General features: G+C 54.7%; 56 protein-coding genes and 1 pseudogene (1 of these 57 cut by a window edge). 37 read left to right on the top strand and 20 right to left on the bottom strand.

Translation table 11 applies throughout. From position 1 onward, the window contains the following. The 4 genes in view from tsaD to ACP2AV_RS01125 are tightly spaced (at most 2 nt apart) and all read left to right on the top strand, a layout consistent with a single transcriptional unit that may run on beyond the window. Positions 1–104, top strand: partial view of a tRNA (adenosine(37)-N6)-threonylcarbamoyltransferase complex transferase subunit TsaD gene (gene tsaD / locus ACP2AV_RS01140; protein ID WP_426370811.1) — the 3' end only. Its footprint begins 994 nt before the window's first position; 104 of the gene's 1,098 nt are visible here — the last part of the coding sequence; its start codon lies beyond the left edge, outside the window; its stop codon occupies positions 102–104. Further along, positions 101–1,051, top strand: coding sequence for an NAD(P)H-dependent glycerol-3-phosphate dehydrogenase (locus ACP2AV_RS01135; protein ID WP_426370810.1), 951 nt, complete (start codon positions 101–103; stop codon positions 1,049–1,051). The genes tsaD and ACP2AV_RS01135 overlap by 4 nt, the downstream gene beginning before the upstream one ends. 2 nt (positions 1,052–1,053) lie before the next feature. Beyond that, the gene (locus ACP2AV_RS01130; protein ID WP_426370809.1) at positions 1,054–1,326 is read left to right on the top strand and encodes a YciI family protein; all 273 of its coding nucleotides are present in this window, start codon (positions 1,054–1,056) and stop codon (positions 1,324–1,326) included. Next, positions 1,326–1,745 (top strand): EVE domain-containing protein, encoded by a 420-nt coding sequence (locus tag ACP2AV_RS01125; protein WP_426370808.1) that lies wholly within the window; start codon positions 1,326–1,328, stop codon positions 1,743–1,745. Before ACP2AV_RS01130 ends, ACP2AV_RS01125 begins: the two co-directional genes overlap by 1 nt. Before the next feature lie 496 nt (positions 1,746–2,241). Here the strand turns inward: ACP2AV_RS01125 and ACP2AV_RS01120 are convergent, their stop codons facing one another. Further along, positions 2,242–2,583 carry a DUF2853 family protein gene (locus ACP2AV_RS01120; RefSeq protein WP_426370807.1) on the bottom strand — a complete coding sequence of 114 codons (342 nt, stop codon included), beginning with the start codon at positions 2,581–2,583 and terminating at the stop codon, positions 2,242–2,244. Between the two features lie 151 nt (positions 2,584–2,734). Further along, a complete protein-coding gene (ahcY, locus tag ACP2AV_RS01115) occupies positions 2,735–4,126 on the bottom strand; it encodes an adenosylhomocysteinase (RefSeq protein WP_426370806.1) in 1,392 nt (463 codons plus the stop codon). 175 nt (positions 4,127–4,301) lie between these two features. Between ahcY and ACP2AV_RS01110 the strand changes: the two genes are divergently transcribed. The 3 genes from ACP2AV_RS01110 to ACP2AV_RS01100 all read left to right on the top strand — a co-directional run bounded on the left by ACP2AV_RS01110 (position 4,302) and on the right by ACP2AV_RS01100 (position 6,113). Then, complete coding sequence (locus ACP2AV_RS01110; RefSeq protein ID WP_426370805.1) at positions 4,302–4,925, top strand: VPLPA-CTERM sorting domain-containing protein; 624 nt, start codon at positions 4,302–4,304, stop codon at positions 4,923–4,925. A 122-nt stretch (positions 4,926–5,047) separates the two neighbouring features. Then, positions 5,048–5,611, top strand: coding sequence for an HD domain-containing protein (locus ACP2AV_RS01105; protein ID WP_426371338.1), 564 nt, complete (start codon positions 5,048–5,050; stop codon positions 5,609–5,611). 13 nt (positions 5,612–5,624) lie between these two features. After that, on the top strand, positions 5,625–6,113 hold the full coding sequence (locus tag ACP2AV_RS01100) for an N-acetyltransferase family protein (protein ID WP_426370804.1): 489 nt from the start codon (positions 5,625–5,627) through the stop codon (positions 6,111–6,113). A gap of 8 nt (positions 6,114–6,121) precedes the next feature. Here ACP2AV_RS01100 and ACP2AV_RS01095 read toward each other — a convergent pair whose 3' ends face one another. Together ACP2AV_RS01095 and ACP2AV_RS01090 are read right to left on the bottom strand one after the other, a co-directional pair. Continuing rightward, entirely contained in the window at positions 6,122–6,676 is a 555-nt protein-coding gene (locus ACP2AV_RS01095) for an ActR/PrrA/RegA family redox response regulator transcription factor (RefSeq protein ID WP_426370803.1), read from the bottom strand. A gap of 67 nt (positions 6,677–6,743) precedes the next feature. Further along, positions 6,744–7,355: an SCO family protein gene (locus ACP2AV_RS01090; protein WP_426370802.1), complete on the bottom strand. Its 612-nt coding sequence runs from the start codon at positions 7,353–7,355 to the stop codon at positions 6,744–6,746. An 80-nt stretch (positions 7,356–7,435) separates the two neighbouring features. On the opposite strand from ACP2AV_RS01090, the gene regB reads away from it, so the two are divergent. The 11 genes from regB (at position 7,436) to ACP2AV_RS01035 (ending at position 22,424) form a co-directional block, all read left to right on the top strand. Next, positions 7,436–8,815, top strand: coding sequence for a sensor histidine kinase RegB (gene regB / locus ACP2AV_RS01085; RefSeq protein WP_426370801.1), 1,380 nt, complete (start codon positions 7,436–7,438; stop codon positions 8,813–8,815). Positions 8,816–8,907: 92 nt separating this feature from the next. Beyond that, positions 8,908–10,485 (top strand): PAS-domain containing protein, encoded by a 1,578-nt coding sequence (locus ACP2AV_RS01080; protein ID WP_426370800.1) that lies wholly within the window; start codon positions 8,908–8,910, stop codon positions 10,483–10,485. 41 nt (positions 10,486–10,526) lie between these two features. Beyond that, the gene (gene tsaE / locus ACP2AV_RS01075; protein WP_426370799.1) at positions 10,527–11,006 is read left to right on the top strand and encodes a tRNA (adenosine(37)-N6)-threonylcarbamoyltransferase complex ATPase subunit type 1 TsaE; all 480 of its coding nucleotides are present in this window, start codon (positions 10,527–10,529) and stop codon (positions 11,004–11,006) included. Further along, the gene (locus tag ACP2AV_RS01070; RefSeq protein ID WP_426370798.1) at positions 11,003–11,995 is read left to right on the top strand and encodes an aminoglycoside phosphotransferase family protein; all 993 of its coding nucleotides are present in this window, start codon (positions 11,003–11,005) and stop codon (positions 11,993–11,995) included. Before tsaE ends, ACP2AV_RS01070 begins: the two co-directional genes overlap by 4 nt. An 11-nt stretch (positions 11,996–12,006) precedes the next feature. After that, complete coding sequence (locus ACP2AV_RS01065) at positions 12,007–12,666, top strand: nucleotidyltransferase family protein (RefSeq protein ID WP_426371337.1); 660 nt, start codon at positions 12,007–12,009, stop codon at positions 12,664–12,666. After that, positions 12,659–15,598 carry a double-strand break repair protein AddB gene (gene addB, locus ACP2AV_RS01060; RefSeq protein ID WP_426370797.1) on the top strand — a complete coding sequence of 980 codons (2,940 nt, stop codon included), beginning with the start codon at positions 12,659–12,661 and terminating at the stop codon, positions 15,596–15,598. Before ACP2AV_RS01065 ends, addB begins: the two co-directional genes overlap by 8 nt. Continuing rightward, positions 15,595–18,951 carry a double-strand break repair helicase AddA gene (addA, locus tag ACP2AV_RS01055; protein WP_426370796.1) on the top strand — a complete coding sequence of 1,119 codons (3,357 nt, stop codon included), beginning with the start codon at positions 15,595–15,597 and terminating at the stop codon, positions 18,949–18,951. Before addB ends, addA begins: the two co-directional genes overlap by 4 nt. Positions 18,952–19,006: 55 nt before the next feature. Next, positions 19,007–19,327: a thioredoxin gene (gene trxA, locus ACP2AV_RS01050; protein WP_426370795.1), complete on the top strand. Its 321-nt coding sequence runs from the start codon at positions 19,007–19,009 to the stop codon at positions 19,325–19,327. 110 nt (positions 19,328–19,437) lie between these two features. Then, entirely contained in the window at positions 19,438–19,995 is a 558-nt protein-coding gene (gene hslV, locus ACP2AV_RS01045) for an ATP-dependent protease subunit HslV (RefSeq protein WP_426370794.1), read from the top strand. Beyond that, positions 19,992–21,296: an ATP-dependent protease ATPase subunit HslU gene (gene hslU, locus ACP2AV_RS01040; protein WP_426370793.1), complete on the top strand. Its 1,305-nt coding sequence runs from the start codon at positions 19,992–19,994 to the stop codon at positions 21,294–21,296. The genes hslV and hslU overlap by 4 nt, the downstream gene beginning before the upstream one ends. A gap of 96 nt (positions 21,297–21,392) precedes the next feature. After that, positions 21,393–22,424, top strand: a complete 1,032-nt coding sequence (locus ACP2AV_RS01035) for an alpha/beta hydrolase (protein WP_426370792.1) — start codon at positions 21,393–21,395, stop codon at positions 22,422–22,424. A 149-nt stretch (positions 22,425–22,573) separates the two neighbouring features. On the opposite strand, the gene ACP2AV_RS01030 is transcribed toward ACP2AV_RS01035, so the two are convergent. The 3 genes from ACP2AV_RS01030 to ACP2AV_RS01020 form a co-directional block, all read right to left on the bottom strand. After that, entirely contained in the window at positions 22,574–23,152 is a 579-nt protein-coding gene (locus ACP2AV_RS01030; protein ID WP_426370791.1) for a Smr/MutS family protein, read from the bottom strand. Continuing rightward, positions 23,152–23,883, bottom strand: a complete 732-nt coding sequence (locus ACP2AV_RS01025; RefSeq protein WP_426370790.1) for an MltA domain-containing protein — start codon at positions 23,881–23,883, stop codon at positions 23,152–23,154. The genes ACP2AV_RS01030 and ACP2AV_RS01025 overlap by 1 nt, the downstream gene beginning before the upstream one ends. A 138-nt stretch (positions 23,884–24,021) precedes the next feature. After that, positions 24,022–24,684 (bottom strand): Tim44/TimA family putative adaptor protein, encoded by a 663-nt coding sequence (locus ACP2AV_RS01020; RefSeq protein ID WP_426370789.1) that lies wholly within the window; start codon positions 24,682–24,684, stop codon positions 24,022–24,024. Positions 24,685–24,794: 110 nt separating this feature from the next. On the opposite strand from ACP2AV_RS01020, the gene ACP2AV_RS01015 reads away from it, so the two are divergent. Beyond that, positions 24,795–25,298, top strand: coding sequence for an FxsA family protein (locus tag ACP2AV_RS01015; protein WP_426370788.1), 504 nt, complete (start codon positions 24,795–24,797; stop codon positions 25,296–25,298). A gap of 54 nt (positions 25,299–25,352) precedes the next feature. Beyond that, positions 25,353–25,844 (top strand): protein-export chaperone SecB, encoded by a 492-nt coding sequence (secB, locus tag ACP2AV_RS01010; protein ID WP_426370787.1) that lies wholly within the window; start codon positions 25,353–25,355, stop codon positions 25,842–25,844. On the opposite strand, the gene dnaQ is transcribed toward secB, so the two are convergent. Genes dnaQ through ACP2AV_RS00985 form a run of 5 tightly spaced genes read right to left on the bottom strand, consistent with a single transcriptional unit; the run spans position 25,841 to position 28,979 of the window. Next, positions 25,841–26,575 (bottom strand): DNA polymerase III subunit epsilon, encoded by a 735-nt coding sequence (gene dnaQ / locus ACP2AV_RS01005; protein ID WP_426370786.1) that lies wholly within the window; start codon positions 26,573–26,575, stop codon positions 25,841–25,843. The genes secB and dnaQ overlap by 4 nt on opposite strands. After that, the gene (coaE, locus tag ACP2AV_RS01000) at positions 26,568–27,164 is read right to left on the bottom strand and encodes a dephospho-CoA kinase (RefSeq protein WP_426370785.1); all 597 of its coding nucleotides are present in this window, start codon (positions 27,162–27,164) and stop codon (positions 26,568–26,570) included. The genes dnaQ and coaE overlap by 8 nt, the downstream gene beginning before the upstream one ends. Next, the gene (locus ACP2AV_RS00995) at positions 27,161–27,997 is read right to left on the bottom strand and encodes a shikimate dehydrogenase (protein ID WP_426370784.1); all 837 of its coding nucleotides are present in this window, start codon (positions 27,995–27,997) and stop codon (positions 27,161–27,163) included. The genes coaE and ACP2AV_RS00995 overlap by 4 nt, the downstream gene beginning before the upstream one ends. Then, complete coding sequence (locus ACP2AV_RS00990; RefSeq protein WP_426370783.1) at positions 27,994–28,593, bottom strand: Maf family protein; 600 nt, start codon at positions 28,591–28,593, stop codon at positions 27,994–27,996. The genes ACP2AV_RS00995 and ACP2AV_RS00990 overlap by 4 nt, the downstream gene beginning before the upstream one ends. Before the next feature lie 53 nt (positions 28,594–28,646). Further along, on the bottom strand, positions 28,647–28,979 hold the full coding sequence (locus ACP2AV_RS00985) for a hypothetical protein (protein ID WP_426370782.1): 333 nt from the start codon (positions 28,977–28,979) through the stop codon (positions 28,647–28,649). A 16-nt stretch (positions 28,980–28,995) separates the two neighbouring features. Between ACP2AV_RS00985 and hemJ the strand changes: the two genes are divergently transcribed. The 7 genes from hemJ (at position 28,996) to ACP2AV_RS00950 (ending at position 36,331) form a co-directional block, all read left to right on the top strand. Further along, positions 28,996–29,448, top strand: coding sequence for a protoporphyrinogen oxidase HemJ (gene hemJ, locus ACP2AV_RS00980; protein ID WP_426370781.1), 453 nt, complete (start codon positions 28,996–28,998; stop codon positions 29,446–29,448). A 120-nt stretch (positions 29,449–29,568) separates the two neighbouring features. Then, positions 29,569–30,840, top strand: coding sequence for a transcription termination factor Rho (rho, locus tag ACP2AV_RS00975; RefSeq protein ID WP_426370780.1), 1,272 nt, complete (start codon positions 29,569–29,571; stop codon positions 30,838–30,840). A 27-nt stretch (positions 30,841–30,867) separates the two neighbouring features. Beyond that, entirely contained in the window at positions 30,868–32,154 is a 1,287-nt protein-coding gene (mnmE, locus tag ACP2AV_RS00970) for a tRNA uridine-5-carboxymethylaminomethyl(34) synthesis GTPase MnmE (RefSeq protein WP_426370779.1), read from the top strand. Between the two features lie 2 nt (positions 32,155–32,156). Next, entirely contained in the window at positions 32,157–34,031 is a 1,875-nt protein-coding gene (mnmG, locus tag ACP2AV_RS00965; protein ID WP_426370778.1) for a tRNA uridine-5-carboxymethylaminomethyl(34) synthesis enzyme MnmG, read from the top strand. Beyond that, positions 34,028–34,651, top strand: a complete 624-nt coding sequence (gene rsmG, locus ACP2AV_RS00960; protein WP_426370777.1) for a 16S rRNA (guanine(527)-N(7))-methyltransferase RsmG — start codon at positions 34,028–34,030, stop codon at positions 34,649–34,651. The genes mnmG and rsmG overlap by 4 nt, the downstream gene beginning before the upstream one ends. Further along, a complete protein-coding gene (locus ACP2AV_RS00955) occupies positions 34,644–35,438 on the top strand; it encodes a ParA family protein (RefSeq protein ID WP_426370776.1) in 795 nt (264 codons plus the stop codon). The genes rsmG and ACP2AV_RS00955 overlap by 8 nt, the downstream gene beginning before the upstream one ends. Positions 35,439–35,440: 2 nt before the next feature. Further along, positions 35,441–36,331, top strand: a complete 891-nt coding sequence (locus ACP2AV_RS00950; RefSeq protein WP_426370775.1) for a ParB/RepB/Spo0J family partition protein — start codon at positions 35,441–35,443, stop codon at positions 36,329–36,331. Here the strand turns inward: ACP2AV_RS00950 and hemW are convergent. From hemW to rph, 4 genes are read right to left on the bottom strand one after another with little or no spacing between them, the layout of a single operon-like run. Next, entirely contained in the window at positions 36,328–37,467 is a 1,140-nt protein-coding gene (gene hemW / locus ACP2AV_RS00945; protein WP_426370774.1) for a radical SAM family heme chaperone HemW, read from the bottom strand. The two genes, ACP2AV_RS00950 and hemW, sit on opposite strands and share 4 nt — an antisense overlap. Before the next feature lie 13 nt (positions 37,468–37,480). Next, a complete protein-coding gene (locus ACP2AV_RS00940; protein ID WP_426370773.1) occupies positions 37,481–37,843 on the bottom strand; it encodes a hypothetical protein in 363 nt (120 codons plus the stop codon). Further along, positions 37,840–38,457, bottom strand: coding sequence for an RdgB/HAM1 family non-canonical purine NTP pyrophosphatase (gene rdgB, locus ACP2AV_RS00935; protein WP_426370772.1), 618 nt, complete (start codon positions 38,455–38,457; stop codon positions 37,840–37,842). The genes ACP2AV_RS00940 and rdgB overlap by 4 nt, the downstream gene beginning before the upstream one ends. Next, positions 38,450–39,166 carry a ribonuclease PH gene (gene rph / locus ACP2AV_RS00930; RefSeq protein WP_426371336.1) on the bottom strand — a complete coding sequence of 239 codons (717 nt, stop codon included), beginning with the start codon at positions 39,164–39,166 and terminating at the stop codon, positions 38,450–38,452. The genes rdgB and rph overlap by 8 nt, the downstream gene beginning before the upstream one ends. Before the next feature lie 122 nt (positions 39,167–39,288). On the opposite strand from rph, the gene hrcA reads away from it, so the two are divergent. Beyond that, positions 39,289–40,353: a heat-inducible transcriptional repressor HrcA gene (hrcA, locus tag ACP2AV_RS00925; RefSeq protein WP_426371335.1), complete on the top strand. Its 1,065-nt coding sequence runs from the start codon at positions 39,289–39,291 to the stop codon at positions 40,351–40,353. 10 nt (positions 40,354–40,363) lie between these two features. Then, positions 40,364–40,924: a nucleotide exchange factor GrpE gene (locus tag ACP2AV_RS00920; protein WP_426370771.1), complete on the top strand. Its 561-nt coding sequence runs from the start codon at positions 40,364–40,366 to the stop codon at positions 40,922–40,924. Here ACP2AV_RS00920 and mutS read toward each other — a convergent pair. Then, a complete protein-coding gene (mutS, locus tag ACP2AV_RS00915; protein WP_426371334.1) occupies positions 40,921–43,536 on the bottom strand; it encodes a DNA mismatch repair protein MutS in 2,616 nt (871 codons plus the stop codon). The genes ACP2AV_RS00920 and mutS overlap by 4 nt on opposite strands. A gap of 173 nt (positions 43,537–43,709) precedes the next feature. On the opposite strand from mutS, the gene ACP2AV_RS00910 reads away from it, so the two are divergent. Together ACP2AV_RS00910 and ACP2AV_RS00905 are read left to right on the top strand one after the other, a co-directional pair. After that, positions 43,710–45,971 carry an NADP-dependent malic enzyme gene (locus tag ACP2AV_RS00910; protein ID WP_426370770.1) on the top strand — a complete coding sequence of 754 codons (2,262 nt, stop codon included), beginning with the start codon at positions 43,710–43,712 and terminating at the stop codon, positions 45,969–45,971. A gap of 12 nt (positions 45,972–45,983) precedes the next feature. Beyond that, on the top strand, positions 45,984–46,868 hold the full coding sequence (locus ACP2AV_RS00905; protein WP_426370769.1) for a ribokinase: 885 nt from the start codon (positions 45,984–45,986) through the stop codon (positions 46,866–46,868). Between the two features lie 219 nt (positions 46,869–47,087). Here the strand turns inward: ACP2AV_RS00905 and ACP2AV_RS00900 are convergent, their stop codons facing one another. Further along, positions 47,088–48,314 carry an argininosuccinate synthase gene (locus tag ACP2AV_RS00900; protein ID WP_426370768.1) on the bottom strand — a complete coding sequence of 409 codons (1,227 nt, stop codon included), beginning with the start codon at positions 48,312–48,314 and terminating at the stop codon, positions 47,088–47,090. A gap of 304 nt (positions 48,315–48,618) precedes the next feature. Here ACP2AV_RS00900 and ACP2AV_RS00895 point away from each other — a divergent pair, with 304 nt between their 5' ends. Both ACP2AV_RS00895 and ilvA read left to right on the top strand, forming a co-directional pair. Next, positions 48,619–49,191, top strand: coding sequence for a hypothetical protein (locus ACP2AV_RS00895; protein WP_426370767.1), 573 nt, complete (start codon positions 48,619–48,621; stop codon positions 49,189–49,191). Next, complete coding sequence (ilvA, locus tag ACP2AV_RS00890; RefSeq protein WP_426370766.1) at positions 49,184–50,434, top strand: threonine ammonia-lyase IlvA; 1,251 nt, start codon at positions 49,184–49,186, stop codon at positions 50,432–50,434. Before ACP2AV_RS00895 ends, ilvA begins: the two co-directional genes overlap by 8 nt. A gap of 3 nt (positions 50,435–50,437) precedes the next feature. Here the strand turns inward: ilvA and ACP2AV_RS00885 are convergent, their stop codons facing one another. Continuing rightward, positions 50,438–50,773: an Hpt domain-containing protein gene (locus ACP2AV_RS00885; protein WP_426370765.1), complete on the bottom strand. Its 336-nt coding sequence runs from the start codon at positions 50,771–50,773 to the stop codon at positions 50,438–50,440. A gap of 214 nt (positions 50,774–50,987) precedes the next feature. Between ACP2AV_RS00885 and ACP2AV_RS00880 the strand changes: the two genes are divergently transcribed. Beyond that, positions 50,988–52,193, top strand: a complete 1,206-nt coding sequence (locus ACP2AV_RS00880; protein ID WP_426371333.1) for a PP2C family protein-serine/threonine phosphatase — start codon at positions 50,988–50,990, stop codon at positions 52,191–52,193. A gap of 26 nt (positions 52,194–52,219) precedes the next feature. On the opposite strand, the pseudogene ACP2AV_RS00875 reads toward ACP2AV_RS00880, so the two are convergent. Further along, positions 52,220–52,624 (bottom strand): annotated as a pseudogene (locus ACP2AV_RS00875) (NUDIX domain-containing protein); the annotation flags it as partial. Between the two features lie 81 nt (positions 52,625–52,705). Between ACP2AV_RS00875 and ACP2AV_RS00870 the strand changes: the two are divergent. Genes ACP2AV_RS00870 through ACP2AV_RS00860 form a run of 3 tightly spaced genes read left to right on the top strand, consistent with a single transcriptional unit; the run spans position 52,706 to position 55,429 of the window. Continuing rightward, complete coding sequence (locus ACP2AV_RS00870) at positions 52,706–53,701, top strand: Hsp33 family molecular chaperone HslO (RefSeq protein WP_426370764.1); 996 nt, start codon at positions 52,706–52,708, stop codon at positions 53,699–53,701. Further along, positions 53,685–54,293, top strand: coding sequence for a CoA pyrophosphatase (locus ACP2AV_RS00865; RefSeq protein WP_426370763.1), 609 nt, complete (start codon positions 53,685–53,687; stop codon positions 54,291–54,293). Before ACP2AV_RS00870 ends, ACP2AV_RS00865 begins: the two co-directional genes overlap by 17 nt. Beyond that, a complete protein-coding gene (locus ACP2AV_RS00860; protein WP_426370762.1) occupies positions 54,290–55,429 on the top strand; it encodes a CCA tRNA nucleotidyltransferase in 1,140 nt (379 codons plus the stop codon). Before ACP2AV_RS00865 ends, ACP2AV_RS00860 begins: the two co-directional genes overlap by 4 nt. Positions 55,430–55,868: the final 439 nt, after the last annotated feature.

The raw sequence follows: 55,868 nt of genomic DNA, 5'->3' as shown, positions 1-55,868 counted from the left end.
CCGGCCAGCAGGATGATCTTAGCCTGTCGGCGCGTCCACGTTGGCCCCTGGACACCACTTCGCCAACTTTATTGGGATCCGGCAAAAAGGGCGCCAAGGCATGACGGTTGCAGTATTGGGATCCGGGGCATTTGGAATGTCTCTGGCGATTGCGATGTCGTCTGTCGGGCGCAAAGTTCAACTTTGGGGTCGCGATAGCGTACAGATCGCCGACATGCGCAAAACGGGTAAGAGCGGGCCGCGTTTGCCGGGCATAGATCTGCCCGACGATCTAGAGCTTGTGGAGTCCATTCCAACCGACGCAGAGGCATACATATTGGCCGTTCCCATGCAGTCATTAAGGGGGTTTTTGGCCGAAAACGCTGATCTGTTCGTCGGCCGAGATCTTATTGCGGCGTGCAAGGGGATTGATCTGGAAACGAACAAGACCGCAGTACAGATCATTGATGACATTGGCGCCAATGCGTCGGTTCTTTCAGGGCCCAGTTTTGCCGCCGATATTGCCGTTGGCTTGCCCACCGCCTTGTCGCTTGCATCACCAGACGACATCAGTGGGCGGCGATTGCAACGGCTTCTGGCTACGGAAACGTTGCGCCTTTACCGGACCCAAGACCGCATTGGCGTTGCATTGGGTGGAGCGCTCAAAAACGTCGTTGCGTTGGCCGCAGGAATGACAATCGGGGCCCAATTTGGGGAAAGCGCGCGCGCAGCCTTGGTGACCCGTGGCTACGCCGAATTGGTGCGGTTGGCTACGAATTTGGGCGCAGACGCTGCGACACTGGCTGGCCTGTCAGGCTTTGGCGATCTGGTTCTGAGTTGTACGTCCCACAAATCGCGCAACTTCAGTTACGGTGTCGCGCTTGGGTCTGGGGGAGAATTACCGGACACAACGACCGAAGGTATCGCAACGGCCAAAGCAGTCGCCAACCTTGCGCAAAAGAAGGGAATTGATATGCCGATTTCTTGTGCCGTATCGGATGTTCTGGACGGCGAACTCTCAATTCCGGACGCGATGACGTCTTTGCTGTCACGCCCATTGAAGGAGGAATAGGCATGTTTTTTGCGCTCATTTGTCGTGATAAACCGGGTGCGCTGCAAACCCGTTTGGACAATCGCGACGCTCATCTGAAATACATCGCGGACACCAAATGCGTTTTACAAGCGGGCCCGTTTCTGGACGAAAACGGATCTATGTGCGGATCGCTCGTGGTCTTGGATGTGGATGACAAATCATCCGCAGAAGCCTGGGCCGCATCCGATCCCTATGCGAAAGCCGGGCTTTTTGAGAGCGTTGAGATAAAGGCCTGGAAGAAGGTAGTCGGCTAATGCGGTACTGGTTGTTCAAATCTGAAGCAGACGTCTGGAGCTGGGACCAACAGGTTGCAAAAGGCGAGCGCGGCGAAGAATGGGATGGCGTTCGCAACTACCAAGCCCGCAACAATATGCGCGAGATGAAAAAGGGTGACCTGGGATTCTTCTATCACTCGCGCGCTGAAAAAGAGATCGTTGGAATTGTGGAGGTTGTCGCCGCAGCGCATCCGGATAGTACGACAGATGATCCCCGGTGGGAGTGTGTGGACATCAAGGCTGTGCGCCCATTCACAAAGCCGGTCACGCTGGCCCAATGCAAACAGGACCCGCGTCTGTCTGACATGGTCTTGGTGAATAACTCACGCCTGTCTGTTCAACCGGTCTCAGAAGAAGAATGGAAAATTGTATGCGCGTTGGGCGACACAAAGCCCTAGGTCAGATCGGGGCGTCGATGTCATCTTTTCGCGGCTTGCCGGTCAAGCGGACTCAGATACGGGTTTGATCGCTGTTCTGGAATGGCAGTTGGTGCGATCTGGACCTCCGCGGCCGTATCCACGGTGCTGTCGTCGCGTCAAATACGGTTTGTCCATCCGGCCGATATACTTGGCCTTGATTCTATGACGCTACACGAACGCCGGTTTCGCTGTGAAAGCGTTGCTAGGTGTTCATTTAAAAAAAGAAGGAGGGCCCCGACCCCCCGGGACCCTCCACCACCCCACGTGCTCCCATTGCACCACACGTGTTCGAATTTGAAAGGTCCGGTCCGTCCTGGCCCGATAAATTCAACCTAGCGGGCCGCGCGATTCCAAGCAATTCTCAAGTGATTAGAAAACCGATCAAAATTTGGCATGATTGGGTAATGCAAATTAGCCATAGGTAAAGAAAATGGGCCGCGCAATCGCACGGCCCACAGATCCATTCGAATGGCTGTTAGCCATACACGGATTCTTTTCCAAAATGCTTGGTCAGCATGTAGTAGACGACCGCACGGTACTTGTTCCGTTCCGATCGTCCGTAAGTATCCAACACGCTGTTGATCGCATCCATCAATTCAGCACCGTCAGAAAGGCCCAACTTCTTGATCAGGAAGTTGTTTTTGACGGTTTCCAATTCGTCAGGCTGGCTGGCGGCCACGGTCGACGCGTCGGCATTGTATATCGATGGGCCACACCCGATCGTTACTTTGGTCAAAAGGTCCATATCCGGCGTCATGCCGCACTTGGTTTTGAGGTCGTCCGCATACTTTGCGATCAGTTCGTCACGTTTTCCCATAAGTTCACTCCCACCGTTATTGGGGCGGCGTAGCACCGCAAGACACGAACCTTGTCTCTGGTTCGCCGTCAGCCTAGGGGCTAGTCAAGCCGAAACAAAGGGTTTTTTCCGAAGTGCGGTCCCCCTACAGCATGAGAGAGCCCGTGGAAATTCAGTAACGATAGTGGTCCGGCTTGAATGGGCCTTCTGGATTGACACCTATGTAACTTGCTTGATCGGCATCCAATTTCGTCAGCTTGGCGCCGACTTTGGCAAGATGCAGCATGGCGACCTTTTCATCCAGATGCTTGGGCAGGATATAGACGTCATTTCCGTACTGATCGCCTTTTGTCCAAAGTTCGATCTGAGCCAGGACCTGATTGGCAAAACTTGCAGACATCACGAAACTCGGGTGTCCGGTTGCGTTGCCAAGGTTCAGCAGGCGTCCTTCGGACAACAGGATGATCTTGTTCCCAGAGGGCATCTCGATCATGTCTACTTGATCTTTGATGTTGGTCCATTTGTGGTTTTTGAGAGCGGCAACCTGGATCTCATTGTCGAAGTGGCCGATGTTGCCAACAATAGCCATGTTCTTCATTTCGCGCATATGCTCGATCCGAATGACATCCTTGTTGCCCGTGGTGGTGATGAAAATATCTGCATCACTCACGACATCTTCGAGCAGGACAACTTCGAACCCGTCCATCGCAGCCTGAAGCGCACATATCGGATCCACTTCAGTCACTTTGACCCGGGCTCCTGCCCCGCGCAACGACGCCGCTGATCCTTTGCCGACATCGCCATATCCACAGACAACCGCTACCTTTCCGGCGATCATCGTGTCCGTTGCACGGCGGATCCCATCAACCAATGACTCTTTGCAGCCATACTTGTTATCGAACTTCGACTTGGTGACGCTGTCGTTGACGTTGATGGCCGGGAACGGCAACTGGCCGTCTTTCTTCAATTCATATAGCCGGTGAACGCCGGTAGTGGTTTCTTCTGAAACCCCCTGTAGCAGGTCACGCTGCTTGGTGAACCAACCTGGGTTTGCTGCCATTCGCTTACGAATCTGCGCGAACAGCGCAACTTCTTCTTCCGACTGCGGGACTGCGATCAGATCATCTTCGCCGGCCTCAACGCGCGCGCCCAGCAAAATATAGAGCGTGGCATCGCCGCCATCATCCAGGATCAGATTTGCTCCATCCTCGAAATCAAAGATCTTGTCGGCGTACTCCCAATATTCTTCCAGCGTCTCTCCCTTGATCGCAAAGACTGGAACACCGGCCTGCGCGATGGCTGCTGCGGCATGATCCTGAGTAGAAAAAATGTTGCACGAGGCCCAACGAACTTCGGCGCCCAGCTCAACCAAGGTCTCGATGAGAACCGCGGTCTGTATCGTCATATGCAACGATCCGGCGATTCTGGCACCATTGAGGGGTTTTTGTGAACCATACTCTTCGCGGAGCGCCATCAAACCAGGCATTTCTGTTTCCGCGATTTCGATCTCTTTGCGGCCGAATTCTGCAAGAGAAATATCTCTCACGATATAGTCGATTGCCATATTTTTAAGGCTCCTACGCGAAACTGTTGTGGCCAGATAGCACTCTTGTCAGGGCATATCAAACTGAGAAAACGGTTTGTTTCCCTATCGTTAACCAATCTTAACGGCCAATAGTATTTGATTCTGCACCTGCGAAGGGCTACATCTTAGAGCAGATAATCGGGGGATTATTAAATTGACCTATACACGTAATGCCAAGATTGGCTTGGCAACTATTGCTTTTATGACCATCGGTGGCGCAGCAAGTGCTGCGACACTTGCTACTTTTGACGCGTCGGGATCGATTGCGATCTATCAAACTGGCAGCGCTCTGGAAGCCAACGCCAGCGGAGTCTTTGACGCCGAATACTTCGAAGACGTGCTGGCCGGCGTCGATAGCTCAACCGAGTTGTTGTTCACGGCAGACCTGAACATCGGATCGATGTCCTGGTCCGAAGCCCTTTCGGCCAACATCGTCGAAATCGAATCGTTCATCGGCAGCGTTTTGTCATCTTCGACCGGAGATGATGTGTTGGCCATGATCGATTCGCTCCTTGGTTTGGGTGGCGAATTTGATGGCGAAATTACTGATGGCGGTGCATCCTTGTCCGGTTTCAGTGACACGTCGGTCGAAGGGAATTTCTTCGTCGATTATGAGGACGACACCGGACCGTTTGGTGATGGTTTCTCGTATGACAACGATTTCAGCCTGTCACTGTCTGTCGATACAATTTCGGCCGTGCCGCTTCCGGCTACCGCGCCCCTGCTTCTTGCAGGTGTTGGTGCACTCGCGCTTCGTCGCAAGCGCAAAGCCGCCTAAAGGCATTTGGTCTGATGAACATGGAAAAGGGGCGGGTCACCGCCCCTTTTCTTTTTTGATACTCCTGAATAGTCATGGGCCATCAGGAGAGCGATTTGAAAAAACCACGTGCATGGCAGCGGATGTTGTCCGGGCGAAGATTGGATCTTTTGGATCCGACGCCCGTTGATATTGAAATTGAAGACATAGCGCATGGTCTCGCTTTTGTGGCGCGCTGGAACGGGCAGACCTATGGCGACTACGCCTATTCCGTGGCCGAGCACTCCCTTCTGGTCGAAGAAATCTTTTGCCGACTGTTCCCGCACGACCCGGTCAAATGGCGACTGGCAGCATTGCTGCACGACGCCCCCGAATACGTGATCGGAGATATGATTTCGCCCGTGAAATCCGCCGTTGGTCCCGGATATGAGGAACTGGATGATCGCTTGACTGCTGCCATTCACATCAGGTTCGGTTTGCCTGCAAAACTGCCGGCCGCCGTCAAAAAGCGTATCAAGAAGGCCGACAAGATTTCTGCGTGGCTCGAAGCAACGCGAATCGCGGGATTCAGCGAAGCAGAAAGCGACAAGTTTTTCGGGCGACCAGATTCCGAAATCGTCAAAAACCTTGAGATTGATCTTCGCCCGCCGGTAATCGTTCGCAACGCGTTTACTGCGCGCCACGCTGAACTGATGGAAGAAATCTAAAGGGCGTCGCTTCGTGGAACAACTTGTGGTGAGACGCGCTGGTCCAATCGACGCCGCTGCGATGTTTCGCCTGGTCAACGAAATCAGAGCAGCTTTTGGCACGGAGGCCATCGTAGACCCGTTACCAGCCGAAGAGATCCAGCGTCAAATTCGCTTGGACCGTTCAGTCTGGCACCAGGCCGAGGATGGCCGTGGCGACGTTCTTGGGATCCAATGGATCATCCCACATTCCGAACTGGGGCCCAGAGTCGCCAGTATTGCTACCGTTACAAAGGTGGGTCGTACTGGTCTTCGGGTTGGCTCGGCCCTATTTGAACGGACAGAACGGGCCGCACGCGACTTGGGCTACGCGTGGATCAACGCCGAAATCCGCGCGGACAACAGAAGTGGCCTAATCTATTATCAAAGCCGGGGCTTTGAAGACTGGGGCAAGAAAGTTCAGGTTTCTCTTGATGACGGCTCGGTCGTCGACAAAATCTTTAAAAGATACGAGTTGCGGTGAATTAGAGCCTATTTGGGCGAACGTTTCGCCAAGATACGCTGGAGGGTCCGGCGGTGCATGTTCAACCGCCGTGCGGTTTCGGAGACATTGCGATCACATAATTCGTACACGCGCTGGATATGCTCCCAGCGAACGCGATCAGCACTCATCGGATTCTCGGGCGGCGGGGGGAGTTCATCACCGCGGGCCAAAAGTGCGTTTGTGATGTCGTTGGCGTCTGCGGGTTTTGACAAATAGTCCGTGGCGCCAATTTTCACAGCCGCTACGGCGGTTGCGATGGCGCCATAGCCGGTCAAGACCACAACCCGGCTGTCGGGGCGCTTTTCTCTGATCACCTCAACGACATCCAGACCATTTCCATCGCCCAGTCGCAAATCGACGACAGCGTACGCCGGAGGCCGCGCCGTCGCGATCGCTTTCCCTGCTGCGACAGAACCAGCTGTCTCAACACTGAATCCGCGTTTTTCCATGGCTCGCGCAAGTCGCTTCAGGAACGGCTCATCGTCGTCCATCAGCAACAAAGAGGGATCCGGACCCAATTCGAGCCGATCTTCATCTGCCATGTGCGTTTCTCGGTTCCATTTTCCCGTTCGGGAATACTTATTCCTTAAGGGAATACGGGTCAAACGCTCACTTGGATTGATCGATCAGGCAGGCAGTCGTTTCTGCGATGTGTTCTGGTGTGGCTTCACGTTTGAAAAACGTTGCAAATCCGGTGTCCGGCATCACCAGGTAGGTAAAAGTCGAATGATCCACCAGGTAGTACTCTGGGTCTTCCTCATCATGCGCATTGTAATACGTCTTGTAGGCTTTCGATGCGACTGCGACCTGCTCGGGCGTTCCGGTCAAACCGATCATTCGATCGTGGAAAATGTCCGTGAACTCGCCCACAACTTCAGGCGTGTCACGTTCCGGATCAATGGAAATGAACGCCGCTTGCACATCGTACCCGTTCTCTAGAAGGATCTCGAGCGCTTCAGTGTTGCGTGCACTGTCGAGCGGGCACACATCCGGACAAAATGTATAGCCAAAGTAAAGGATCGTCGGTTTGGTGAACACATCCTGGTCCGTAACGGTGACGCCGTCTTCGCGAACCAATTCGAAGGGTCCGCCAATATCGCCGCCAGCGACCACGCCACCGCCGCATTCGATATCGTCAGAGGGGCGAAATGCAAAAAATGCCGATCCTGCAACAACCAAGGCAGCCAAGGCCGCCGCAATGATAGAGATAGTTCGGGTCATGGCGACTCTCCCGTTTTGATCCTATCTAGTTCAGGTATATCTTTCGCAGATACAAGAGCAGATAAAGTCGCAGGCAACGCATGGCTGACACGGACCTGATCCTTGACGAAGACCGTCGCAGCAATTGGGTTCGGCTGCGCACCTTGATCTGGCTACGCTGGATCGCAATCGCAGGGCAAACGATTGCGCTGACAGTTGCGCATTTCTTCTTTGGCGTCAGTGTCGAAATCGGACTGTTTGCTGTTGTTGTCGGACTTTCGGTGATCGCGAACCTTGTCGCGATTTTCATTTATCCGCGAAACAAGCGCCTGAGCGAACATGAAGTAGTCGGAATGCTGCTGTTTGATGTCGCGCAGCTCAGTGCTTTGCTGTTCCTTTCCGGGGGCCTGCATAACCCGTTCGCTCTCTTCATCCTTGTACCTGTCGTCATTTCCGCGACAGCTTTGCGCCCTCAGTCTACTGTCCTGATCGGGTTGGTCGCCATTGTCCTGATTACGTTGGTTGCGAACTGGCACTACCCTTTGCGCACTGATCAGGGGATTATCTTGCGCGTACCCCGAATTTTCGTGTTTGGCAGTTGGGTTGCGATCGTTATCGGTGTCACGTTTCTGGGCGTGTATGCTTGGAAGGTCACCAGCGAAATCCATTCCATGTCCGAAGCGTTTCTTGCGACGCAAATGGCCTTGGCCCGGGAACAGAAATTGACTGATCTTGGGGGGGTGGTTGCAGCGGCCGCCCACGAACTTGGAACGCCGTTAGCGACGATCAAACTGGCCGCGGCTGAACTTTCGTCCGACCTGGATGGCCAAAAGGACCTGCAGGCGGATGCGAAACTCATCGGCGAGCAGGCCGACCGGTGCCGGGACATTCTTCGGTCTATGGGGCATGCGGGAAAAGACGACCTCTATGTGCAGTCCGCCCCGCTGGATTCGGTCTTGCACGAGGCCGCCGACCCCCACAAAGGTCGCGGCAAGACGGTCTTGATCGACGCGCAGTTCGACGACGAAGATCACCCCGAGGTTCTAAGACGACCAGAGATCATTCATGGGTTGCGCAACCTTATTCAAAACGCTGTGGATTTTGCAGAAAGCACGGTCTGGGTCGAAGCAACTTTGGATCAAGACCGGATCATCGTGCGGATCATCGACGATGGAAGGGGGTTTTCGAATTCTGTTATTGGCAGGATTGGCGACCCGTTTGTGCGGCGCCGGCGCCCCGAAACGTCGCGCAGGCCCGGATATGAGGGGATGGGGCTTGGCCTTTTCATTGCCAAGACATTGCTAGAGCGAACTGGCGCCGAGTTGAGCTTTGCCAACGGATCCGACCCGATGGATGGTCGCCCACACCCGGGCGAGCGTAGCGGCGCAATCGTTGAAGTTATCTGGCCACGCAGCAGGTTAGCGCCAGCCGCGAAACCCAGCCGCACGGAAATGGGCACCAACAAACCGATTTACACCTGATATTTTCCAAACACGTAGCGATTTAAGGGCCCCTTAACCAGTTTCCCAATAGCGTCTCAACACCAGATCTCTCTGTTCCCAAAGGTGACGCAATGGACGTGAATGACTTGTTGATGCTGCTCTTTCTGGTGGGCGCAAGTTTCGCCATCGCGCTGAGTGCCTTGGCATTTTTCGCGCGATTGGGCCGGTCACATGATCGCAAGCATTCGTTGTTCGCCGAGGCACCGGATTCTGAGGTTGCTTTCCTGTTCGACGATGAAAAGTTGTTGGATGCGACACCTCAGGCAAAGCGTATTCTGTCGATGGGTTCACGTTCCAGCACCGACTGGGCGCAGTTCGTATCGGTATTTCTTCCGCGGTTCCCGGACCTGAAATCCAATATCTCAAGCCTGGCAAAATTAGGGGAAATGTCGTTCGATTCAGCTGACGGATCCGCTGTTCTGAATGCGAAATGGCGTAAGGGTTTGGCGCGCCTTTCCCTGGTTGATCAAAAGTCCACGGATATCCCTGCACGCATAGACCAACATAGCCTTGCTGCCATGGAGCACGAACTCACATCTCTTCGCGGCGCTGTCGAGCACACGCCCTACCCTGTTTGGCGTGAAACCAGCGACGGGACAATCACATGGGCGAATGCGGCGTTCCTGGATCTGGCCGATCAAGTTGATCCAGGCTCTGAAGGCACGTGGCCGCCTCGGAAGATTTTTGAAACCGACACGCTCAGGGGTGTTACAGAAGGTCGTCGCAGATCGGTCATTGCCGACGGAGCATCCAACAAGAAATGGTACAATTGCGGATGCGCGAAGCTGGGCGATGAATACCTTTTTCATGCTGTGTCCGTGGATGCCGCTGTCAAGGCCGAGGTCGAGCTTCAAGAATTTCGACAAACCCTGTCCAGAACCTTTGCGCAAATTCCTATCGGACTGGCGGTTTTTGACAGGAATCAACGATTGGCCATTTTCAACCCGGCCTTTTTGGACCTGACCAAACTGCCCTTTTCGCTACTTTCCAACCGCCCAACCTTTGGTGAATTTCTGGACCAACTGCGCAACAGCAACGCCATTCCCGAACCCAAGGACTATGCCGCGTGGCGTGAAAAAATTGCTGCGCTCGTGCGGTCCGAATCTGCGAAAACTTACAAAGAAGACTGGCATCTGCCCTCCGGTCAGGTCTTGCGGGTAAAAGGGCGTCCTTACACAGATGGGTCGGTGACGTTCTTTGTCGAAGACGTCAGCACTTCGATCGCCTCAGCGCGCGAGTTTCATACGCAGCTGCAAGTCGGCCAGGCGGTAGCGAATTCCATGGATCAGGCCATCGCGGTAGTTTCGGCTGAAGGAAAAATCGCCATCGCGAATTCAGCTTACGACAAGATGTGGGGTATCGCGAACACGCGCACAAAGGACATGTCGGTTCTGGGTGCGACAAAAATCTGGCATTCCCGATGCGCTCCGTCCCCGATCTGGGGCGAATTTCGCGACTTCGCCTCACAGCGAGGTGATCGCACAGAATGGTCAGCAGACACGCGACTATGGGATGGCAGGCGCATGTCATGCCAGTTCGTGCCATTGCCGGGTGGCTCGACCATGGTCAAATTCAAAATCCAAAAAAACCATCCTTCGTACTTGGGTCAGCGTCTAGAGATCACCGAAAGGCCGGCACTTGACGCCTGAATGGGCTTGCAGCGGTTTTCGCCGAAGCTAAAACTTGGCAAATGACTGCACCTTACACGGCGAATTTGGAACTGGCGTCGGAAGAGGCGACGATCGCTTTTGCGCACCGCCTTGGCGAAAGCCTAACCCCTGGCGACACAGTACTCTTGTCGGGTGAAATCGGGTCTGGAAAGACCTTTCTGGCCAGGGCGCTTATCCAACACCTTATGGGCAACCATGTCGAAGATGTTCCATCTCCGACTTTCACGTTAGTCCAAACGTATTCTGTGCCGATCGGAGAGATCTGGCACGCAGATCTTTATCGTTTGACGGATTCATGGGACTTGGTCGAACTGGGCTTGGAAGATGCACTCGGCCGCGCCATTTGCCTCATCGAATGGCCTGATCGTATGGGCGACATGAAACCCAACGACGCATTGTCCATTACCCTTGAGGCCACGGAAATGGACACCGCAAGGATCGCAAAGCTTGAGACGCGCTCGCCGAAGTGGCAATCGTTGCTTGAGGGGGAACACAGGTGACAAAGCGCGCTGGCGACATATCAGATTTCCTGGCTTCAGCAGGCTGGTTGGACGCCGAGCGTCAACCCTTGGCCGGCGATGCCTCTGCCCGCAGATACGAAAGGCTCTCCTCCGAAACAGGCCAAGCCGTTTTGATGGACGCGAACCCCGCAAAAGGTGAAAGTGTTGGTGCCTTCATCGACATGACGAACCACTTACGTGCACTGGGTTTTTCCGCGCCCAGAATTTTCGCAGCGCAGCAGGAACATGGCCTGTTGTTGATTGAAGATCTGGGTGACGATCTGTTTGCCCGGCACGTCAAAGTCGACCCAGCCGACGAAAGGCTGCTCTACATTGCGGCGACCGATGTGCTGATCGAACTGCACCAATCCACACCACCAACGTTTGTTCAGGATTATCTTCCACAAATGTGCCCGTTGGCGAGTCTGGCGTACGAGTGGTATGCGCGCGGTATTTCCGGTCAGAAACCACAACAGGAAGCCTTCGAAAGTGAAATGCAGGCTGCGCTCGACAGAATCTCAAAGACCAGCAAAGTCCTGATCTTGCGCGATTACCATGCCGAGAACCTCCTGTGGCTTCCTGCGCGAAGGGGGACAGCTCGCGTTGGCCTGTTGGACTATCAAGACGCAATGTCGGGCCCGCGAGCTTACGACCTGGTATCGTTGATCAAGGACGCCAGGCGAGACGTATCCCCGTCGGTCGCAAGCGATTGCGCTGATCGTTATCAACGCGCCACAGGATTGGATCCGGCCGCTTTCGAGTACGAGATGGCTGTTTGTTCTGCACAACGCAATCTCCGGATTCTTGGGGTTTTTGCGCGTCTGAGCCTTCGCGATGGGAAACCCGGTTACCTGAAATGGATGTCACGTGTTTGGCGCCACTTGATGGATGACCTGTCACACCCGGATCTTGGGGCATTAAAAAGCATTGTAGTGTCAGATCTGCCAATGCCGACGCAGCGTGCCGTGGCCAAATTGGAGCGCGTGTGAGATATCCCGCCATGATCTTTGCCGCCGGTTTTGGGACACGGATGGCACCGCTGACGGACACCTGCCCAAAGCCGTTGATCCGTGTTGCAGGTCGAGCGTTGATCGATCACGCGCTGGATCAAGTCGAGGGTGCGCGAAGCATCGTGATCAACGCCCACTATTTGCCCGATCAAATAGCAAGCCATTTGTCCGGCAAGGAAATCACCCTTTTGCGCGAGCCGGTGTTGCTGGATACGGGGGGCGGGCTAAAGAATGCACAACGATATCTGGACGGTGATACCGTTGTGACAATGAACTCGGACGCCGTCTGGACCGGGTCGCGCGCAATCGACCAGCTGGTGGGCGCTTGGGACCCGCAAGTGATGGATGCGCTCTTGCTTTGTGTCCCCCGGGATCTGGCGGTCGGGCACAAGGGTCACGGGGATTTCGACCTGTTGCCCACCGGGCAGATCACCCGTGGAAGGGAACTTGTCTATACCGGAGCGCAGATCATATCATTGCGACTGTTGAAAGGCATCGACCGAGACGTTTTTTCCCTGCGCGAACTTTGGGACAAAGCGGACAAAGCCGGTCGGATGCACGGCATGATCCACGACGGCAAATGGTGTGATGTCGGTCACCCAGCCGGGATAGATTTGGCCGAGTCAATTTTGGCCGGTGCAGATGTTTGAACCCAGATCAACACCCCGGGTTTTCGGAATCGCACCAGGGCGCCCGTTCGCCAAAGACGTGGCCGAAGGTATCGTTGAACGTTGTTCTGAATTGCCGCCCGAAGACATCGCGCGGGTAGAGATCCTTGTGAACTCAGGTCGTATGGGCCGCGAAGTCAACGCGGCGCTGTCGCAAAATCAGGCGATGCTTTTGCCGCGCTTACGCCCGATTACATCAATAGGGCACGATTTCGCGATGCGCGATGTGCCGCCGGCCGTTTCGTCGCTCCGCACCAGATTGGAACTGACCCAGTTTGTTTCGGCCCTCCTCGACGCTGAACCGGATCTTGCGCCGCGTAAGGCGATTTATGATCTGGCGGACAGCCTGGCCCTGTTGTTGTCCGAATTGCACGACGAAGGCATACCGCCCGCAGCTTTGATGAACCTGACGGTGCAGGATTCGTCGGGCCACTGGAAACGGAACCTGAAGTTCATTCAGTTGATCGAACGCTATTTTGGTGATGCGCTCAGCCCATTGGCCGAAGCTCGGCAAAGAACCGTGGTGGAACGGCTTGTCGACCAGTGGGCTGCGTCACCCCCCGACCACCCTATTTTGATCGTTGGGTCAACCGGGTCGCGCGGAACGACAGCTCTTTTGATGGAGGCAGTTGCCATGCTCCCGCAGGGTGCGGTGATTTTGCCTGGATTCGACTTTCATCAGCCCGAACATGTTTGGCACGAATTGATCCACAGCGACACGCCCAACGATGATCATCCTCAATACCGCTATGCGCATTTTCTGAATCGATTGAATGTGGGCGCGCTGAGCGTCCAGCCATGGAAAGATATGCCAGCGCCCTGCCCTTCGCGCAACGCACTCGTATCGTTGGCGCTTCGACCGGCCCCTGTCACCGACCAATGGCTCGCCGAAGGCCCGGGATTCGAGCAGGTGCGCAGCGCCATGCAAGATGTCGATGTGATCGAAACGCTGTCTCCACAATCCGAAGCAACTGCGATTTCTTTGGCCATTCGCGGTGCGATCGAAGAGGGGCAAACCGTCGCTTTGATAACGCCGGACAGGGTTCTAACGCGCCAAGTGACTGCGTCGTTGGATCGCTGGGGTATCGAACCGGACGATTCCGCGGGTGAGCCTTTGTCGCAAACAGCGCCAGGGCGCCTTCTGCGCCAGGTTGCGGCCATGTTGGGCCGCAAACTTGCGCTCGAAGAGTTGATAGTGCTCTTGAAACACCCGCTGGTTCTTTCCGGGTCCGATCTAAGGGGCATGCATCTTCTTTGGACGCGTGAGTTGGAACTTTGGGCCCGGAAAAAGGGCCCTGCTTTTCCTGACGAAAGCAGCCTTCGCACTTGGGCCAGTGACCGTACCAAGGATGATGGCCGAAGGGCATGGATGGATTGGGTATGCGGGTGGATTCAGAATCTGGATGTTCCCGGCGACCAACCTTTGGCCAGCCTTGTCGAAAAAGCCAAAGGTTTGGTTTGCCAACTTGTGGCAGGACCCGATGGCGTGGCGGATGGTCTTTGGGCGCGCGCGGCCGGGAAACAGGCCAAGATCAGTCTGGCGGAGCTGGAACGCGAAGCGGTTCACGGCGGCACGATGGGGCCGAGAGATTTTGAGAACCTTTTGCGGGCCGTGTTGTCACGTGCTCCGGTCAATGAAATCGGAAGCCCGCGACCGGACGTCAGGATTTTCGGTACTTTGGAAGCACGCGTTCAATCGTCGGACGTTGTCATTTTGGCAGGTCTGAACGAAGGGGTGTGGCCTGCGCAGCCCGCGCCTGATCAATGGTTCAGCAGGGATATGCGGCGAAAAATTGGTTTGACCAGTCCGGAACAAAGGATCGGCCTGTCTGCCCATGATTTTCAAATCGGACTAGGTGCACCGCGTGTCATTCTGACGCGCGCCGCGCGTGATGGAGATGCGCAAACCGTTTCGTCCCGGTGGCTCAACCGCCTGTTCAATTTGCTTGGGGGCATGTCCAAAGATGGTGCGGACGCTTTGTCGGATGCCCGCGCGCGCGGTTCAATGTGGCTAAGGTACGCCGAACTTCTGGACCGGCCTGATCAGACCGTGCCCTTGGCAAAACGGCCTTCGCCGCGGCCTCCAGTTCGCGCGCGACCGCGCAAACTTTCGGTAACTCGTATTCAGAAACTTATCCTGGATCCCTATTCAATCTACGCGGAGAATATCCTCAGGTTGAGCCCGGTGGACCCTTTGCGACGATCCGCTGATGCAGCGCTGCGGGGCACGATCATTCACAAAATACTTGAACGGTTCGTTGATGCGACCCGCGATGATCCCAGCTTGATCACAACCGATCTTTTTCTGTCTATTGCAAGACAGACACTGGATGACGATGTACCTTGGCCCGCCGCGCGCAGGCTGTGGCAAGTCCGCGTCGAAAAAGCCGCTAGTCGGTTCATTCAGTCTGAACGGGAAAGAAGGATCTTCAGCACCCCATTGAAGCTTGAGGTTCGTGGAGCAATGGCGTTCCAAGACCTTGATTTTACGCTGGTCGGAACTGCGGATCGGGTGGACCGGTCGTCAAATGGAACCTTGGTACTCTACGACTACAAAACAGGCTCTATTCCATCGCCTAAAGCCGTCAAAACCAGTGATCGGCAGTTAATGCTGGAAGCCATGATGCTGCAAGCTGGCGCTTTCGAAAGCATAGATCCAGCTATTGTGACCCAGGCAACCTACATCGGCCTGGGTCCACAAAACGAAGATAGAACTTACGAGATCGGGCCCGAAGAAATCAAAAAGGTGACCGTCGAATTTCGGGCGTTGATCAGCGAATACAAAGACGCCCGCAAGGGCTTTACCTCACTTAGAACTGGCAAGCAGCTGCCGTTTTCCAGCCCCTTCGATCACCTCGCCCGGTATGGCGAATGGGAAATGTCGGATCTGCCCCAAGGTGTGGACTTGTCATGATCCAACACAACGAGGCAACGCTGCGCCAGATCAAAGCTGCGAACCCGAACGCCGCGACCTGGCTGTCAGCAAATGCGGGGTCAGGAAAAACTAGGGTTTTGACCGACCGCGTTGCCCGTTTATTGCTGCAGGGTGTGCTTCCGCAGCGCATTCTGTGCCTGACCTACACCAAAGCTGCTGCGTCCGAGATGCAGAATCGTTTGTTCAAAAGGCTCGGTTCATGGTCGATGAAAGACGACAGCAGCCTACGCAATGAACTGGAAGCCCTGGGCGAAGACACTGTGACGGCGGCGGCACTGGCCCGCGCACGCACTTTGTTTGCGCGTGCGATCGAAACGCCGGGCGGGTTGAAAATACAGACAATTCATTCCTTCTGCGCCTCAGTTCTGCGGCGCTTCCCGCTTGAGGCAGGGGTGTCTCCACAATTCAAGGAAATCGACGAACACACGTCCGAGGCGTTGATCTTGGACGTGATCGATCAAATCGCCGATGGCCCGGAAGGGCATGTGATAAATAGCATAGCCCAGCACCATTCAAGCGACGATCTTCTGTCGTTGTGCCTTGAAGTGTCGAAACACCGAAAGGACCTGATGGAACCGGTCAATGCTTGGCATCTTTTTGGTCTTGAGGAAGGCTACGATCACGACAATCTCCTGCGCGATTTCTTTGTCGAAAATGATGCCGTCCTTATCGAAAAAATTGCCGACGCGATGCTCCACGGGTCCAAGACCGACAATTCGGGGGCAGCGGCATTCAAACAAGCATCAGCGCTGGACGAGCAGGCGCTAAATCTACTGGAAAAGGCGTTTATTTACCAATCTGGCGCCAAAGACGGCACCCCAAAAATCGACAAGTTCCCGAGCAAAGGCGCAAGGGACTATCTTGGCCCGGTGCAGGATGACGTCAACGACCTCATGAGACGTGTCGTATTGGCACGCGAGAGGCGCAATTCGATTTTCGCTGCAAGAAAGAACGAAGCGCTCTACAATTTCGCACGGGTGTTTCTGCCAGCTTTCGAAAAAAGAAAGCTGGAGCTGGGGATCTTGGATTTTGATGATCTGATCCAGAAGACTGAAGCACTCTTGTCAGATACCGCTGTTGCGCAGTGGGTTCTTTTCCGTCTGGACGGCGGGCTGGATCACATTCTGGTAGACGAAGCGCAAGACACCAGCCCAGAGCAATGGCGCGTCATTCAGCTTTTGGCCGAGGAGTTTACGGCAGGCGAGGGCGCGCGTTCAGGAGTGCACCGTACGATTTTTGCCGTCGGCGATCCGAAACAGTCGATCTATTCCTTTCAGGGTGCTGACCCTGCCGAATTTGCGCGGATGCGGGACGAATTCGATCAGCGGTTTGACGCTATTGGTGCGCAGTTGTTCGCAACGTCGCTAGATCATTCATTTCGCTCGAGCACGGCAATTTTGTCTACCGTGGATCAGGTCTTTGATCTCACGGGTGCACACGGGCTATACGACAAGTCCTTCCACATTCCCTTTTTCAAAGATCTTGCCGGGCGCGTTGATCTTTGGCCCGCTATCGAAAAACAAGATGACACCCTTGCGGATGACTGGACTGACACGTCAGACGTTGTTGGACAGGCCCACCACACCGTCCAATTGGCGCAAAAGATTGCAAACGAAATCAAGCGTCAGTGTGAAACAGGCTCTATTCCTGGGGAAAACGGGACGCTGCGGCGCATCACCCCGGGAGACTTCATGATTTTGGTGCAAAATAGATCCGGGGTCTATTCGCACATTATTGCAGCTTGCAAGGCGGCCGGTGTCGATGTCGCTGGCGCTGATCGGCTCAAGTTGGAAGCGGAAATGGCGGTCAAGGATTTGACCGCATTGCTACGTTTCCTTGCGCTGCCAGACGACAATCTGTCGTTGGCTTGCGCTCTCAAATCCCCGTTGTTCGGATGGTCTGAACAACAGCTCTTCAGTTTGGCCAACAACCGGGCACATGATCCGCTATGGCGCGAACTGGAAAGCAGATCAGACGCATTTCAGAGCACGCATGAAATACTAAGAGACCTTCGGGACGCTGCGGATTTTTTGCGCCCATATGATCTGATCCAGCGGGTGTTGATCCGACATGGTGGCCGCAAAAACCTGATCGCCCGTCTTGGGCAGGCATCCGAAGACGGGATCGACGTTCTACTGTCGCAGGCTTTGGCTTACGAACGTACGGAAATTCCGTCTTTGACCGGATTTATCGAATGGATCGGAACCGGTGGCATCGAAATTAAGCGTCAACTGGACCATACTGGGGATCAAGTCCGGGTCATGACCGTGCACGGCGCGAAGGGACTGGAAGCACCCATCGTCATTCTGCCCGATACCGCAAAACACAGAAAAAATTCGCGCCATGAATTGGTTCGCATGGCGAACGGAAAAATAGCCTGGAAAACACCCGCAAATCAATCTCCAAAGGCCCTACAAAGCACCTCAGATGCACAACGAGCGAAGGACGAAGAAGAAAACCGCCGACTCTTGTATGTTGCGATGACCCGCGCCGAAAAATGGCTAATCGTTTGTGCCGCAGGAGATGTCGGGACAGGTGAAGACAGCTGGCATTCCATGGTTGAGGCTGGAATGAGACAGGCAGGCGGAATCGCCACGGATTTTCCGACGGGCGAAGGTTTGCGGGTTGAACATGGAAATTGGTCTGGCGATGTCGAAGAGGTCAACAAGAAGGAATCCACCGGGTTAGAGCCACTTTCCTGGCAGGAAACGCCGCCCATGGCGGCACCACAAAGCCCGAAAACGCTCGCCCCGACGGGCCTGGGGGGCGCCAAGGCATTGTCGGACGATGAGATGGTCGAGGCCGACGAAGAATTGTCGTTGCGCCGCGGCCGCTTGTTACACCGCTTGCTTGAATTCCTGCCGGCCTACCCGGAAGAGGAATGGCAGGCGATCGCGACCGATCTTTTGGCCACATCCGAAGACGCCGCGACCCCCGAAGAATCGGTCGAGTTGTTGCGAGAAGTGGGGCCCGTGTTGCGCAATCAGACCTTTGCCTGGATGTTCAGTCCCACGGCTTTGGCCGAAGTCGAAATAGTTGCCGATCTGCCCGAATTGGACGGCAAAAAAATGCGCGGAACGATCGACCGGCTTATTGTTCAGCCAGAGCGGGTCTTGGCAGTGGATTTCAAGTCCAATGCGGTCGTTCCTGACAGTCCCGATCAGGTCCCGCTCGGCCTTCTTAGACAAATGGGGGCGTACCAGGCGGGTTTGGAACAGATTTATCCCGACCGATCAGTCGAAGTCGCATTGTTGTGGACCAAGACAGCCGCGCTTATGCCGCTTGAACGCGATATCGTGAGGAAGGCGCTGTTGTTGACCCCGACATCTTGACGTTATCCTGCGGCATTCCTAGATTCCCAGCCAACACTCAACCAGGAGATTTCCCATGGCCACCGTTGCCGTCACTGACGAAACATTCGACACCGAAGTCCGCCAAGCGGACCTTCCGGTGATTGTCGATTTCTGGGCCGAATGGTGTGGCCCGTGCAAGCAGATCGGCCCCGCTCTTGAGGAACTTGCGAATGAATATGCCGGGAAAATCAAGATCGTGAAGGTCAACGTGGATGAAAATCCCAATTCGCCCGCTCAGATGGGTGTTCGTGGTATTCCTGCGCTCTTCATGTTCAAGGACGGCGAAGTGGTTTCCAACAAAGTCGGTGCTGCCCCCAAGGCCGCGCTGCAGAGCTGGATCGACGAATCGGTCTGAAGACAGTTCGACTAGGTCAGAGGCGCTCCGTTCGGGGCGCCTTTTTCTTTGCGCGGGTTGCGGGGCATTGCCGCCAACGCCATATAAGCCAAACCGAAAAGGAGAACACGATGGCTGACGAACAGTTTCCCGGATGGCATGGCACCACAATAATCGGGGTCCGTCGCGGTGGTGAAGTTGTCATCGCAGGGGATGGGCAGGTCAGCCTTGGGCAGACCGTTATCAAGGGCACAGCGCGCAAGGTGCGACGGCTGTCGCCAGGCGGCTATGACGTCGTATGCGGTTTTGCCGGATCCACAGCTGACGCGTTTACCTTGTTGGAACGGCTGGAAGCCAAGCTGGAATCGACACCCGGCCAATTGGCCCGCGCCTCGGTCGACTTGGCGAAGGACTGGCGCACTGACAAGTACCTTCAAAAGCTGGAAGCAATGTTGATCGTGACTGACGGTCAAGAGCTGCTGGTAATTACGGGGGCAGGGGATGTTCTGGAACCCGAACACGACATCGCCGCGATCGGCTCGGGTGGCAACTTTGCCCTCGCGGCCGCGCGTGGCATGATGGAAACCGATTTCGATGCTGAAACGACAGCGCGCAAGGCAATGGCCATCGCGGCTGACATCTGTGTCTACACCAACGGCAACCTTACCGTAGAGAAGATTTCCAAATGACTGACCTCACCCCCCGTGAAATCGTAAGCGAGCTGGACAGGTTCATCATTGGTCAAAAGGATGCCAAACGGGCCGTCGCTGTCGCGTTGCGAAATCGCTGGCGGCGCAAACAGCTGGGCGACGACCTTCGCGACGAAGTGTATCCGAAGAACATCCTCATGATCGGGCCGACCGGCGTTGGTAAAACCGAGATCAGTCGCCGCTTGGCAAAACTGGCCCGGGCGCCTTTCATCAAGGTCGAAGCGACGAAGTACACCGAAGTCGGGTATGTCGGGCGAGATGTGGAACAGATCATCCGCGACCTGATGGATGCTGCAATTGTTCAGACCCGCGAATGGATGCGCGAAGATGTAAAAGCGGCCGCCCATCAAGCAGCGGAAGACCGCGTGGTCGAAGCGATTGCTGGAACAGACGCGCGCGAACAGACGCGCGACATGTTTCGCAAAAAGCTAAAATCCGGTGAGTTGGACAATACCGTGATTGAGCTTGAAATCACTGACACCTCAAATCCGATGGGCGGGTTCGAGGTTCCCGGGCAGCCGCAGATGGGCGGGACGATGAACCTGGGCGATTTGTTCGGCAAGGCATTCGGTGGGCGGAAAGTCCGCAAGAAAATGACCGTCGCGGAAAGCTACAGCATTCTGATCAACGAAGAAGCCGACAAACTGCTGGATGACGAAACCATAAACCGCACCGCTATGGAAGCGGTCGAGCAGAACGGCATCGTTTTTCTGGATGAAATCGACAAGGTTTGCGCGCGGGCAGACGCGCGCGGTGCTGACGTGTCGCGCGAAGGGGTTCAGCGCGATCTATTGCCGCTGATCGAAGGAACAACAGTCAGCACCAAGCACGGTTCTGTCAAAACTGACCACATCCTGTTCATCGCATCGGGCGCATTTCACATCGCAAAGCCCAGCGATCTGTTGCCGGAACTTCAGGGCCGGTTGCCAATTCGCGTTGAGTTGCGGGCACTCACCGAAGAGGACTTCGTTCGCATTCTCACCGAAACCGACAATGCGTTAACGCTGCAGTACGCGGAATTAATGAAAACCGAAGATGTTTCTGTCAAATTTACCGAAGATGGGATCGCCGCGCTCGCGCGTATTGCCGCCGAGGTCAATCAAAGCGTTGAAAATATCGGTGCGCGGCGTCTTTACACAGTGATTGAGCGTGTGTTTGAGGAACTGAGTTTCAGTGCCCCGGACAGGGCTGGCGAGAAGATCGAGGTTGACGAAGAGTTCGTCTCGCGCAATCTCGGTGATATGACGAAATCAGCCGATGTGAGCCAATATATGCTCTGATCTGTCGGCCTTGTGCCGCAGGGTTATATAATGCGTTTCCTTTTGGGTTTGGTTGCGATGGTCCTGGCGTGCAGTTGTGCGCCAAGACCGGAATTCATGGTGTTCCCTGAATATGCCTCGCGCGACAATTCCAATGTTTTCATCGGAACAACGCGACAGGTGTTGGGCGGCGTAGTGATCCCCGGCGGGCGGAATGAGACAACGACATTTCATCGGTTGACCTTGTCTGTTCCCACCAACCCCGATCTTGGCCAAATCGCTTGGCCGAGACGCAATCAGCCGGTCGATCCCAGCCAGCAATACGTGTTTACCGGATTGCATGACTTTCCCTCGAACAGCGCCTTTCGGTCGGCTCTTTCATCCGAACTGGCTGATCGTCCGAAGGGCAAGCGCGAGGTGGTCATCTATGTCCACGGGTTTAACAATTCCTTTTCAGATGGCGTATTGCGCCTTGCTCAACTGGATCGTGACTTTGGGTTTGACGGCGTGGCCGTCCATTATTCCTGGCCCAGCGCAGCCAAACCGTTGGCCTATGAACATGATCGTCAAGCCGCCCTATTTTCCCGGGATGGGCTGGAGGCCTTGATTGAAGAGGTCGTCGCGGCAGAGCCCGAAAGCGTGACGATCATGGCGCATTCAATGGGGGCTATTTTGGCCATGGAAGCGCTTCGCCAGATCGCCATAGCAAATCCCGGTCGGGTTGATGATGTCGTGGATGGTGTCGTGCTTATTTCGCCGGATTTGGACGTGGACGTGTTCCGTATGCAAGCCGCGCGGATCGGCGATCTTCCCAAGAGTTTTGCAATCTTTGTTTCTGACAAGGACCGAGCGCTGCACCTGTCGGCGTTGCTTTCCGGCAAGGGTCAACGACTTGGGAATATCAATGAAATCGAGCGTATTTCCGATCTGTCCATAACGGTTGTAAACGTGACAGCTTTTTCGGAAGGGCTCGGGCATTTTGCGGTAGGCCAATCGCCAGCCTTGATCAAGATGCTTCGAAATGTCGGCGCAATAGAGGCGGCATTCAGAACGGATCGGTCCGGACGAACGGGATTGTTGCCTGGCGCGGTTCTGACTGTACGCAACGCGACGCAATTGATCCTTAACCCGGTAGCGGGACTTCAGTAGCTCTTTTCGTTCTTGGAAATTCCTTGAACTAATTTGCCCCAACACCCGTTGGCGGGCAGTTGGATTTCTGCTCAACTTTTCGTCATGGCGGGGGCATGCTTTCTTCGTTCCGTTGCTTGCCTAGGACAGCGGCCGTACGCGTGGAAAAACTAGCCGCGCCTCAGATAGACGTAATACGCACCTGATCCGCCATGACGCGGGTGGGCCTGTAAGACTTGCAGAACCATTGGGCGGAGGGCGGCTGAATGCAACCAATGCGGAACCTGATGACGCAGCACGCCGTACCGGACCGGTATCGGCCCGCCATCATCCTTTTCTTTCCCTTTCCCGGTAATCACCAGGACCAATCGTTTGCCATCAGAAAATGCGCGCTGGATGAACCCGATAAGCGCGGGATGTGCCTGTGCAACTGTCATGCCGTGCAGATCAATCCTGGCGTCAGGTCTCAGTTTGCCCCGTTTGAGGTTTCGGTGCTTGCGCATGTCCATTTTCGGCGGAACATTCAGGATCTCGGGAACCGAGGGTGCCAATTTTGTCTGAACGGTTTCGGCTTCTTTCCGGCCCGTCATTTGAAACGGTTTGATGGGTTCTTTTGGAGCAGATTTCCGCAAAAGCGCGTTGGTCGACACTTCCCCTGGTTTATTTGGCTTTATCGGCTTTGCGGTGCGACGCACTTCGTCCCACAGCGCGGCTTCTTCCTTGCTCAAATGACGGGGTTTTCGCGCCATCAGAGACCCGCTTTGTCTTGCAAGACAGTCGCGACAACTGTCGTGTTCAGCATTCCCGCAACTTCGCCGGCCGCAGATCCTGTTCCGGTGAACAAGTCTATCCGGGCGCCTTTGATTGCGCCGCCCGTGTCCTGCGCAATGGTCAATGTGTTGATTCCGGGCGCGCTGATCCAGACCATGGTGCCCAGAGGGATGACATCGGGATCGACGGCAATTGACGCCATTGGTGTCAACGGTATGCCCGCCGTTCCGATTGGCCCCAGGTGATCAGGTGTCTGCATTTTTTGAAAATAGACGAACGACGGGTTATTCGCCAAGAGGCGGGGAAGGGCGCGGGGGTGTTTATTCGCCCAATCCCGAATGGTTTGCATCGAGATTTTGTCTTTCTCGATTGATCCATTTTCGACAAGTATTTTGCCTATCGAAACGTAGGGTGCTTGGTTCTTGCCTGCGTAACCCACGCGCAAAACACCTGCGTCTGCCACGATCCGGCCTGATCCCTGAACCTGCAACAGATACGCATCCAACGGGTCGGCCAACCAAGCCAGTTCATAACCGCGTAGGGCTGTGTAGACGTCAGCGCGTTTCGTTTGGCGCAGATCTTCCGGCGGCAACCTGTAGATGGGATGCTGAAATTGATCGGTCCGGGTCAGAGACCCAGGGTATTCTGGTTCAAAATACCCTGTGAGGTGCATTTCCTGCACCGGACCGTACGAAAACTGTTTTTCCAAGTGTTCCCGCGGGTTCGCCGCGGTGATCCCTGCAAGGCGAAGCGCCGCTGCATGATCCACTTCCGCCCAGGCAGGATGATGAAAAGGCGGCTTGTGCGACAGCAAATTGGCGCCTGGTCGCACACCCCGCACGTGTCTTCACCCGCCTGTTGCCACCAGACGCCAGTTAGGATCGTCGGCCCCCATGACCCTGCCGAACGTCCAGACATCTTTTTGGCGTTTGATGGCTTTGGGATCACCTTCTACGATATCGCCTGCCTTGTCGCGCACAACCGACGTCAATTCCCCGACAAACCTGACGGTGATTTCACCCTCGTTCGTGGCCCGATCAAAGGTTGCGTCCTGCACCGACATCTCGCGCAGACCGGCAAAACTGGCTTCGACAATCAGTCCCTGATCTTCACGGGCTGCGACCACATCAACGAAGGTGTCAAAAACATCTTCGGCAAGAAAAGGCTTGATATCATCAAGCTCTCCACGCTCGAACGCCATGAGGATCATTTCGTAGGCCCCGCGAGCGCCCTGCAAAAATTCGCCAACGGAAAATGAAGGTTCGGCCAGTTTCATCGCGGCCAGCGATTTGGCCGCTTCCGATCCATCGGGCACATGATCCAGAATATCATGATCCGGCCCGCCTTCGATGACCTCAAAATTGCTCCGCGAACTCTGGTTAGACGCTTGGTCCCCGATGGTTTTTGGGGGTTCAAACCCATCGCGGGTGCCCAACACGTTGCGCAATCGCAAAATCAAAAAAATCGCAACGCCGGCCAATACCAACAGTTGAACAATAGCTGAGCTCATCAGGTCCTCATTTTTTGGAGCGACGGTGGTATCGCGCGCCTACCGCACCTATGTAGGGTAGCGAACCAATCAAGTCCACCATGGCCGGGTAGCGGTCGATAGAGGCAAATATGTGGCTGTTTTTGCTATTTCTTGCGATCCCTTTGGTCGAGATCGCCCTGTTCATCCAGATCGGGGGCGTAATCGGTTTGGGTTGGACGTTGGCAATCGTGATCCTGACAGCCGTGCTCGGTACTTTCATGGTCCGGTCTCAAGGTGCCTTGGCCATGTCTCAGGTACGCAATTCATTCAATGAACTGACGGACCCGACAGAACCTCTTGCTCATGGTGCGATGATCTTGTTGTCAGGCGCGCTCTTGTTGACGCCGGGCTTTTTCACGGATGCGGTCGGGTTTGCTCTTTTGGTCCCCCCGGTGAGATCAGCGGTTTTTCGTTACCTTCGGTCCCGGATCAAGACGCAGACCTTTACGATGGGTACCCATACCCAAAGGACGCAAACTTCACACACGACAATCATTGATGGCGAATGGAGCGAGGTCGAACAACCGGATCAACAATCCAAGCGCCCAACACGCAAGCCCGGTGGAAACCCGTCAGGATGGACTCGGCATTGAGCGAACGCGCCCGATGCGCTAAGAACCCTGCGATGTATTAATCAGGAGTTTCCCATGGCCGAAAACGGCGATGCACAAGCTACCCAGCAGAACCCGGTCAAGATGCAGGTTCTTGGGCAGTTCATTCGCGACATGTCTTTCGAAAACATCGTTGCACAAAAGGGAATCCAGGGCGACGTGAAGCCGAATGTTTCGGTTCAGGTCAGCTTGGATGCCAAGAAGCGTCCGACAGACAATCAGTTCGAAGTTGCGACAAAGTTCAACATCAGTTCCAAGACCGAAGATGGCAAAGAAACGCTTTTCGTGCTTGAGCTGGATTACGCCGGTATCTTTCACATCGAAAATGTACCGGACGAGCAAATGCACCCGTTTCTGCTCATTGAATGTCCACGAATGATCTTTCCCTTCGTCCGCCGGATTGTGAACGACGTCACCCGCGATGGTGGCTTCCCGCCGTTGAATCTGGATACGATCGATTTCGTTGCGCTCTATCGCCAGAATATGGCTGCGATGCAGGAAAAAGCTGCGGCTGAGAAGGCCAACTAGCTTTCAAACCTTTTCCAAAGCGCACCGTCGCCCATTTTTTCCACGAAAGAAGCGTGGGCGGCGGCTTCGTCTTCTGTCAGGCGTGGCGGCAGCGCATTGGGTCTTGGCTTGGGACGCCACGTGGAATCCCCTTGATCGCCTGTGGTTGAAATCTGGGTGTTCAGCCCGAAATCCGGTTGCCGGCCCCCGATCAGTTCCAAATAGACTTCTGCCAGGATTTCGCTGTCCAAGAGCGCGCCGTGCAGGGTGCGGTTCGTATTGTCGATCCCGAAGCGGCGGCACAAGGCATCCAAAGATGCTGGTGAGCCGGGGAACTTTTTGCGCGCGATTTCAAGGGTGTCGACCGCACGTTCCCAAGGGATGGGGGCCTGCCCGATCCAACCGAGTTCTGCGTTGAGGAACTTCATGTCAAATCGGGCATTGTGAATTACCAATTTGCTGTCTGCCCCGATGAAGTCCAGAAATAACTGTCCGACCTTTTTGAAAACCGGCTTGTCCCTCAACAGAACCTCGCCCGGTTTGGCAGGACGCGGCGTATCCAGCAAATCCGGACCGATCCCGTGTACGCCAAACGCTTCGTCCGGCATGCCGCGTTCGGGATTGATATAGATATGGAAATTGTTTCCTGTCGGCATGTGGTTGAACAGTTCAACACACCCGATTTCGACAATGCGATCACCGGATTCAGGATCAAATCCGGTCGTTTCCGTATCCAGTACGATTTCACGCATTCAGACTATTCCTAATGTCTGCAATGATTTGGCCAACCTTTGCACGCGCACCTTCTATTGTTTCGCTCGGGATGATGAAGTCGGCGCGCTGACGTTTTTCTTCGTCGGGTGTTTGTTTAGCCAATATGCTTTCGAACTGTTCAACTGTCATTCCCGGCCGCGCCAGGACCCGTTCGCGTTGCAGTTTGGCAGGGGCAGACACAACGGCCACGGCATCGACATGTGTATCACCGCCGGTCTCGTACAGAAGCGGGATGTCCAAAACCACGATGTCGCTTTTGGCGTTTTGTACAAAGCCAAGGCGGTCTTCCGCGACCAGCGGATGTACGACTTTTTCTATTTTTGTCAGTGCTGTAGGATCTTGCGCAATCCAGGATTTCAATACGTCCCGGCTAACGGCTCCACCTATGATTGCACTTGGGCAGATTTCCCGGATCGGTTCAACGGCGGCGCCGCCGCTACCATACATCCGGTGCACTGCTGCGTCGGCGTCCCAGACTTCCAGCCCTGCCTCGGCGAACATCTTCGCCGTGGTCGATTTTCCCATCCCGATCGATCCGGTAAGGCCCAAGAGAAACGGACTATTCATGCGTTCAGCACCACTTGACGTGTTTGTTCATCGACGGTGGGGCGATGACCGAACCACCTTTCGAAGGCCGGGGCAGCTTGATGCAACAGCATTCCCAAACCATCCACGGTGCGACTGCCCATTTCACTAGCCCTCTTCAACAATGACGTTTGAAGGGGTGCGTAGACCAGGTCGGTCACAACCGCATCTGCCGACAGCCCATCAAGGGGGACGCGCAATTCAGGTTTACCGACCATACCCAACGACGATGCGTTGACCACTGTTGTCGCCCCTTCCAGCATATTGCCTGCTTGTACCCAGTCATACACTATGACTCTTGTCCCGAATTCGGCGCGAAGTGCCTCTGCCCGGGTTCTGGTGCGGTTTGAAATCCTGATTTCGGGAACGCCCACTTCGATAAGCGAAGCCAGGACAGCGCGCGCCGCTCCTCCGGCGCCGATGACGGCCGCAGGGCCACGTTTGGGGTCCCAGTCACTTGCCCCCTGGCGCAGGTTTTCAACAAACCCATAGCCATCTGTATTGTCAGCGTGAACCTTACCGTCTTTTCGAAAAATCAGGGTGTTTGCCGCACCGATCAGCGCCGCCCGGTCGGTCACCAGGTCTGCCAGTTCAAGCACGCGTTCCTTGTGGGGAACGGTTACGTTGGCCCCGACGAAACCGAGTTTGGGTAGGGTTTCAATCGCGGCTTTCAGATCTGCCTGAGCAATATCCATGGGAATATAATGCCCGCGGATCCCATAGGTCTTGAGCCAATATGTATGCAGAGCCGGCGAACGGCTGTGAGCCACTGGCGATCCAATGACGCCAGCAAGTGGAATTTTCGTATCACTCATCCCGGTAGGTCCCCCCTAAGAGTCAGATAGGACAAAATTTCCAGCAGCGGCAACCCAAGAACGTCGAAGTAACTGCCATCGACGCGGGCGAACAGGCGGGCTCCTTCCTCTTCCAGACGGTAGCCCCCGACACAGTCTTGAATGCGATCCCAGTTCCGATCAACGTAGTCCTTCAAATAGGCATCCGATGCGGTGCGCATCGTCATCCTGACCTCACCGATGTGGCGCCAAACAGGTTTTGCTTCGTGATAGATCACGGCCGCACTCAGCAGTTTGTGCCTTTGGCCATTCAGGCCCGACAACTGCTGGTATGCTTGGGAAGGGGATGCGGGTTTTGAAAGCAACTGGCCTTGGTGGTCGAGAACCTGATCACATCCCAACACCAGCGCGTCCGGGTGTTTCAGTGAAATTTTCCGGGCCTTTGCCTCGGCCAAGGCGTCCGCGACTTCACGCGGTTTTGCGCCTTCTGCGACCAGGGACGTTTTGATCACATCCTCATCCAATCGTGGCACTTCAAGTTGGATCGGCACGCCCGCGTTTTCGAGCAGTTTTCGCCGTGTCGTAGAGCTGGAGGCAAGGACGAGCGGAGTCATCATTGGGGATAACCTAGTGGGGGAGTGCGTGTGTGGGCTGGTAAGTTAATGTGGAGTTAATGGTCAAACCGGGTGTTTAACGAAATCTTATGGTTTTGTTTACATTCTGTATCGCTATTTTCCAGTGTTGGCTCTCGCTCCGTGTGGCTATGGATAACCTGCAGCCGGTGCCCGAAAGGTCTTGGTTTTCCCATTCTATCCACACCGGCCATATTTTCAATGATTTGATTTACATAGATTTTATCGGCATCTTGATAAATTGGCCCAGATATTTTAGGTGCCAGGTGTCGCAAGACAACTTGGTGGACAACAATATAATCCACGGTATCCACAGGGCCTACTAAGACAACAATCTTTACTTTCTTTATATTTATTAATGATGTCTTCATGGGCGAAGGAGGAATGATGAGCGATCTGCTTGTGGCAATCTACCCTTGGGTGAAGACCCTGCATGTGATCGCTGTCATCTCGTGGATGGCAGGTCTGTTCTATCTACCCAGGCTTTTCGTAAGACATTCTGAGAGCGTAGAGCAGGGAAGCAAGACGGATGATCTGTTTCAACTCATGGAATTGAAGCTGCTGCGCGTGATCATGAACCCTGCCATGATCGTCGCTTGGGTTTGTGGTCTGATCATGGTGTTTACGCCCGGGGTGATCGACTGGTCTTGGGGTTGGCCGTGGGTCAAGGCCGTCGCGGTGATTGCGATGACCTGGTTCCACTATTGGTTGAGCCAGAGGCGCAAGGACTTCATTGCCGGGCTTAACCGGACCTCAGGCAAACAGTACCGACTGATGAATGAAGTTCCGACGCTTCTCATGATCGTTATTGTAACAATGGTTATCGCCCGTCCGTTCTAAAGATATCGTTGACTCTGGTCCTGCCGGGTTTTATCCAGCCTCTAAACGGCCGTCCGGCCGCCTGTTTCCCTTGATAATAGCAATGCAGTGGCCTGTTGGCCCGTGCGCGTAGGTATTCCAATGACCGAAAATAGTTTGCAGCTGGCCGAGCTGAAGGCAAAGACGCCGAAAGATCTGCTCGACATGGCAGAAGAGCTGGAAATCGAAAACGCCTCTACCATGCGTAAGGGTGATATGATGTTTTCCATTCTCAAAGAGCGGGCAGAGGACGGTTGGGAGATTTCCGGGGATGGTGTCCTGGAAGTTCTTCAAGACGGCTTTGGCTTCCTGCGGTCGCCCGAAGCGAATTACCTGTCGGGTCCCGATGACATCTACGTTTCACCTGACATCATTCGTCAGTACGCGCTTCGTACAGGCGACACCGTCGACGGTGTCATCCAGGCCCCCTTGGAGAACGAGCGCTACTTCGCGATCACAAAGGTCACGTCGATCAACTTTGAGGAACCCGAAAAGGCCCGTCACAAAGTCAGCTTTGACAACCTGACGCCGCTCTATCCCGATGATCGTCTGAAAATGGAGATTGAGGATCCTACGATCAAGGATCGTTCTGCGCGGATCATCGATCTTGTATCGCCGATCGGGAAGGGCCAGCGATCGTTGATTGTTGCTCCTCCGCGGACGGGTAAGACGGTCTTGTTGCAAAACATCGCGCATTCGATCGAAACGAACCATCCTGAATGCTATCTTATTGTTCTGCTGATCGACGAGCGCCCCGAAGAAGTGACCGACATGCAGCGGTCGGTGAAGGGCGAGGTGATTTCCTCGACCTTTGACGAACCGTCCACACGTCACGTTGCGGTGTCCGAAATGGTCATCGAAAAGGCAAAGCGCCTGGTTGAACACAAGCGAGATGTCGTCATCTTGCTTGACTCGATCACACGGCTTGGTCGCGCGTTCAATACGACCGTACCCTCATCTGGCAAGGTCCTGACCGGCGGTGTGGATGCGAATGCACTTCAGCGCCCGAAACGGTTCTTTGGCGCAGCGAGAAATATTGAAGAGGGCGGTTCCCTTACGATTATCGCAACGGCTCTGATCGATACTGGCAGTCGGATGGACGAAGTCATCTTTGAGGAATTCAAGGGAACTGGTAACAGCGAAATCGTGCTTGACCGCAAGGTGGCAGACAAGCGGGTGTTCCCCGCTATGGATATCCTCAAGTCCGGTACGCGGAAAGAGGATCTGCTTGTTGATGCCAAAGATCTGCAGAAAACCTATGTTTTGCGCAGGATATTGAACCCGATGGGCACAACGGATGCGATCGAGTTCCTGATATCGAAGTTGAAGCAAACCAAGACGAATGCCGAGTTCTTCGACTCGATGAACGCCTAATTATTACCTTATAACAATGTGTTAGGTATGAATACGATCTTTGCTACCGCTACCGCACGCGGGCGTGCAGGAATAAGTGTGGTCCGGATTTCCGGGCCACAGGCGTTCTTGGCAGTTGAAAAATATGCGCGCCCGCTTCCCGAAATGAGGAAGGCGGCGTTACGCAAGTTTTGTCGTGATTCTGAGTTTATCGATGAATGTCTGGTGCTGTGTTTCAACGAAGGATCCAGTTTTACGGGTGAGCCCGTCGTTGAATTTCAAATCCACGGCTCCATAGCTATAGAACGCGCTGTTCTGTCGGCTCTTCAAGACCTTCCAGGGTTTCGGTTGGCCGAGCCTGGAGAGTTTTCCCGTCGGGCGCTGATGAATGATCGGATGGATTTAGCCCAGATTGAAGGCTTGGGTGATCTGATCGAAGCCGAAACCGAAGCCCAACGAAAACAAGCGTTGAAACTCTTTTCGGGTGCTTTGGGCGAGCGTGCGTCAAAATGGCGAAAGGAACTCATTCGGGCAGCAGCGCTTCTTGAAGCAACTATCGACTTTGCCGATGAGGATGTTCCGGTGGATGTATCGCCGGAAGTAATGGATTTGCTTGCGCGTGTGTCGGACGACATCTCGGACGAAATACAAGGATCAGGCGCGGCAGAGAGAATACGAGAAGGATTTGAAATTGCCATTGTCGGGCCACCGAATGCTGGCAAGTCTACTTTACTGAATGCGCTTGCAGGGCGCGATGCTGCTATCACATCAGAAATCGCCGGGACGACGCGCGACGTCATTGAGGTGCGGATGGATCTTGGTGGATTTGCTGTGACGTTGTTGGATACTGCAGGTTTGCGCGAAAGTGATGATGTGGTTGAATCCATAGGTGTTTCCCGGGCGATTGAGCGGGCCAAATCGGCAGATCTGCGATGGTTTCTTTCGGAAGAAGGGGACCCAGAGAGCTTTGGGATCGGTAAGGCACATGATCTGTTTGTGACATCCAAGGCAGACTTGAAGGGCACGTCGGGTTTGTCGATTTCAGCAGTGACCGGATTTGGAATCGAAGAACTTATTGCAGAAACACTAAAACGACTTGAACAAATGGCCTCTGGGGCTTCAACTGCGGCGAACCAACGCCAACGCCATGCCTTGGAGTTGGCAAATGCCGCTTTGGCAAACGCTCGAATCGAAGTATCACGGGGTCCTGATTTCTCCGAATTGGCAGCAGAGGAGATCAGAACTTCAGTTCGGACGTTAGAAGCGTTGGTCGGTCACGTGGATGTCGAGCATGTCCTCGATGAAGTGTTTTCGAGTTTCTGTCTTGGAAAATAGGGATGTTTCACGTGAAACATTATGATTTCGACGTTATTGTCATAGGGGCCGGGCATGCCGGTTGTGAAGCGGCGGCAGCGGCAGCACGGATGGGGCGCAACACGGCACTTATCACAATGTCTGAAAAAGACATTGGCGTCATGTCATGCAATCCGGCGATCGGCGGGTTGGGTAAGGGCCATCTTGTCAGAGAAATTGATGCGCTGGACGGTGTCATGGGTCGTGTGGCTGACCAAGCCGGCATCCAATTTCGTTTATTGAACCGTCGAAAAGGCCCGGCAGTACAAGGCCCGCGCGCGCAGGCGGATCGAAAGCTGTATCGTCAGGCGATGAAGAATGAAATTGCACGAACAGAAAATCTCAGCGTCATTTTTGGAGAAGTTACCGAAATTTTGACCGTAGGCACCGTAGTGACAGGTGTAAAACTCAGAGATGGCACTAAGTTCTCGTCTGGCGCAGTAATATTAACGTCTGGAACATTCCTGAATGGCGTCATTCACATTGGTGATGACAGTTTTCCGGGCGGGCGCATGGGCAATAGAGCCTCGCGTGGCTTGGCGGATTGCATGCTGAATTTCGGTTTGAAAATGGGGCGATTGAAAACAGGCACGCCGCCCCGTTTGGATGGCCGCACGATCAATTGGGACCTTGTAGCAGAACAGCCAGGGGATACCGATCCGGTGATGTTTTCGTTTCTGAATTCAAAACCACAGGTTCGCCAAGTTAGCTGTGGCATTACTCATACCAACTCAGCAACCCACGACATAATCGCTTCGAACATCGAACGCTCTGCCATGTACGGGGGGCATATTTCGGGGGTCGGACCAAGATATTGTCCATCAATAGAAGACAAGATCGTTAGGTTCGCAGATAAGGAATCGCATCAAGTATTTCTGGAACCAGAAGGCCTCGACGATCATACGGTTTATCCCAACGGTATATCGACTTCGCTTCCCGAAGATGTCCAGCATCGGTATGTACGTACCATTCAAGGGTTAGAAAATGTCGACATCCTTCAACCGGGCTACGCGATTGAGTACGACTATGTCGATCCAAGAGGACTCAATCGAACCCTAGAGTTGCGAAGCATTCAGGGATTGTTTCTTGCGGGTCAGATTAATGGGACGACCGGGTATGAAGAGGCGGCGGCGCAGGGCTTGGTTGCTGGCCTGAATGCGTCCACCATTTCCAGTGGCGAAGAGCCAATTATTTTTGACCGTACAAACTCGTACATAGGGGTTATGGTCGATGATCTTGTGACTCGTGGTGTTAGCGAACCGTATAGAATGTTCACGTCGCGCGCGGAATACCGGCTATCTCTGAGGGCAGACAATGCCGATCAGCGCCTGACGCCTTTAGGCATCGATTTGGGTTGCGTGTCGAAAACAAGAAAATCTACTTTCTTAACCAAACTGGACAAGCTGAACTCGGCGAAAGACGCTCTGACATCCAGGACGCTGACATCAAAACAACTGAACGACTCTGGATTCAAGGTTAGCGAAGATGGGAGCCGCCGCAATGGTCTGGAGCTTTTGGCTTTCCCAGATTCTGATTTCGATCAAATTAGTGAGTTATTCCCTGAAGTTACTGGATACCCTGATGAAATCAAGCAGCAGATAAAGCGAGACGCGACTTACGCCCAATATGTCGAGAGGCAGTTGAAAGATGTAAAGGCCCTCCAACGGGATGAGGGTGTCGTTATACCATTGGATTTTAATTATGAATCCATGAGCGGACTTTCCAATGAGTTGGTGCGAAAGCTGACGTTGTCGCGACCAGAGACGATTGGGCAAGCCCAACGCATTGAAGGAATTACACCTGCGGCGTTGGTCTTGATCTTGTCGCAAGTCCGCAAGGTTCAAAAATACTCGGCATGACCTCGGAAGATGAATTCTTTTCTTGCGTCGATGTTTCACGTGAAACAATGGAACGCTTTCGCGGCTACTCCCGTCTTCTTGAACGCTGGAATACAAAAATCAATCTTGTTGCGCCATCGACGCTGCCGGCTCTTTGGTCACGGCACTTTCTGGATTCTGTTCAATTGTGGGATTTGGCACCAGATCCCCTAACCACATGGATGGACTTGGGTTCAGGAGGGGGTTTCCCAGCCCTTGTCTTGGCGATTCTGGCAAAGGAAAGAAGCCCAAAAGTGGTATTTCAGCTGGTAGAATCCGATCAACGAAAAGCAGCTTTTCTAAGAACCGTCGTCAGAGAAATAGACCTCAATGCTGACGTCACCGCTGACAGGATTGAATCCGTAAAAAAATGCTCACCGAGTGTGATTTCCGCCCGTGCCCTGGCGCCACTGTCAAAGCTTCTTGAATATGCATACCGACAACAAGACGAACACACCGTGTGTTTGTTCCCGAAAGGCAAAGCCGCGCAACATGAGGTTGAGGAAGCCCGGAAAACATGGGATTTCTCAATGATGGAATTTGCTAGCAAGACCGATCCCCAGGCAACGATCCTGAAAATTGAGGAGATTAAGCGTGCCTGATCCCACCCGTCGTCCGCTGCCCAGAATTATTGCGGTCACGAACCAAAAAGGTGGTGTCGGAAAAACCACTACAACAATCAATCTGGGGGCGGCGCTTGTAGAATTGGGCAAACGCGTACTTCTGGTCGACCTTGATCCTCAGGGAAATGCGTCAACCGGGCTTGGTGTCGATGATCGCAAAGCAACGACCTATGACTTACTCTTGGAAGATACCCTGTTGTCAGACGTCGTCCACCGCACTGATATTGAAGGCCTTTTTATATCTCCAGCCACAACTGATCTAAGCTCTGCTGATATGGAGATGGTGGCGTTGGAGAAAAGAAGCCATCTTCTTCACGACGCGTTACGTCAGCCTGCGATCGACGATTATGCATTGGATTATATCCTTATAGACTGCCCGCCGTCGCTGAACCTGCTCACGGTCAACGCCATGGTTGCTGCAGATGCTGTATTGGTGCCTTTGCAATGTGAATTTTTCGCACTTGAGGGCCTGTCGCAGCTCATGCTGACAATCCGCGAGGTTCGGCAAACGGCCAATCCAAAACTCCGGATTGAGGGCGTTGCTCTTACAATGTATGACGCAAGGAACAACCTGACCTTGCAAGTTGAAGACGACACACGACAGACCCTCGGGGATCTGGTTTTCAAGACCGTAATTCCGAGGAATGTCCGGGTGAGTGAAGCACCGTCTTTCGCGATGCCGGTTTTGAATTATGACCCGAATTCTCGGGGTGCAAAAGCTTATCGCGCGCTTGCAAGAGAAGTGGCTACCAGAGGGAAAAACTAACAATGGCGAATAAAAACCAGAAATCCCGAGGGTTAGGGCGCGGCTTGTCAGCGCTAATGGCCGATGTCGTCCCGGAAAGCGAATCGTCCGATCAGCCTGCCAAACCAGAACGCTTCCTACCCATAGAAGCCATCGCACCCAATCCCGATCAGCCGCGGCGCCAATTCAACGAGGCAGATCTGCGTGATCTGTCTGAATCCATTAAAGAAAAAGGTGTTATTCAACCTCTGATCGTACGGCCGGCGCCCAGGAACGGCGGCCAATACCAGATTGTGGCGGGCGAACGTCGGTGGCGCGCATCACAATTGGCCCAGCTGCACGAATTGCCGGTCATTGTCCGCGATTATACGGACGTAGAAGTGCTGGAAATTGCGATCATTGAGAATATCCAGCGTGCCGATCTAAACCCGGTTGAAGAAGCCACGGGTTATCGACAATTGATGGATCGGTTTGGCCATACTCAGGAAAAACTGGCCGAGGCGTTGGGTAAGAGCCGGCCGCATATTGCAAACCTGCTCCGTCTTTTGACATTACCGGACGAGGTTCTGGACCTTTTGAAATCAGGTGAAATTTCAGCCGGTCATGCACGCGCCTTGGTGACATCTGATGATCCAGTTTCGCTGGCGAAAAAAGTCGTTTCCAAAGGACTATCAGTTCGCGCGACGGAAGCATTGGCCAAAAAGGGCAATAACCCAACCCAGGCAGCCAAACCCAAACCTAAATCCATCAAAGAGAAAGACGCCGACACTCGGGCGTTGGAATCCGACCTTTCGGCTGCTTTGGGCATGGCGGTAGCTATTGACCACCAACAAGGCGCGCAGGCAGGTGAAATCACCATTTCCTATAAGACATTGGACGAGTTAGACGACCTATGTGGGAAACTTTCGGCCTAAGTCAGAAGCCGCGAGAGAATAGCGTTGAGCAATGGGCGGCCTTCGTTTGTGATCGACAGTCGCGTGCCGTCCAGTAAAAAGTGATTTTGTTCTAAATGCTTGATATTATTTAATATTTCTGTCTTTCCGCTAGGCAGATCTGCCAGATCGACACCCTTATCGATCCGCAGGCCCATCAAAAGGCGTTCTGTAACAATGTCTTTCGCCGACAAAAGGTCGAACTCCTGATCGGCGTTTCCATGTTCGGCTGCATCCAACCAATGACGGGGCATTGATTTGGAGACTGTTGCAAATCGTTGCCCGCCTATTGTCAGTCGCCCATGCGCGCCCGGTCCGATGCCAGCATAGTCGCCGCCGCTCCAGTATAGTAAATTGTGACGGCTTTCTTGCCCGGGCAACGCATGGTTTGATATTTCATAAGCAGGAAGACCTGCTTGTGACATCATCTCCTGGGTCGTGAAATACATGTCCGTAGACAGGTCTTCATTTGGCAAGCCACGCAGCATACCGCGGGCAAACCGATCCCCGAAAGCGGTCCCATCTTCGATTGTCAGTTGATAAAGTGACATATGGCCCGAGCCGATTTCGAGCGCGCGGCTCAACTCTTCCCGCCACGCATTCAGTGATTGGTCTTGGCGGCTATAGATCAAGTCGAAGCTTACTCGGTCAAAAATCTCCTTGGCAATGTCGAGAGCCGCAAGCGCCTCCTCAGTAGAGTGCAGGCGCCCCAACCGCTTCAAATCATCCTGAACCAGAGCCTGCACGCCAATTGACACGCGGTTTACGCCGACGCGCTGGTATTCTTCAAAACGCGAGACTTCGACAGACCCCGGATTGGCTTCCAGCGTGATTTCAATGTCGTTTGCGAACGCCCACTGCTCGCGTGCAGCGTTGATGATTGCGCCGACAGTTTCACCTTCCATCAATGATGGTGTCCCACCGCCGAAATAGATCGTGTTCAATACACGCGGGCCAACCAGTTTGCCTACACGCGCAATTTCTTTCCGAAACGCTGATCGCCACGCCGATTGATCAACTGACGCCTGGACATGCGAATTGAAGTCGCAATAGGGGCATTTGGACTGGCAGAACGGCCAATGCACATAAAGGCCAAATTCGGTATCTAGAACCGCCACCAAGCTTCCCCGCCTACACAGTCACTTCAGTTATGGTTTTCATCGCTGAATTTACGCAGCCACCATCGATCAATATCGCGTCCGGGTATATGCCCCCAGGCGCGGCCCTGCGGACCAGACCCATCCGTTCAACATATGCCGAATCGATGGAGTCGAAGTTCACGCCATCCAAATCCTTGGCATCGAAACCCCTATCGCCAACAGCTACTTTGCATGCATTTGCGGTGCTTTTTGCCTGATTAGAGCCGTTTTGGCAGAGCTTTCCACCCTCAGGCCCAGGCGTGGCGCGGATAGATACCGTTTCACCCGGAACGAAGGCGCCGGAACAGCTAAACGCTGGTTCGTGGGGCAATCCGTTCAAGGCAAATCGTTTCATTCACTTATGGTTTCGAGGCTGGCCAGCAATTTGCCAAACGCGTCCGCACGGTGACTCATCCCATGTTTCTTGGCTGGATCCATTTCACCAAACGTCTCGGTTTCCCCGTCCGGCAAGAAAATGGGATCAAACCCAAAACCATTGTCACCCCGCATTGGCCAGACCAGACGCCCTTGGACGAACCCTTCGAAGATCTCGTCATGGCCATCCGGCCACGCCAAGCACAGGGTACAGCAGAAACGAGCGGTACGAGGCTCTGCGATGTTCTTTTCTTCGAGCAATGACCAGACCTTATTCATCGCCATCGGAAAGTCGCGACCATTTGGTGTTTCCGCCCAATCGGCTGTGTACACGCCTGGCGCGCCTTGAAGTCCGTCGACCATGATGCCGCTGTCATCGGATAGGGCCGGAAGCCCGGTTTCGCGCGCGGCAAAGTGGGCCTTGATGCGCGCATTTCCCACAAAGGTATCTTCGGTTTCATCCGGCTCGGGCAAGCCGAACGAACTGACCGAAAGAACGTCAATTCCCAATGGTTCCACCAAAGCGGCGATCTCGCGCAATTTGCCGCTATTGTGTGAGGCCAAAACCAGCTTTTGCCCTTCGAGCTTACGCATCCACAGCCGCCTTTTGCGCCGCTACCAGTTCGGATACCCCCTTTTCGGCAAGATCCAAAAGGGTGTCCAACTGGTCCCGCGAATAGGTTGAACCTTCGGCCGACATCTGGGTTTCGACCATTTGTTTTGAACCAAGCAAAATGAAGTTTCCGTCAACGCCGGCTTCGCTGTCTTCGGGATAATCCAGGTCGAGCACGGCCTGCCCACCGTAAATCCCACAACTTACCGCTGCGACGTGGTCCAATAGCGGGTCAGATTGAATATCACCGGCCTTCAAGAGCTTGTTCACAGCAAGGCGCAGCGCGACCCAACCGCCAGTAATAGACGCACATCGGGTGCCGCCATCGGCTTGGATGACATCACAATCGACCGTTATCTGACGTTCACCCAAGGCCGACCGATCGACACCTGCCCGAAGCGATCGCCCGATCAAGCGTTGAATCTCAACCGTCCGACCGCCTTGCTTGCCCGTTGCCGCTTCGCGCCGCATGCGGGTATTCGTGGCACGCGGCAACATTCCGTATTCTGCGGTCACCCAGCCAAGGCCGGTATTTCGCAAGAAAGGCGGAACGCGCTCTTCGATGGTCGCGGTACACAGAACATGCGTGTCACCGCAACGAATCATGCATGACCCCTCGGCGTGACGTGTGACGCCGGTTTCGATGTTGATCGGACGCATTTCATCGAGTTGACGGCCAGAAGGTCGCATAACAGTTCCTTTCATTCGGTTTCCTGGATCACATACGCGTGCATGGTTTGGACACGCAACCCCGATTGACCTTTGCATCTGCGCGACATTTACTATCTGACAACCAGATCACCATGAAACCGATGACTGAGCAGCAAAACTTGTTTTCTGATATGAATGACCGCTCGCGCGAAGTGTTTCGGCGCGTCGTCGAGGGGTATTTGAATACAGGCGAACCTGTCGGATCGCGGACACTGACGCGCGAGATGAACGAAAAAATCTCTGCGGCGACGGTCAGGAACGTGATGCAGGATCTTGAGTTCCTCGGTTTGTTGAACAGCCCCCATGTCAGTGCCGGACGGGTGCCAACGCAATTGGGCTTGCGCATGTTCGTCGATGGGATGATGGAAGTCGGTGACCTGGACAAGGTCGAACGAGAGAAAATTGAAACCACGCTTGGAACCGAACGCGGGAACGATGGTACCATGTTCGACCGCATCGGATCGGCTTTATCAGGCCTGACGCAGGGGGCATCCCTTGTTTTGGCGCCGAAACACGAAGCCCCGATCAAGCATATCGAATTTGTGAGCCTTGCCCAGGACCGAGCATTGGTCGTTTTGGTATTTGCGGATGGCAACGTGGAAAACCGGGTCTTTACGCCTTCGCCAGGCCAAACGCCGTCATCAATGCGCGAAGCCGCAAATTTCCTGAATGCTTTGGCCGAAGGCCGTACCGTTACCGAACTGCGGCAGATTATTGAAAAAGAAGTCAATGATCGGCGTCAGGAAATCGACGTGCTTGCCAAGGATCTAATCGAAGCCGGTTTGGCTGTCTGGTTGGATAGTGAAGATTCTTATGATCGATTGATTGTGCGGGGCCGCGCAAACCTGCTTGGGGATTCGGCTGACGAAGCGGATCTCAACCGGATCAAGGTGCTTTTTGACGACTTGGAAAAAAAGCGCGACATCGCACAATTTCTTGAACACACAGAAGATGGTGAAGGCGTCCGAATATTTATTGGCTCGGAAAACAAGCTTTTTTCACTTTCGGGTTCCTCTTTGGTTGTCTCTCCCTATATGAACTCGGATCGAAAGATAATCGGTGTCGTTGGCGTGATCGGACCGACACGGCTAAATTACGGCCGGATCGTTCCTATCGTCGACTACACGGCGCAACTGGTTGGCAAACTGCTTTCCAACCGGACGTGAGAGGAAAGAAATGTCAGAGCACAAAGAAGAGTACGAAGACAGCAGCGCAGCCTTGGACGCTATGGCCGAAGAGGGTCCTGTCGATGGTGAGGATAACCTGGCAGAGGATGAACTCGAGGCACTGCGCGCCGAGCGTGATGACCTTTATGAGCGATTCATGCGCGCATTGGCTGATGCTGAGAACGCACGCAAGCGCGGCGAAAAAGACCGCCGGGAAGCGGAACAGTACGGCGGTTCAAAACTGGCACGTGACATGCTGCCTGTGTTCGACAACATGAAGCGCGCAATTGAGGTTATCACACCCGAACAACGCGAAGCTCAGGCGTCCTTGATCGAAGGTATCGAACTGACGATGCGCGAGCTGCTGAATGTCTTCAAGAAGCACGGAATCGAACCTATTTCGCCAGAAATCGGTGACAAATTCGATCCGCAAATTCACGAAGCGATGTTTGAAGCCCCGTTACCAGACACCAAGGCGGGGGAAATCATCCAGGTGACCACCGTCGGTTTCATGTTGCATGACCGTTTGCTGCGGCCTGCCCAGGTCGGGGTGAGTTCGACGCCGGGCTAGTTTCGGGCCAGCCCCTTCAGTTCATAGATCAGATTCAGAGCATCGCGCGGGGTGAGTTCATCCGGCGCGATTTCTTTTATCCGCGTCTCTAGTTCGCTTTCCTGTGAAGAAGGGGCTTCAGAAACCTGCGGCGCAGCCGAGAAAAGGGGTAAATCGTCTATGATAGCCTTTGGGTTGGCGCGGGTTTCGGGTCGATCGTCTTCCAACGCCGCCAAGACAGATTGCGCACGCTCGATCACGGCTTTGGGAAGTCCGGCAAGCTTGGCAACCTGAACGCCGTAGGATCTGTCCGCCTTGCCGCGCACAACTTCATGCAGGAATACAACCTCGCCTTCCCATTCCTTGACTTTGACTGTCGCGTTTTGTGCCCCGTCAAGCTTGTCGGACAATGCAGTCATCTCGTGGTAGTGGGTGGCGAACAGAGCCCGGCATTTATTGACATCATGAAGGTATTCCAACGTTGCCCAGGCAATGGACAAGCCGTCATAGGTCGCCGTGCCGCGCCCAATCTCATCCAGTATCACAAGCGCACGGTCATCCGCCTGGTTTAGAATTGCGGCGGTCTCGACCATCTCGACCATAAAGGTCGATCGTCCTCGGGCAAGGTCATCGGACGCACCGACGCGGCTGAAAATCTGACTGACCAAGCCGATGTGGGCTGCATCAGCTGGTACATAGGCCCCAGCTTGGGCCAAGAGGGCAATCAACGCATTTTGGCGAAGAAACGTCGATTTGCCGGCCATGTTCGGTCCGGTCAAAAGCCAAATCGCTGCAGTTCCCTGTCCTTCGGCTAGCGTACAATCGTTGGGCACGAACCGGTCTCCGCCCTGCTTGCGAAGCGCCTGTTCAACAACGGGATGTCGACCTTTTTGAATTTCGAACGCACGGCTATCGTCCACCACGGGACGAACCCAGTCCTCATTCCGGGCGATTTCGGCCAACGCAGCGGTCAGGTCAATTTCAGCAAGGGCACGCGCAGTGTCGTGGATGTACGCAGCGCGGTCCAGGATTTGGTCTTTCAAGGCGGAATAGAGACGTTTTTCAATATCCAACGCGCGCCCACCAGCATTCAAGATCTTGGTCTCTAACTCGCTCAGTTCAACAGTTGTAAAGCGAACTGCATTTGCGGTCGTTTGGCGGTGTATGAACCGATCACCCTTGGTCAACATTTTGTCGGCATGGGTGGCCGTGACTTCGATGAAGTAGCCTAAAACGTTGTTGTGCTTGACCTTGAGTGCGTTGATTTCTGTCTCGGTCGCGTATTGCTGTTGCAACGACGCAATTACACCGCGCCCTTCGTCGCGCAGCGTCCGGCTTTCGTCCAAATCATCGTCGTATCCCGGTGCGATAAATCCGCCATCACGCACCAGAAGGGGGGGTTCGTCGACAAGCGCGCTATCAAGAAGATCTGTCAGGGTGTCGTGGCCGCGTAGTGCCTGTTTCGCAGATACGAAAAGATCAGGGACGTCCTCAGAAATCGCTTCGGCGATGTCACAGGCCTGACCAAGCCCATCCCGGATCGCGGCCAGGTCCCTAGGCCCGCCACGGTCCAGTGCAAGCCGCGACAGCGCCCGATCGATATCGGGCACTTTTTGCAACAGGTCTCGCAGCCTTGATCGCAGAGCATCGCGCGACAGCAGGAAATCAACCGCGTTGTGCCTTGCCGATATCGTTGCCAAGTCGCGCGACGGGCTGGACAAGCGACGCTCGAGCAAACGTGCCCCCGCAGATGTGATCGTCCGATCAATCGCCGAAAGGACAGATCCAGTCCGACCACCGGACAACGCATGTGTAATTTCCAAATTTCGTCTGGTTGATGCATCTATGTGCACCGCACCTTTTTCCGCTTCTTTGATCGGCGTCTGAAGCAGAGGCAGTTTGCCTTTTTGCGTTATCTCAAGGTAATCGACGATGCCGCCCAAAACCGCCAGTTCTGCGCGCGTGAATTGTCCAAACGCATCCATCGACGCAGTCTTGAACAAAGCACTCAACTTTGTCGATGCGCCAGCGCTGTCGAACGATCCCCTTGCAAGAGGTGTCAACGACGCGCCAAATTCAGACACTAAACCGGCCAGATCAGCCTCAAGCGCGTCAGGCAAAATCACTTCGCGTGGCGCAAGCCGGGCAAGCTCGGGTCCTAGGCGACTGCGGTCGCATTGCATCACACGCAGTTCCCCGGTGGATATATCCACCCAAGCCAGCGCGCCGGTGCCTCTCACCTCGGCGTAGGAGGCCAGGAAGTTGTGGCGACGGGCATCCAACAGGCTGTCTTCTGTCAGTGTTCCAGGCGTCACCAACCTGACCACGTCGCGTTTTACCACCGATTTTGAGCCGCGTTTTTTTGCTTCGCTGGGGTTTTCCATCTGCTCGCAAACCGCCACGCGAAAGCCCTTGCGGATCAGGGTCAAAAGATACCCTTCGGCAGCATGGAAGGGCACGCCGCACATGGGTATATCTTCGCCAAGATGTTTGCCCCGTTTGGTCAGGGCAATGTCCAGCGCACCCGCCGCCGCAACAGCGTCGTCGAAAAACAATTCATAAAAATCACCCATCCGATAGAACAACAGAGCATCGGCGTATTGCGCTTTGAGCTCAAGATATTGCGCCATCATTGGCGTGACAGTGGCCTTTGCGACGGTCACGGTTTGCCCCCCAGACTGGTCGTTGGCGGATAGGTTACCGATGGGATGAGTGGGGTAAAAGGCCAAAACATCTTTTGTTTGTGGCGCGCGCAGCGAGCCGCTAAAAGCCGTGAAGCCAAAAGGTTTAGGAGGCCGAAAGGGACATGTCGAAGTCACGCATTACATCGGAAGAGGCTTTGGCCTTTCATCTTGAGCCGCGCCCCGGCAAGTTCGATGTGTCACCGTCTGTGCCAATGGCCACGCAACGGGATCTTTCCCTGGCCTATTCGCCCGGCGTTGCCGTTCCGTGCGAAGCCATCGCAGCGTCGCCGGAAACCGCCTATGACTACACAAACAAGGGCAATCTTGTCGCCGTGATCACGAACGGTACTGCGGTCCTGGGGTTGGGAAATCTTGGTGCTTTGGCGTCCAAACCTGTGATGGAAGGCAAGGCGGTGCTGTTCAAACGGTTTGCCGACGTGAATTCGATCGACATCGAACTGGACACCACGGACGTGGACGAATTCGTCAATGCGGTTCGGCTGATGGGCCCCACGTTCGGTGGGATCAATCTGGAAGACATCAAGGCGCCCGAATGCTTTATGATCGAGCAGCGCCTGAAAGAAGAAATGGATATCCCCGTTTTCCATGACGATCAGCACGGGACTGCGGTGATCTGTGCGGCAGGTTTGATCAATGCCCTTCACCTGAGCAGCAAAAAGATCGAAGACGTCAAAATTGTACTGAACGGGGCAGGGGCCGCCGGAATTGCGTGTATCGAACTGTTGAAAGCCATGGGCGCCAAGCACGAAAACTGCATCGTGTGCGACACAAAGGGCGTAATCTATCAGGGCCGTACCGACGGCATGAACCAGTGGAAGTCGGCACATGCCGTAACGACAGAGTTACGCACCCTGGAAGAGGCGATGACAGGCGCAGACGTCTTCCTGGGGGTGTCCGCCAAAGGTGCGGTTACATCGGCCATGGTCGCCAGTATGGCGGACAATCCGGTGATCTTTGCCATGGCGAACCCGGATCCCGAAATCACGCCGGAAGAAGCCCACGAAGTGCGCGAAGACGCAATTGTCGCGACCGGTCGCAGCGATTACCCGAACCAGGTCAACAATGTCCTTGGTTTCCCGTATCTTTTCCGTGGTGCCTTGGACATTCATGCACGTGCCATCAATGACGAAATGAAAATCGCTTGCGCGCGTGCTCTGGCTGAACTGGCCCGTATGGATGTCCCGGATGAAGTCGCTATGGCCTACGGTCGTAAACTGGCGTTCGGGCGAGATTACATCATCCCAACCCCTTTCGATCCGCGTTTGATCTATATAATCCCGCCTGCGGTGGCCCGCGCCGGGATGTCGACAGGCGTTGCGCGGCGGCCAATCGTCGACATGGAAGGCTACGAGCATACGCTCAAAGCGCGCATGGATCCGACAGCCCAACTTCTGCAGGGTATGTATGCCCGCGCACGAAGCGCACAGGCCCGCATGATCTTTGCCGAAGGGGATGACCCGCGGGTATTGCGCGCGGCCGTGGCCTATCAACGCGCTGGTCTTGGAAAGGCAATTGTGGTCGGGCGCGAACAGGACGTGCGGGAAAAACTCACCGCGGATGGTCTGGCCGACGCGGTTCCAGAACTGGAAGTGGTCAACGCCGCGAATACGCCCGACCTGACAGAGTATAAAGAGTTTCTCTATGACAGGTTGCAGCGCGCGGGGCATGACAAGCAAGATATCCATCGATTGGCAGCGCGCGACAGGCACGTATTTTCGTCCTTGATGCTGGCCCATGGTCATGGCGATGGCATGGTCACCGGCGCGACGCGGAAATCGGCGCATGTCCTGGGCCTGATCAACCATGTATTCGATGCGTCCGCGAAAGATGGTGCGGTCGGCATGACGGCAGTGTTGCATAATGGGCGGATCGTGCTTGTCGCGGACACGCTGGTTCACGAATGGCCTGACGAACATGACCTGGCCGATATCGCCACCAACGCGGCCAAAGTTGCGCGTGAAATGGGTCTCGACCCGCGTGTGGCCTTCGTTTCATTTTCGACGTTCGGCTATCCCAAATCAGAACGCGCCGAAAAGATGCACATTGCGCCGAAGATCCTCGACGATCGGAAGGTCGATTTTGAATACGATGGGGAAATGACCGTCGATGTGGCTCTGAACCAAGACGAAATGGCCAAATACCCGTTCTGTCGCCTTTCCGGGCCGGCGAATATCCTTGTCGTGCCAGCGCGGCACTCGGCGTCGATTTCGGTCAAGCTCATGCAAGAAATGGCTGACGCGACAGTCATTGGCCCGATTTTGACCGGCATTGATAAGCCGGTACAGATCTGTTCGACTGTTTCGACCGTCAATGACATCCTGAACATGGCGGTCATGGCTGCCTGCAAGGTGGGCCAAAAGTAAGGAGACGGGCCGATGACGATTTATTGCCTCGGCTCAATCAACATCGATAACTTCTATGCCGTGCCGCATCTTCCGGCGCCCGGTGAAACCATCGTTTCATCGGAGTTTCGGCAAGGACTGGGCGGCAAGGGCGTGAACCAATCGGTCGCGGCCAACAAAGCAGGTTCTGAAGTACGCCATGTCGGCGCGGTAGGTCGCGCGGACGATCGGGTGCTCAATTGGCTGCAAGATCTGGGCTTGAACACTGATTGGATTGCCAGAATTTCTGAAACCGAAACCGGCCACGCCAATATTTCCGTTGATGCGCACGGAGAAAACGCAATCGTCATCGCAGCTGGTGCCAACGCCACAGTTCGCGCCGATCATCCGGTTGTGCGCCCAATATTGGACCGTCTAGATGCCGAGGTGACATCGACGGATACGCTGATGCTGCAAAACGAAATCCCTGCTCAGCCAAGACTGGCCAAGGCCTGCCGCGACAAGGGCGCGCGGGTGATTTACTCGGCGGCGCCATTCGAAGGACGCGCTGTTCGCGAAATACTGCCCCACATCACGACGCTGGTCGTGAACGCTGTGGAAGCCGAGCAGCTATCAGCAGAGTTAGAGACTGATATTGCGCAAATTCCAGTGCCGCAACTACTGGTCACGCGCGGCCCTGATGGGGCCGAGTATCACAGTGACGGACAGGTATTCCACGCACGTCCGGTTGCCGTAGAGCCGGTCGACACGACCGGCGCCGGGGATACGTTTGCTGGTTATTTCGCGGCTGGTTTGGATCAAGGGATGTCGATTCAGCAATCGCTGGATCTTGCGGCCAAAGCGGCGGCTCTGAAAGTCACCCGACGTGGGACAGCAGACGCCATCCCGACACGGGCGGAAGTAGACGCTTTCAGGTAATACGCGCGGCGTGAAATGCGCATGCTACTGCGTTGACGCCCGCGGTTACCAAAGATCAACGTGTTTCGAACTGTGTGGTCAGCGTCGAAATGATCACCACAGCTGAGACCTGTGGCGAGGTGCTGCGGGCCACGGAAGCTGTGACGTGAGCTGCGTCAAAAACATATGGAAGCGGGGCGGCCAGCGTATGGGCCGCCTCCGCACTTTTATTTCGAGGCTTTATTTGCCAAGCCGCCGGTTTCTTGCGGCCAGCAATTTCAGGCGAAGAGCGTTGAGCTGTATGAACCCGGCCGCATCCTTCTGGTCGTATGCGCCTGCGTCGTCTTCAAACGTTACATGCGCTTCGGAATAAAGCGAATGGTCTGACCAGCGCCCAACCGTCCGCGCCATTCCCTTGTAAAGCTTGAGTTTCACAGTGCCGGTTACGTGCTCTTGGCTCTTGTCGATCAGGGCTTGCAGCATTTCGCGCTCGGGGCTGAACCAGAAACCGTTGTAAATCAGCTCGGCATAGCGTGGCATGATTGAATCTTTCAGGTGGCCAGCGCCACTGTCCAGAGTGATCTGTTCGATCCCGCGGTGCGCTTCGAGCAAGATCGTACCACCGGGGGTTTCATAGATCCCCCGCGATTTCATACCGACGAAACGGTTTTCCACGAAATCCAGGCGTCCGATTCCGTGTTTCCGGCCGTACTCATTCAACTCGGTCAAAATCGTCGCAGGCGACATGGCCTGCCCGTTGATCGCGACCGCATCCCCTTTTTCGAAAGTGATTTCAACGAATTCCGGTGTATCGGGCGCGTCTTCGGGATTGACGGTACGCTGATACACATAATCGGGGGCATCCTGCGCCGGATCTTCCAAAACCTTGCCTTCGGACGATGTATGCAACAGGTTTGCGTCAACGCTGAAAGGGGCTTCGCCGCGCTTATCCTTGGCGATCGGGATTTGGTTTTTCTCGGCGAAATCGAGCAGCTTGGTCCGGCTGGACAGGTTCCATTCGCGCCACGGTGAAATCACCTTGATGTCTGGGTTCAGCGCATAGGCGCTAAGTTCAAAGCGCACCTGGTCATTGCCTTTGCCAGTCGCGCCATGGGCAACCGCATCAGCGCCGGTTTCGGCAGCGATCTCAACCAGGCGTTTGGAAATAAGCGGGCGGGCGATTGATGTGCCCAACAAGTACAGCCCTTCGTAAAGGGCATTTGCGCGGAACATCGGAAAGACGAAATCGCGAACGAACTCTTCGCGAACATCCTCAATGTAGATGTTTTCTGGCTTGATGCCCAACAGTTCGGCCTTGTGTCGGGCCGGATCAAGTTCCTCACCCTGGCCCAAGTCAGCCGTGAAGGTCACGACCTCGCAGCCATATTCGGTCTGCAGCCATTTCAGGATGATCGAGGTATCAAGGCCGCCCGAATAGGCGAGCACAACTTTCTTGGGTGCTGACATAGGTCATTTCCTTCGCTGAACGCGTATCGCGGCGCGGATATCGGGTTTTCGCACGACAAGCAAGGTTTGGCCCTTCGGCTTGTGTTTTCGCGCCAATTGATCCCATATTCCGCCACCCAAATGCAGGCCAATTGATATGTCACCCATCCTTATCCTCGGAAAATCGTTTCGCTCCATCGCAGGCAACCTGGTGGAGGCTGTCCAAATATCAGGGCTGATCTGGATCGGTCTTCTGGCATCGCAAATCGTATTCAGAGCGATTTTTTCCCCTATGGGCGCGGTGCAATCGCAGGTGCCAATCCTATTGAATGCCGCGTTTGCTGTCGCTGGCAGCGTTTGGATATCTGTGGCCTGGCACAGGTTTTTGTTGTCGGGCGAGCGCCCAACGGGGGTTGTGCCGGTTTGGAATGCATCAAGGTTCTGGGGCTATCTGAAAACGTCGCTGGTTGTGGGTCTACTGTTGACCGGCATACTCTTTGCGGTTGTGTTGGTCGCCAGTATGGTGGGATCCGGTCTTGCAGCTGGCGGGCAGATCGGTGCGTCCATGGCGTTTGTGTCTTTCTTGACTGGGTTAATCCTGAACTTCGTTTTTCTTCGGCTCGGGCCTCTCTTTCCGGCGGTGGCAATTGGCGAGAAGATGAGATTTCCCGAAGCATGGCGGCGCACCAAACCCATTGCAGGTGCGTGCGCTGCGCTGGCGTTGATATCGTCATTCGTGATGCCACTTTACGTGAGCTTGCTCGCCAGCATTGGGCCGGGATCTCTGGCGGGGCTGATCATTGAACTGGTTCTGGGATGGATGATCTTGATGTTCTCGGTTTCTGTTCTGACCACCATTTATTCAGCGACCGCGCCGAAGGATAATCCGAATGGCTGACTCGTTTTCCCAGGCTGCGCGTGCGGCAACGAATGAACTAAGGCAGTTGTTCGAACCGACCCCTTTGCAGCGAAATGATCATCTTTCAGCGCAATATGGCGCCGAAATATGGCTCAAGCGCGAAGATTTGACGCCCGTGCGCAGCTACAAGCTGCGCGGTGCATTCACGGCAATGGCGGCAGTTCTCGCGCAGCGATCCGACCAGAAAGTCTTTGTATGTGCCAGCGCGGGAAACCATGCGCAGGGCGTTGCGTTTGCCTGCCGCCATTTTGGCGTCACAGGGGTGATTTTCATGCCGGTGACAACGCCGGAACAAAAAATTGCCAAGACGCGGATTTTTGGTGGGGACAATATCGAAATCAGGCTGGTTGGTGACTATTTCGACGACACATTGGCGGCGTCGCAGGGCTATTGTGCCGAAGCGGGCGGACATTTCCTTGCGCCGTTTGATGACGCAGACGTCATACTTGGCCAAGCGTCGGTCGGGGTAGAGATCTTGGACCAGCTGGGGAAAGAACCGGATATCGTTATTCTGCCGGTCGGCGGCGGCGGGCTATCGGCTGGCCTCACCAGGCTTTTCCGGGAAACTGGGGCCGCGTCCAGCTTTCGCTATGTCGAGCCTTTCGGGGGGGCCAGTTTGACGGCTGCGCTCGCGCACGGGGCGCCAGAAACGCTGGAATCGGTCGACAGCTTTGTCGATGGCGCCGCAGTTGCCCGCATAGGTGCTTTGCCGTTCGAAACCTTGAAGAACGTCGCGATGGAACACGTTATTCTATCGAAAGAAGACAGCCTTTGCGCGACCATGATCGACATGTTGAACGTCGAAGGGATCGTATTGGAACCCGCGGGCGCATTGGCCATAAACGCGTTGGAACAGATCAAAGATCAGGTAAAAGGGAAAACCGTGATCTGTGTGACGTCAGGGGGCAATTTCGATTTCGAGAGGCTACCGGAAGTCAAAGAACGCGCCCAGAGGTTCCTTGGACGCAAGAAGTACTTCATTCTCAGACTGCCGCAGCGCCCAGGTGCCCTGCGCGATTTCTTGGGGCTTCTCGGACCGCATGATGATATTGCCCGCTTCGAATATTTAAAGAAGTCCGCGCGCAACTTTGGATCGGTGCTGATCGGAATAGAAACGACGTCGCCCGATGCTTTCGAGGCGCTTTTTTCGCGGCTCGACAACGCGGGGTTCGTCTACCGTGATATCACCAACGACGACACGGTCGCGCAATTCATCATCTGACGATCAAGCCGCAGAGGGAAATTTTGCACAGCCTTCGACGAAGGCCGCGCGGGATTCATCGAAGGTTTCCACAACAACCGAGACATCGACGTCTTCCGGATGACCAGAGGCGGACATTTGTTCGCCTTTTTGGCAAAGCAGAGAGAACACAGTCAAGCCCAGGTTCAGTGCGCTGCCTTTCAGAAAGTGCAGATCTTCTTCGAGTGTGGAAAGATCGGGATCTGAACGCAGCCTGGCTATCGTTTCGTCAACTTCTTCCAGGAAAAGTTCGACAACTTCGTTGAAGGCTTCGGACCCGACTTCGTTTCGAAGTTCTTCAACCCTTTGCCAGTCAATCATAGGATATCCTTCCATGCTCGTTGGCATGTTAACAAAGTCGAGTGAACGAATTCTTAAGGCCTGATAACCATCAAAAATTTTAGGTTTAAGCCCTCCTTAAACAGGGGCCCGTACAAGGACATCAACATTCATCGTAGGCTGTGAATTTTTGGCTGTCCCTGTTTACCAAACCGAAACGCCCCACGCTGCGCCGAACGAAGGCGCAGTCAGCAAGGTGTTGATTGTAGATGACAGCAAGGCGCAGCGACGGATTTTGTCGTCTTACCTGAACCGTTGGGGGTTCACAGTCCTAGAAGCTGCATCGGGTATGGAAGCTCTGGACGTGGTGAACCAGCAGAACGTCGATCTGATTGTCAGCGATTGGATGATGCCGGGAATGGATGGAATCGACTTTTGTCGTGAATTTCGATCTCAGGACCGCGATTCCTATTCGTATTTTATCCTGTTAACCTCCAAGAGCGAAAAAGCCGAAGTTGCGCGCGGTTTGGATGTCGGGGCAGATGATTTCCTGACCAAGCCTGTGTCGGGCGACGAACTGCTCGCTCGCCTCCGGGCGGGTGAACGCATTCTCAAAATGCAGCGCGAGCTCACCGAAAAGAACGACCTTCTTACAGACACGCTGAAACAAATTTCCAGTCTCTATGATTCCCTCGACCGGGATTTGGTAGAAGCGCGCAAACTTCAACAGTCCCTGGTTAGAGATAGGTTCCGTGATTTCGGCCCAGCTCAGGTATCGCTGTTGCTGCGCCCCAGTGGTCATGTTGGAGGTGATTTGGTCGGCTTTTTTCAAATCGGCAAAGACCAGGTTGCGTGCTATTCGATTGATGTCTCGGGCCACGGTGTTGCCTCTGCGCTCATGACCGCCCGTTTGGCGGCATACCTTTCAGGTTGGTCGCCCGAACGAAACCTTGCCATGACGCAGGATAAAAGGGGCAAGTATTTCGCAAGAAGCCCATCCGAAGTGGCGGAACGCTTGAACTGCCTTCTGTTGGAAGAAATGGAGACCGAACACTATTTTACGATGATTCTGGCCTACTGTAACGTGCGAACGGGTCAGGTACGGATGACCCAATGTGGTCATCCCCACCCAGTTGTTCAGCGGGCAAACGGGAAAGTTGAATATGTTGGTAGCGGGGGGTTGCCGATCGGGTTGATCCCCGACGCAGTTTACGAGAATTTTGAAATCCAGCTTGATGCCGGAGATCGGGTGCTCTTGTATTCCGACGGGATCACAGAATGCCCCGACGGGCAGGGCCATATGCTGGAAGAAGACGGGCTAACCACAATCCTGAAAAAGCATCATGAACTTCCGGGAACGGCCTTTTTCGAAGCCATGTTGTGGGATCTGAACAATTTTGCGCGCAACAAGGATTTCCCAGACGATATATCCGCCCTTTTTCTGGAATTTTCGGCACCCTGACCAGTCAGGGCGCGCAAGACCGCACGATCCCCGTCCCCAGCCAACAAACGGATCGCCTGCGCGGGTGTTGTCCAGAAAGGTTCGTGAGCAACATCGGTTGGCGCACAAATCTTGTGAACCGGCCAGGCCAAGTACACGTGGCAAATCTTTTCAGCCATTATGTCATAGTCCGCCATGAACACGTGGCGGCGATAGGTTCCGAGCCGCCGCACTGGCTTGATCCGCCATCCGGTTTCTTCGATGACTTCTCTGTGCAACGCGGCGATCGGACTTTCGCCGGGATCTATGCCGCCACCAGGTAGCTGGAATTCTGGTTCCGGCGACACCTGAGAGGTCAGCAAAATTCTATCGTCACGAAGGAGCACCGCGTAAGAACCCGGACGCTGCTTGTAGTGCGTGCCCCTTTTCCAAGGACCACCAAACCTCGACATCATGCCTGTTGCCCTTTCGCTCGTGCTTGGGTTGCCTATATAGGGCGGTATGCCAATGCCGGCTGCGCAAGGAAACCCTATATGCTTGGATCGCAAATTGCATGGGACGATACTGTCCTTCCATTTCAGCTGGATTTGGCTGATGTCCGTGGCCGCGTTGCGCGGCTCGACGGTGTGTTGGATCAGGTTCTTGCGCAACATGACTATCCGCCTGCGATCGAAGCGTTGGTGGCGGAAGCCGCGTTGCTGACGGCACTGATCGGGCAAACCATTGATCTGCGTTGGAAGCTGTCGTTGCAGGTTCGCGGTGATGGCCCCGCGCGCCTGATCGCAACGGACTATTATGGGCCGACCGCAGAAGGGAATCCGGCACGAATCCGGGCCTATGCCAGCTATGACAAAGACAGAATTGATCCCAAAGGTGTCCCGTTTCCACAGATAGGACGGGGCTATTTTGCGGTTTTGATCGATCAGGGGTCCGGAACCGAACCGTACCAAGGTATCACCCCAATTGCCGGTGGCTCACTTGCGGCATGCGCTGAAACCTATTTTGCTCAGTCAGAACAATTACCGACCCGGTTCGAGCTGAGTTTCGGGCGCTCGACCATGCCGGGCATTGAAGACGGCTGGCGGGGCGGGGGTGTAATGCTGCAACACATGCCCAAAGCGTCGCCGTTCGCACAAGGGGCCGCCGCCAAGGGCACGCCGTTATTGTCGGCCGAGGATTTGCTGGTCGGTGACGATGAAGAAAATTGGACCCGTGCCAACGTTCTGCTGGATACCGTGGAAGATATCGAACTGGTTGGTCCGCTGGTCCAGCCGACCGATCTTCTTGTGCGACTGTTTCACGAAGAGCGACCGCGCGTGTTCGATCCACAACCCGTTGAATTTGGGTGCACATGTTCATCGGAACGCGTGCGTCAGAGCCTGTCGATCTATTCGCAAAAAGATATTGGCCACATGACGACCGACGATGGCATTGTCACTGCAGATTGCCAGTTCTGCGGGGCGCATTATGAATTTGATCCAAAAACGCTGGGATTCGAAGGCAACGCACCAGATGGCGACCAAGACTGATTTAATCGACCAGTTGGTTCGCGCACTTGCCGATCCAGTCGACTCGTCGTCCGACTTCGATCTGAACCCGGGCGCGCCGAAACCAGCAAAGCGCAACCTGCGGCCTGCCGGTGTTCTCGTTCCGATTTCACTGGTAGGGCCTGAACCTGTGGTGATTCTGACCAAAAGGTCTTCTGCGCTCAAGCACCATCCTGGGCAGATTGCCTTTCCCGGCGGCAAAGTCGATCCGGGCGATAATGGCCCCCGCGACGCGGCCTTGCGTGAAGCGCATGAGGAAATTGGCTTGCCGCCAGAAATGGTGAACGTCGTCTCCGAAATTTCGACGCACGAAACTGTGACCGCCTTTACGATGCACCCGTTTGTGGGATTGATCACCGAAGGTTTTGAAATCCGCCCTGAACCGGGTGAGGTTGAAGAAGTTTTCAACGTGCCCCTTCGGCATGTTCTAGACATAAATAATTTTTCGATCCAAGGGCGTTATTTCAGGGGTGATCGGCGGACATATTACACGGTACCCTACGGGCCGTATTACATTTGGGGCGCATCCGCGCGCGTATTGTATCGTATGGCCGAACGGATGAGCGGCGCATGAGAATTGTCGCAGATTGGATTTCCTCACACGCGTGCCAAACTGTGCTGACGCTATTCGAGCAGTCCGGTTTTCAGGCGTTTTTCGTGGGTGGTTGTGTTCGAAACGCCCTGCTTGGTACTGACATTTCCGATGTCGACGTCGCAACGAGCGCTACGCCCGACCAGGTTGTTCGAATTGCCCAGAAGGCCGGCATCAAGGCGATCCCGACTGGCATTGATCATGGCACAGTGACCCTTGTCGTCCAGGATATGCCCTTCGAAGTGACAACATTCCGTCGCGATGTGGAAACCGATGGCCGCCGTGCGGTGGTCGCATTCTCAACAGACGTTTCGGACGATGCGCGCCGGCGCGATTTTACCATGAATGCGCTCTACGCGACGCGGCATGGTGACATAGTGGACCCGTTGGGCGGGCTAGCAGACTTGGAAGCACGCCGAGTTCGGTTCATCGAAGACCCGGAAACCCGAATTCGTGAAGATTATCTGCGCATTCTTCGGTTTTTTCGGTTTCATGCCTGGTACGGAGACAAAGACCAAGGCATCGACGCCGACGGTTTAGCTGCGTGTTCTTCGAATCTGGATGGTCTGGCCAGCATTTCACGCGAACGTATCGGGCACGAATTCATCAAACTGCTGTCTGCACCCGACCCGTCCCAAGCACTGGGCGCTATGGAGCAAACCGGAGTCCTGGCCTCGGTGTTGCCTGGGGCGTCAACACGCGCGGTCTTTCGTGTCATTCATCTCGAGCAGGGCACAGTGAACCCTTTGCTCCGGCTTGCCGTCATGGGGGGGGAAGACACAGCTGAGCTTTTGCGATTGTCCAAAGCACAAGCGCGGGAACTGACCCTCATACGCGACATATCTGGTCGTCCAATGGATGTGCACGAAGTCGCATATCGGCACGGTGTGGAAATTGCGAACGCGGTTGCTGTGGCGCGGGCGGCAATGTTCGAAGTGCCGCTTCAACTGCCAAGCGGCCTAGCCAAAGCGAGCGAACAGAAGTTTCCGATCAAGGCGGCCGACCTGTCGCTGACTGGGAAAGATCTGGGTCAAGAGCTCAAGCGTCTTGAACAGATCTGGATTGATTCAAGGTTTCAAATCAGCCGGGATGATCTCTTGACGCAGGCCCGTTCATGACCCGGGTTGAGGTCGAGCGCCTGGGCGCCAAGGGCGATGGCGTTGCCGAAGGCCCGATCTATGTCAGCCGAGCCTTGCCGGGGGAAATCGTCGAAGGCGACGTCCAAGGTGATCGGATAAGTTCGCCGCGCATTATTGCGCCTTCTGCGAATCGGGTGAAACCACCCTGCCGCCATTACGCGTCTTGTGGTGGTTGTGACTTACAGCATGCTTCAGATGATTTCGTGGTCCAGTGGAAGCAGGACGTAGTTACCACGGCCCTTCGGTCCCACGGGTTAACAACAACTTTGCGAGCGGTTGCGACGTCTCCGGCTTTTAGTCGACGGCGTGCGACGTTGTCGGCAAGGCGAACCAAAAAAGGGGTTCTGACAGGCTTTCACGGCAAATCGTCCGATACAATTGTCAATATTGAAACGTGTCATTTGCTGAACCAGGAACT

This window comes from Aliiroseovarius sp. PTFE2010 (assembly GCF_049943335.1).
In the GTDB taxonomy this organism is placed as follows: Bacteria; Pseudomonadota; Alphaproteobacteria; order Rhodobacterales; family Rhodobacteraceae; genus JBNFVY01.
Note: the sequence above shows the minus strand (reverse complement) of the source record. Positions and strands in the feature narration are given on the sequence as shown.

What these genes read in the sequence shown, in the direction of transcription:
- ACP2AV_RS01105 (WP_426371338.1), top strand. Translation starts at nt 5,048, where the DNA reads ATGTTGTCCGGGCGAAGATTGGATCTTTTGGATCCGACGCCCGTTGAT.
- ahcY (WP_426370806.1), bottom strand. Translation starts at nt 4,126, where the DNA reads ATGGCAATCGACTATATCGTGAGAGATATTTCTCTTGCAGAATTCGGC.
- dnaQ (WP_426370786.1), bottom strand. Translation starts at nt 26,575, where the DNA reads ATGCGTGAAATCGTACTGGATACGGAAACGACCGGATTTGATCCTGAA.
- ACP2AV_RS01030 (WP_426370791.1), bottom strand. Translation starts at nt 23,152, where the DNA reads ATGGCGCGAAAACCCCGTCATTTGAGCAAGGAAGAAGCCGCGCTGTGG.
- rsmG (WP_426370777.1), top strand. Translation starts at nt 34,028, where the DNA reads ATGACCTCGGAAGATGAATTCTTTTCTTGCGTCGATGTTTCACGTGAA.
- ACP2AV_RS01015 (WP_426370788.1), top strand. Translation starts at nt 24,795, where the DNA reads ATGTGGCTGTTTTTGCTATTTCTTGCGATCCCTTTGGTCGAGATCGCC.
- ACP2AV_RS01090 (WP_426370802.1), bottom strand. Translation starts at nt 7,355, where the DNA reads ATGACCCGAACTATCTCTATCATTGCGGCGGCCTTGGCTGCCTTGGTT.
- coaE (WP_426370785.1), bottom strand. Translation starts at nt 27,164, where the DNA reads ATGAATAGTCCGTTTCTCTTGGGCCTTACCGGATCGATCGGGATGGGA.
- ACP2AV_RS00950 (WP_426370775.1), top strand. Translation starts at nt 35,441, where the DNA reads ATGGCGAATAAAAACCAGAAATCCCGAGGGTTAGGGCGCGGCTTGTCA.
- ACP2AV_RS00900 (WP_426370768.1), bottom strand. Translation starts at nt 48,314, where the DNA reads ATGTCAGCACCCAAGAAAGTTGTGCTCGCCTATTCGGGCGGCCTTGAT.
- addB (WP_426370797.1), top strand. Translation starts at nt 12,659, where the DNA reads ATGTTTGAACCCAGATCAACACCCCGGGTTTTCGGAATCGCACCAGGG.
- addA (WP_426370796.1), top strand. Translation starts at nt 15,595, where the DNA reads ATGATCCAACACAACGAGGCAACGCTGCGCCAGATCAAAGCTGCGAAC.
- ACP2AV_RS01120 (WP_426370807.1), bottom strand. Translation starts at nt 2,583, where the DNA reads ATGGGAAAACGTGACGAACTGATCGCAAAGTATGCGGACGACCTCAAA.
- ACP2AV_RS00870 (WP_426370764.1), top strand. Translation starts at nt 52,706, where the DNA reads ATGCTTGGATCGCAAATTGCATGGGACGATACTGTCCTTCCATTTCAG.
- ACP2AV_RS00860 (WP_426370762.1), top strand. Translation starts at nt 54,290, where the DNA reads ATGAGAATTGTCGCAGATTGGATTTCCTCACACGCGTGCCAAACTGTG.
- ACP2AV_RS01035 (WP_426370792.1), top strand. Translation starts at nt 21,393, where the DNA reads ATGGTGTTCCCTGAATATGCCTCGCGCGACAATTCCAATGTTTTCATC.
- rph (WP_426371336.1), bottom strand. Translation starts at nt 39,166, where the DNA reads ATGCGACCTTCTGGCCGTCAACTCGATGAAATGCGTCCGATCAACATC.
- ACP2AV_RS01125 (WP_426370808.1), top strand. Translation starts at nt 1,326, where the DNA reads ATGCGGTACTGGTTGTTCAAATCTGAAGCAGACGTCTGGAGCTGGGAC.
- ACP2AV_RS00985 (WP_426370782.1), bottom strand. Translation starts at nt 28,979, where the DNA reads ATGAAGACATCATTAATAAATATAAAGAAAGTAAAGATTGTTGTCTTA.
- ACP2AV_RS00940 (WP_426370773.1), bottom strand. Translation starts at nt 37,843, where the DNA reads ATGAAACGATTTGCCTTGAACGGATTGCCCCACGAACCAGCGTTTAGC.
- ACP2AV_RS01135 (WP_426370810.1), top strand. Translation starts at nt 101, where the DNA reads ATGACGGTTGCAGTATTGGGATCCGGGGCATTTGGAATGTCTCTGGCG.
- ACP2AV_RS01065 (WP_426371337.1), top strand. Translation starts at nt 12,007, where the DNA reads ATGATCTTTGCCGCCGGTTTTGGGACACGGATGGCACCGCTGACGGAC.
- ACP2AV_RS00910 (WP_426370770.1), top strand. Translation starts at nt 43,710, where the DNA reads ATGTCGAAGTCACGCATTACATCGGAAGAGGCTTTGGCCTTTCATCTT.
- ACP2AV_RS00920 (WP_426370771.1), top strand. Translation starts at nt 40,364, where the DNA reads ATGTCAGAGCACAAAGAAGAGTACGAAGACAGCAGCGCAGCCTTGGAC.
- ACP2AV_RS00990 (WP_426370783.1), bottom strand. Translation starts at nt 28,593, where the DNA reads ATGATGACTCCGCTCGTCCTTGCCTCCAGCTCTACGACACGGCGAAAA.
- regB (WP_426370801.1), top strand. Translation starts at nt 7,436, where the DNA reads ATGGCTGACACGGACCTGATCCTTGACGAAGACCGTCGCAGCAATTGG.
- ACP2AV_RS00865 (WP_426370763.1), top strand. Translation starts at nt 53,685, where the DNA reads ATGGCGACCAAGACTGATTTAATCGACCAGTTGGTTCGCGCACTTGCC.
- trxA (WP_426370795.1), top strand. Translation starts at nt 19,007, where the DNA reads ATGGCCACCGTTGCCGTCACTGACGAAACATTCGACACCGAAGTCCGC.
- mutS (WP_426371334.1), bottom strand. Translation starts at nt 43,536, where the DNA reads ATGATGGCGCAATATCTTGAGCTCAAAGCGCAATACGCCGATGCTCTG.
- mnmG (WP_426370778.1), top strand. Translation starts at nt 32,157, where the DNA reads ATGTTTCACGTGAAACATTATGATTTCGACGTTATTGTCATAGGGGCC.
- ACP2AV_RS01080 (WP_426370800.1), top strand. Translation starts at nt 8,908, where the DNA reads ATGGACGTGAATGACTTGTTGATGCTGCTCTTTCTGGTGGGCGCAAGT.
- ACP2AV_RS00995 (WP_426370784.1), bottom strand. Translation starts at nt 27,997, where the DNA reads ATGAGTGATACGAAAATTCCACTTGCTGGCGTCATTGGATCGCCAGTG.
- mnmE (WP_426370779.1), top strand. Translation starts at nt 30,868, where the DNA reads ATGAATACGATCTTTGCTACCGCTACCGCACGCGGGCGTGCAGGAATA.
- ACP2AV_RS01095 (WP_426370803.1), bottom strand. Translation starts at nt 6,676, where the DNA reads ATGGCAGATGAAGATCGGCTCGAATTGGGTCCGGATCCCTCTTTGTTG.
- ilvA (WP_426370766.1), top strand. Translation starts at nt 49,184, where the DNA reads ATGGCTGACTCGTTTTCCCAGGCTGCGCGTGCGGCAACGAATGAACTA.
- tsaE (WP_426370799.1), top strand. Translation starts at nt 10,527, where the DNA reads ATGACTGCACCTTACACGGCGAATTTGGAACTGGCGTCGGAAGAGGCG.
- rdgB (WP_426370772.1), bottom strand. Translation starts at nt 38,457, where the DNA reads ATGCGTAAGCTCGAAGGGCAAAAGCTGGTTTTGGCCTCACACAATAGC.
- hrcA (WP_426371335.1), top strand. Translation starts at nt 39,289, where the DNA reads ATGACTGAGCAGCAAAACTTGTTTTCTGATATGAATGACCGCTCGCGC.
- ACP2AV_RS00905 (WP_426370769.1), top strand. Translation starts at nt 45,984, where the DNA reads ATGACGATTTATTGCCTCGGCTCAATCAACATCGATAACTTCTATGCC.
- secB (WP_426370787.1), top strand. Translation starts at nt 25,353, where the DNA reads ATGGCCGAAAACGGCGATGCACAAGCTACCCAGCAGAACCCGGTCAAG.
- hslU (WP_426370793.1), top strand. Translation starts at nt 19,992, where the DNA reads ATGACTGACCTCACCCCCCGTGAAATCGTAAGCGAGCTGGACAGGTTC.
- hemJ (WP_426370781.1), top strand. Translation starts at nt 28,996, where the DNA reads ATGAGCGATCTGCTTGTGGCAATCTACCCTTGGGTGAAGACCCTGCAT.
- ACP2AV_RS01020 (WP_426370789.1), bottom strand. Translation starts at nt 24,684, where the DNA reads ATGAGCTCAGCTATTGTTCAACTGTTGGTATTGGCCGGCGTTGCGATT.
- ACP2AV_RS01130 (WP_426370809.1), top strand. Translation starts at nt 1,054, where the DNA reads ATGTTTTTTGCGCTCATTTGTCGTGATAAACCGGGTGCGCTGCAAACC.
- rho (WP_426370780.1), top strand. Translation starts at nt 29,569, where the DNA reads ATGACCGAAAATAGTTTGCAGCTGGCCGAGCTGAAGGCAAAGACGCCG.
- ACP2AV_RS00885 (WP_426370765.1), bottom strand. Translation starts at nt 50,773, where the DNA reads ATGATTGACTGGCAAAGGGTTGAAGAACTTCGAAACGAAGTCGGGTCC.
- hslV (WP_426370794.1), top strand. Translation starts at nt 19,438, where the DNA reads ATGGCTGACGAACAGTTTCCCGGATGGCATGGCACCACAATAATCGGG.